The organism is Bacillus sp. FG16 (genome assembly GCF_057809515.1).
Window position 1 is genome coordinate 1 of sequence record NZ_JBMDKC010000034.1, and the last position, 50,401, is coordinate 50,401.

A 50,401-nucleotide genomic window follows, 5' to 3' on the forward strand; every position below is an offset into this window, starting at 1 on the left:
GAATAACGTTTTTTGACACTTGGGGGTAGTCTTATTTCTTAAGTTGATGGGCATGGGGTCACTTCAGAGAAGCTTGCTCTTTTGTATTATAGTGATATTTTCTTTTCAAATATGAGATCGAAATATTCAGGTTGTCCAGAACTGCCAATCGTAGGGGCAACAATCTGTACGAACCTCCAGTCATCTCTAGCATGTTCTTGAATAATTTCTTGGTAGTCTTCAGCTAGTTTTGAGCGAGTGAGCCCCCAATGAAATTCGACTTTTACGAATTTATATTCAAACATTCAGATACCTCCCTTTAGTAATGAGTAAAGTATACAATAAAAAAATTCATAGTAGCTTGTATCATTTTTTTCTCCCTCCCTTAATATATATAAAATTAGCAAGCCATATTGAGTGGATTTTCTAACGATAGGAAATGTAATTCTACTAAGAGTGAACTTCACGCGGGACGGACTCTTATAGGATTTGTAACGTATAGATACAGTCCTTTAGAGCAGGGATAAAAGGGGGGACAAAAGTGATTGAAATTTGCTTCGAAGAAAAAAATGATGCTATGCACGTATATAGACAATTGCTGAAAAGAGCGGAAGTATTATATAAGGAAACGAGTGTGTATTTACAGGAACAAAAAGTGGTGATTCACATACCAGTACGTGAATCGAATTATATTGAAAAGATCTTATTGCCAGTAATGGTGTATTTCATTGTGAATGTGAAACAAAATGAGTGGATTTATACGATCTTAAAAGAAAAGTTTTTTTATGAAGAACAAGAAGAGTGTCATCAAATATTGCACATGGCACATGAGATTTTAAAGGGAAGAAGAAAAGGGGTAGCTCAGGATTTAACGCGTAACGCATTTGAGTCATATATTAAGTCTTCTTTAAATAATTGGCTTTGTGATCCGCTCTCATTCTCGTTTTCATCATATATCCGTTTTCGTCTTCGTACATATAGGGAAATGGTGGCTAAACTTGCGGAAGTGGCAATTGATGAGTATAAGATGGAACAAGAATACCAAATGTTTATTGAGACGCTTCGGCAACAAGTGAGTAGCCGTAAATCACGATTGTCCTGTGTGCATCTTGTTTTTGATGAAAGCTTTATCTTTTATGATGATAAAGGTAGACGTTTAAAACAGGAGAAGTTGGTCCAATATATAGATGAGGAATTATTAAAACAAAATGATGTATATATTGATACGAAAGTAATTGCGCCGCTTCTTTCTATTTCGCCAAAAAAGATTTATTTATATACGAAAGAACAAGACCATAATATGATTATTACTTTGCGAAATGTGTTTCAAGAACGGGTCCAATTACATGGATTACATGATTTTGAGCGCAATGTGAAAAATTTAAAAATAAAGGTAACGCCCTTGATTTTCTAAGTTTTTGAGCATATAATTACCTACATAAATGAAATATATTGAAATGTCATGATGAGGACATGAGTAGTTTTCTACGATTTTCAGAGAGGGAAGCCTTAGGGTGTGAGCTTCCTATTACGGGATTATTACTTACCACCTCTAAACTTTAGCAGTGAACGATTCTTTTAGTAATTGCTAACGGACAACACCGTTATGTTGAACTTGAGCAATTAACGATTATGTTAATTGGAACAAGGGTGGAACCACGAATTCAACACTCGTCCCTTTTTACGGGATGAGTGTTTTTTATTTTGAGAAAAAGAGGAGTGACCAGTGATGGCAGATGTAGTTAAAATTACTTTCCCTGATGGAGCTGTGAAGGAGTTTCCAAAAGGCGTAACAACTGAAGAAATCGCAGCTTCTATTAGCCCAGGCTTAAAGAAAAAAGCTGTGGCTGGAAAATTAAACGATGAGATGATTGATCTTGTTACACCAATCGAAGAAGATGGAGCAGTTTCTATTATTACATTAGATTCTGAAGATGGCTTATACATTTTACGCCATTCAACAGCCCACCTATTAGCACAAGCGTTAAAACGTTTATATAAAGATGTTAAGCTTGAACTTGGTATTGGTCCAGTAATCGAAAATGGCTTCTACTACGATATTGATATGGAAGAAGCAATTACAGTTGAAGACTTCAAGAAAATCGAAAAAGAAATGCAAAAAATCGTGAACGAGAACTTAGAAATCGTTCGTCACGAAGTACCACGTGCAGAAGCACTTCGTCGCTTTGAAGAAATTGGTGATGAGTTAAAATTAGATTTAATTAACGATCTTCCAGAGGATGCAGTTATTTCAATCTATGAGCAAGGCGAATTCTTCGACCTTTGCCGTGGTGTTCACCTTCCATCTACAGGGAAAATTAAAGTGTTTAAATTATTAAGCGTTGCAGGTGCTTACTGGCGCGGCGATAGCAATAATAAAATGTTACAACGTATTTACGGTACTGCATTCGTTAAGAAAGCAGAATTAGATGAGCACTTACGTATGCTTGAAGAAGCGAAAGAGCGCGATCACCGTAAATTAGGTAAAGAATTAAAACTATTTACTAATAGCCAAAAAGTAGGACAAGGTTTACCACTTTGGTTACCAAAGGGTGCAACAATTCGTCGTATTATCGAGCGTTACATCGTTGATAAAGAAGCAAGCTTAGGCTATGATCACGTATACACTCCAGTATTAGGAAGTAGAGAGTTATATGAAACTTCTGGTCACTGGAATCACTACCGTGATGGCATGTTCCCATCAATGGAAATGGATAATGAAGAATTAGTTCTTCGTCCAATGAACTGTCCTCACCATATGATGGTTTATAAAAATGATATTCACAGCTACCGTGAATTACCAATCCGTATTGCGGAACTTGGAACAATGCACCGTTATGAAATGTCAGGTGCGTTATCTGGATTACAACGTGTACGCGGAATGACTTTAAACGATGCGCACATTTTCGTTCGTCCAGATCAAATTAAAGAAGAGTTAAAACGTGTTGTAAACTTAACGCTAGAAGTGTACAAAGATTTCGGTTTAGAGAACTACTCATTCCGTCTATCTTATCGCGACCCAGCAGATACTAAAAAGTATTATGCGGATGATGAGATGTGGGAAAAAGCACAAGGTATGTTAAAAGAAGCTATGGATGAAATGGGTCTTGATTACTATGAAGCTGAAGGTGAAGCGGCATTCTACGGTCCAAAACTTGATGTTCAAGTCCGTACTGCTCTTGGAAAAGACGAAACACTTTCAACTGTACAATTAGACTTCTTACTTCCAGAACGCTTTGAATTAACTTATGTTGGCGAAGACGGTAAGCAACATCGTCCAGTTGTAATTCACCGTGGTGTTGTATCAACTATGGAACGCTTCGTAGCCTTCTTAATTGAAGAATACAAAGGTGCATTCCCAACTTGGTTAGCTCCAGTTCAAGTACAAGTAATTCCAGTTTCTCCGCAAGTACATTTAGACTATGCGAAGAAAGTACAAGACGAATTGCGTCGTGCGGGTATCCGTGTTGAATTAGACACTCGTGAAGAGAAGATCGGTTACAAAATCCGTGAAGCACAAATGCAAAAAATTCCGTACATGCTTGTAGTAGGTGACAATGAAGTAACTGAAAACGGCGTAAACGTACGTAAATATGGTGAACAAAAATCAGAAACAATCGCATTAGATGCTTTTGTTGACATGATTAAAGTAGAAGGAAAACGATAAGAAAAAGCCGCGGTATACCGCGGCTTTTTTATGTAATATACTTGAGGAGAATTGGAAAAAATAACCATGTACCACTTATCATAAAAAAGTATTGCAAGTATGTTAGTTGTTTGTTACAATATTTCTTGTTGTTAGTAAAACACATCGCGTCTTCTTGACAGACGTCATGTCCTATGATAAACTCATCAAGGATAATAGAATATTGTTTTGTGGAACAAGTAGAAGCACCCGCTTCTCACCTGATGGACGCATTCGCAGTTAGCAGGTAAATGTATTTCTTACTTAAGATTTTACAAGTGTGGGTGTCGTATGCCCGCACTTTTTTTGTCGGGTTCTATGACTACAAAATATGTTCTGAGAAAACCTTGGAGGTGGCTTACTATTAGCAAGGATATGATGATTAACGAGCAAATTCGTGCACGTGAAGTACGTTTAGTTGGCGCAAATGGCGATCAACTTGGAATCAAGTCTCGTAATGACGCTTTAGACTTAGCTGCAAATCTTAATCTTGATTTAGTATTAGTTGCTCCAAATGCGAAACCGCCAGTATGCCGCATTATGGACTACGGTAAATTCCGCTTTGAGCAACAGAAGAAAGAAAAAGAGCAGCGCAAAAATCAAAAAGTAATTAGCATGAAAGAAGTTCGTTTAAGTCCAACAATTGATGAACACGACTTTAACACAAAACTTCGTAATGCTATCAAGTTTTTAGAGAAAGGCGACAAGGTTAAAGCGTCAATTCGCTTTAAAGGACGTGCCATTACTCATAAAGAAATCGGTCAACGTGTTTTAGATCGCTTCTCAGAAGCTTGTGCTGAAGTTAGTACAGTTGAATCTAAGCCTAAAATGGAAGGACGCAGTATGTTCTTAGTTTTAGCACCGAAAAACGATAAGTAATAGATAGAGGAGGAAATACCTATGCCTAAACAAAAAACTCATCGCGGCGCTGCAAAGCGTTTCAAAAAGACTGGATCAGGTAAACTGAAACGTTCTCACGCTTACACAAGCCATTTATTCGCTAACAAATCTACAAAAGCTAAACGTAAACTACGTAAAGCTGGTGTAGTAAGCGCTGGTGACTTCAAACGCATTCGTCAAATGCTTGACAACTTAAAATAAGTTCGGCTGATATATAGAACAATTAGGAGGTAATATTATGCCAAGAGTAAAAGGTGGTACAGTTACTCGTCAACGTCGTAAAAAAGTTATAAAATTAGCAAAAGGTTACTACGGTTCAAAAAATACATTATTCAAGGTTGCTAACCAACAGGTTATGAAATCTCTAATGTATGCATTCCGTGACCGTCGTCAAAAGAAACGTGACTTCCGTAAATTATGGATCACACGTATCAACGCAGCAGCTCGTATGAATGGTCTTTCTTACAGCCGCTTAATGCACGGTTTAAAAAATGCTGGCATCGAAGTTAACCGCAAGATGCTTGCTGACTTAGCTGTTCATGACGAAAAAGCTTTCGCTGAATTAGCAACAGTTGCAAAAAACAACATTAACTAATTAATTAGTTGAAACCTTAGAAGAATTTTCTTCTAAGGTTTTTTGTTTGTATTCAGAGAGAAGTTTGAAGTTCTAAAGACTAACGGATGTGTTGTTATCGATATGACAAAATCAACATAAAAACTATAGTGATATAGAAGAATATATATATGAAGTCAGGAGAATCCTCCTGGCTTTTTTTAATTATGCACGTTTGGAAAGAAGAGTATCTTTCCTAGCCGAAACGACACTGCTATAATGGAAAGATGATATGGAACTTTCATCAGATGAACAATTTAAGAGCGATGACTGAAACGTATTTGCAAATTAAGGACAAGCTATTTTATAAAGAGGTAGATAGCTGACTTATTCATAAGAACTGAAACATAATAATGAACTTTGAGATGAAACAACATTGTTGCGTAACATGCGATGTTGGAGGAGGACAATAGAATGGACTTACTACAACTATTTAAATTACAAAAAGAATTAGATGACCGTATTGCAAAAGAACATGACTTACAACCGAAAAAATTGTTAAAAGAAAAAATGTTAGCTCTTCTTGTAGAAATTGGAGAACTTGCAAATGAAACACGTTGTTTTAAATATTGGAGCAACAAACCAGCTTCGGAACGTGAAGTAATATTAGAAGAATACGTAGATGGTTTGCATTTTATTTTATCAATCGGAATTGATTTAAGTATTGATAAAAACTTCCTATTCTATAAATGTGCACAAACGAATAAAACACAAGTGGAAATTTTCTTAGACACATATGCGAAAGTAATTCGTTTTACAGATCAACCATCTATTACAAACTATATTGAATTATTTACGAGCTATCTTCGACTTGGACAAGCACTTGAATTTGAGCAAGAAGAGATTGAAAAAGCATATTTAGATAAAAATGAAGTTAATCATCAGCGTCAAACACAAGGATACTAATTTAATTTTTGAATATTTCAATTTAATTATTGTATAATGAATTGACTGAAGAAAAAGGAGGGTGTTGGCAATGACAAAATTAGACGCGACATTGACAATGCTAAAAGAATTAACGGATGCACGTGGTATTGCTGGTAATGAACGTGAGCCACGTGAAGTAATGAAGAAATATATTGAGCCGTTTGCGGACGAACTTTCTACTGATAATTTAGGAAGTTTAGTTGCGAAAAAAGTAGGGGAAGAAAACGGCCCAAAAATTATGGTTGCAGGTCATTTAGATGAAGTTGGCTTTATGATTACGCAAATTGATGACAAAGGTTTCCTTCGTTTCCAAACGGTTGGTGGCTGGTGGTCACAAGTTATGCTTGCACAGCGCGTGACGATTGTAACGCGTAAAGGAGATGTAACAGGTGTAATTGGTTCAAAACCACCGCACATTTTACCTCCAGAAGCACGTAAAAAGCCAGTTGAAATTAAAGACATGTTCATCGATATTGGTGCTTCTAGCCAAGAAGAAGCGATGGAGTGGGGCGTACGACCAGGAGATCAAGTTGTACCTTATTTTGAATTCCAAGTGATGAAGAATGAAAAAATGTTACTTGCAAAAGCATGGGATAACCGAATCGGTTGTGCAATTGCAATTGACGTATTAAAACAATTAAAAGATGAAAAGCATCCAAACGTTGTATACGGCGTTGGAACTGTACAAGAAGAAGTTGGTCTTCGTGGCGCAAAAACATCTGCGAATTATATTAAACCAGATATCGCGTTCGCAGTAGATGTTGGTATCGCTGGAGATACACCGGGTGTAACGTCAAAAGAAGCGCAAAGTAAAATGGGCGATGGACCACAAATCATTTTATATGATGCTTCTGTTATTGGACATACAGGTTTACGTGATTTCGTAGTTGATGTTGCTGATGAATTACAAATCCCGTATCAATATGATTCAGTAGCCGGCGGGGGAACTGATGCGGGTGCGATTCACATTGCTGTAAACGGTATTCCTTCTATGGCAATTACAATTGCAACGCGCTATATCCATTCACATGCAGCAATGTTACACCGTGATGATTATGAAAATGCAGTAAAGTTAATTGTAGAAGTTATTAAACGTCTTGATAAGGATGCTGTACATAACATTACATTTAATTAATAGAAAAAGCGAAGGAGATTTTCCTTCGCTTTTTTGTGTTTTAAAAAGGTCGCTCTAATCCCGCTGCAGTATGAGCGCCTAAAATAATTAAACGAGTTAATTGCATCGCCATAAAATGCGGGGTATATATCATTCCTCTTTTTAACCATGACATAATCATTCCGATGTGAGCCCCTGTCACATAACTAATCAAAATATCACGAGGAACCATAAGATCTTCGTCATCTGGTTGTGAAATAGACAAGCTTAATGTTAAATGCACTTGTATCGTTTTCATCATTTTATAAGAATAGTTTCCGGCAGCCTTATCCCCAAGCATAACGTTATAGAAGTTCACGTTTTCTGCGATATGTTCGAATAAAGCCAAAAATGTAGGATGAGGTGAATCGAATGTAAGTTGAAAATCTTCTTTATTTCTATTTTTCGGTTTAATTACTTCTGCTAGCTTCTCTAACATTTCTTCAATACTTTTGTCTAATAGGTCATATTTATCATGGTAATGGCTATAAAATGTAGCGCGATTTACAGGAGCGCGTTCTGCGATATGTTGCACAGTTACATTTTCAAAGCCTTTTTCGCCTACTAAAGCGACAAAAGCATCCTGAATGAGTTGTCTCGTTCGCTTTACACGTGGATCATTTGTATTTTTAATAGACATTTTACTTCTCCTCGTTTAATTTTCTATACTTAAACAACATATTGGTATTATATTGTTGTTTAAGCAACATTTCATACGTAAATTGTCGGTTGTAGATTCAAAATAATTATTTATAATTATAAACGATAGTCCTTCAGAAATCAGCACCGCTCGCAGGTAGATAAGTTTCGATTTACGCTGCAGATGGTGTGATTTTTTTGTTAAAAGGTTAATATAATTAACAATTAAACAATCTAAACAATAAGGACATAAATAGTTTAGAAAAAAATTATATGCGATATAAGGAGAGGAATGCAATGAATCAGTTTCGAAGAATGGTAATTATCAACATTATCACATTAATTGTACTAGTTGGCGGCGGTATTGGCGGTTATTACTATTACAACCAAACGGAAAATTACTTAAAAACAGACAATGCAAAGATTGATGGAAAGGTAATTCCGGTTGCTTCGCCAGTAGCAGGTAAACTAACTGACTGGAAAGCTGAAGTAGGAAAAAATTATAATGAGAACGATAAATTAGGTGCTGTTACTGTAGCGGCAGCTAATGGAGAACAAACAGTAGATGTAACAATTCCACAAAATGCAACGGTTGTACAATCAAACGCAACAACAAATGCTTTCGTTGGAGCTGGTAGCCCGATTGCTTACGCATTCGATATGAACAATTTATGGGTAACAGCAAACATTGAAGAAACAGTGATTGATGATGTTCAAAAAGGTCAAACAGTAGATGTATATGTAGATGCATACCCAGATACAACGTTAACAGGGAAAGTAGAACAAGTTGGGTTAACAACAGCAAATACATTCTCAATGTTACCATCAAGTAATGCAACAGCGAACTATACGAAAGTAAAACAAGTTGTACCAGTTAAAATTTCTTTAGATCATAGTAAATCAGTAAATATTGTTCCTGGAATGAATGTGTCAGTTCGTATTCATAAGTAAGGGGGAGATGAGATGTCCTCAATTACAATTGTAGGATATGCACTATTTTGTATAATCGTCTTCTTCCTTGTAAATCGTCTTTTACGAAAGAAAAAAACGAACGTGGGAGAAGAACAAGTCCCAGCCGTAAGTAAAATAGAAGTAAGTAAGCTAGAAGCAGAAGAAAAAGAAAATGAACAAAAGCAAGAAGTAGAAATTTCTAATGTAGTTGAATTAGAAACAGGCAAGCAAGAAGAAGTAAAACAAGAAAAAGAAATGCCGAAAAAACAAACGTCTATGCCTATAGAGAATGTGAATGTAAAAGCAGTTGTAACAGTATTAATTCTCGGCATGTTCGTTTCTATTTTAAACCAAACAATCATTAACGTTGCATTGCCTCCGTTAATGAATGAATTTAACGTATCAACTTCAACGGCGCAATGGTTAATTACAGGATTTATGCTTGTAAATGGTATTTTAGTACCGATTAGTGCCTTTTTAGTTTCACGATTTACGTATCGTAAATTATTTGTAGCAGCAATGTTATTCTTCACTGTAGGGTCTATCATTTGTGCTATATCAGGAAACTTTACAATGATGATGACAGGTCGTATTATTCAAGCGGTCGGTGCAGGTATTTTAATGCCAGTTGGTATGAACATCTTTATGACGTTATTCCCGCCTCATAAGCGCGGAGCAGCGATGGGATTACTAGGTGTTGCAATGATTTTAGCGCCAGCTATTGGACCAACTGTAACAGGCTGGGTTATTGAAAACTATAGCTGGAATTTAATGTTCTATGCGATGTTTATTATCGGTTTAATTATTACGTTCCTATCTTTAAAATTCTTTACACTCGCTCAACCAGTGTCTAAAACGAAATTAGATGTATTTGGTGTAATTAGTTCAAGTATTGGACTAGGTAGCTTACTGTACGGATTTAGTGAGGCTGGAAATAATAGTTGGACTAGTGCAGAAGTTGTTATTTCACTTATCATTGGTGTAATTGGTTTAGCATTATTTATTTGGAGAGAGTTAACAACGGACAATAAAATGCTTGATTTACAAGTGTTTAAATACCCAGTATTTACTTTTACTTTAGTAATTAATGCAATCGTTACGATGGCATTATTCGGAGGTATGTTATTACTTCCAGTATATCTGCAAAATATTCGCGGCTTTACGCCAATTGAATCAGGTTTACTACTTCTTCCAGGATCATTAATTATGGGGATCATGGGACCAGTAGCGGGTAAATTATTCGATAAATATGGCATTCGTCCATTAGCGATAATTGGATTGGCAATTACGACCTATGCGACATATGAATTTACAAAATTATCGATGGATACACCGTATAGTGTTATTATGACGGATTATATTATACGTTCAATTGGTATGTCATTCATTATGATGCCAATTATGACAGCTGGTATGAACGCGCTACCGATGAAATTAATTTCTCACGGTACAGCAACGCAAAATACGTCAAGACAAGTAGCTGGTTCAATCGGAACAGCGATTTTAATCACACTTATGACGCAACAAACAACTGCTCACGTAGCAGATTACGGCAACATGTTAACAACTTCAAACCCAATATTAGTTGATAAAGTACACGGCATGGGTCAAAGCTTAGCTGCTTTAGCTGGATCAGCTCAAGCAGGAGATGCGATGAGCACACAACTATTATATGGACAAATTTCAAAGCTATCTGCAATTAACGGTATTAACGATGCCTTCTTAATTGCAACGATACTAGCAGGTATTGCTTGGGTGTTATCGTTCTTCTTACAATCAGGCAATAAACCAAATAGAAAAGCAGGGAATTAATTTCCCTGCTTTTTGTTTTCCTATAAAAGGATTCAATTAGATGTAGAATGAATCACCTGCAGACATGAGTTCCCAGAAAATAACCCCCAGTAGTCCCGCAATAAAAATAATAAATCCTATGTTGCGTATACTTTTAATTTTTGCTTGTAATCCACTTACTCCTGCCGATAATCCAGTTAAAGAAAACAATATCCAATATAAAGTAGTTGAAATAGGGAGGATTGTCTCGCTATTCACCCCCATGCTCCAAAAAACAAAAGGTAGCGTTACAAAGGAAAAGCTAAGTACCCCCATTAAACCAATAAATAATTTCCGATGTTTAATACTAGTAATAATTAAAAAAATACCACCGAAAAATCCGCATAAAACAAGAAGGGGCATATAAACAATCCAAAGGAAGCTAAACATATATAATCTCCTTTTATGTAATAAGCTATATTTTACTACGTAAGGTTTATTTTGGATATTATTAATGGATATATATAAATTGAAGGAAATGGGTAATAACGATATGGATTATCAAAAACGCTAACCGCAGAAGAGTTTGAAGTTATGAGAAAAGAGTAAAAAGAGGTATCGCGATGATACCTCTTTTCAACTCAAGAATGCCAACATGTTATTCATAATATGAAATAACATAGCTGGAATAATGGACTTTGTTTTTTTACATAAAATGGCCATTAATAATCCCATAAAGAAAGTAATTACCATTACCCCAAGTGAGTATGTATGAGCGATACCGAAGAAGAAACTTGTTACGATGGCTGCAATCCAAAATGGAAAGCGTTCTGAGAAGAAGCGAAGTATAAAACCACGGAAAATAAGTTCTTCAAAAATGGGTGTGAGTATTGCAAAGCTGAGAAGTAATAATATTTGATATTGCTTAAAGACGTCTAAGCTTAGTGCGGAAGATTGCTGCTTTGTTGCGTCTTGGAACACATAATTTAACAAGATGTAATTGAGTATGATGTTGATAACGAAGAAAAGAAGTAAGTATACGTATGTGCGCCATTCTTTCAGTGTTTTAAAGTTAAAAGATTTTAGTAGTAATTTTTTTGCGGGTTCGAATTTAAAAATGAAGAATAACAATACAGCTAGTTGTAATACGGTACTTGCAGTATTTGCAATAGATTCATATAGGGCAACTTGTTTTTTATCTGTAAGACCTGCTGTATAAATTGTTAATGGCATTGCGAGGAACACAGTAATAAGTCCGGTTCCGAAAAAAGCGAATAAAACGGAGCTAATAAATTGTCCCCATGACATAGAGTATTTCTGTTCATTAGAAAGCTGTGTAGCGGGTTGCATTTGTAAAATCACCTCTTTTATATTTATATATTTAATTATAAAGTAATTTGTTTTTGAATGTAACATTTAAATATTACATATAAAGTGAAACTTTAATCATTGGGGAGGTTCATCCCCCACTGATTATCAGCCCTCACCAATCGGGCTTTTACGGGCAGTTGATTCCCCACCTAACTTCCTCGTCTTTGCTGAATTTCGAGGTGGGGGTCTTACTGCCCGTTAATGCGGGATAAAGGTTTATTTTCCATAAAATAATAAAAGAGGTATCACCCTGTAGTGATGCCTCTTTCTCATTGATAACTATGTTCTGCCTTGTTATTCAATTTGGCTTGCTCTATTTGCAATTCACGCTCTACCAATCGATCTAATTGCTGAATAGCTTTAAGTGCTTTTTCATAAGAAATCGTTCTATAATGATGAGCTCCGCCTGGTTCTTCATCTGCTTCGTCTGCCCATTTAATAATGCTTTGAAGAGATGTTCTTTCAATTTCTTGTTCCACTAAGAAAGAATCTGTATGCAGAAGGATTGCGATAGAAATTTCTTTTGCTAGTTTTGGATGCTCTCCCAATCTAATAAGCAATTTATGTGCTCTTTCTGCGCCTTTAATTGCATGGATATCATTCTTTTTATATAAGTCATAGTCCCATTCGCCGCCTGTGTACCACGTATGATGTCCGATATCATGAAGGAAACCGGCCTTTGTCGCAGCATCGACTGAGGCGTGATGCTTTTTGGCTAGGTGAAACGCATGGTAAGCGACAGCGATCGCGTGGACCATTCCAGAACGGTTTACGTATTTTTGTGTAATGTGATGTTTAAAAACTTGTTCAAGCGTAATACGGTGCATAAAACATTCACTCCTTTTATCTAATGATGTATACGAAGAAAAATCGATCGGTTTAAATGTATTTTGAACATTGTACTCCATCATAGTTCGTTAGTAAAGTAGAAATGTTTAGGAGAAGAAAAATTTTTCCGTAAAAAAAATCACCTTTGCTTATGCGAAGGTGATTTTCAAATTGCTTATTTTTTTAATCCTTGCTCTAGTGTTTCTAACATTTCGTGCTTTTCATTTTCATCAGCGTTTTTCCAAATAACTTCAAATAAAACGCCAAGACCTGGAAGCATTTTTTCTTCACCGCTTTGAATTGCATCGACAATTGTTTCTTGTAATTGATCTTGTGAATTACCAGATACATTCGCTAATACGGCACCGCGTAAATTAAAACTCATTGCTTTCACCTCTTCTTCAGAATTGAAACTGACGTTAGTTTTTGTTCTTTTTTATGTAAATATGTATGAAAAATAGGCTATAATGATAAGACAAGAAGAGAGGGAAATACATATTATGAAAAACATTGATTCAGTACAAAATCCGCGTGTAAAGCAGTGGAAAAAGCTGCAAACGAAAAAAGAACGCGATAAAAAAGGTTTATTTTTTGTAGAAGGATTCCACTTAGTCGAGGAAGCTTTGAAGGCAGGAATTGTAACAGAACTTATCGTTTCAGATCAGACGGATCTTCCGAAAGATTGGACAGTTAATGATGTGGAAATGTATATCGTACCTGAGGCGATTGTAAAAGTACTTCGTGAAACAGAAACGACACAAGGTGTATTTGCTGTTTGTGAGAAGCATGAGAAAGAAGTAGCTCTTACTGATGGGAAATTCCTTTTATTAGATGGCCTGCAAGACCCAGGTAATTTAGGAACAATTATTCGTACAGCTGATGCAGCTGGTATTCACGCCGTTGTGCTTGGAGAAGGTTGTGTTGATGTTTACAATAGTAAAGTACTCCGCTCTACACAAGGTTCTATTTTCCACTTACCAATTGTAAAAGGGGACTTAGAAGAATGGGTAGACAAGTTAAAAGAAAATAACGTTCCTGTATATGGAACAGCTCTTGAAAATGGAGTTCCGTATGGTGAAGTAACTCCGGCCGGAAGTTTTGCATTAATTGTTGGAAATGAAGGAAATGGCGTACGCCAAGAAATTCTTGCAAAAACGGATCAAAACTTGTATATTCCGATTTACGGTGGGGCAGAATCATTAAATGTTGCGGTTGCAGCAGGGATTTTAACGTATTATTTGCAAAGCCCAGTTGCGAACAAATAAAAAACTTCTTATAATAAGTTGAAGTATATTATATTAAAAGTTAAATAACGAAAAACGTTGATAGAGAAGAGTAACTTACAAAATCGCCATATAGGGAGAGAATGCCTTAGACTGAAAGCATTCTTATGGTAGACGGAAGTGAATTCACCTCTGGAGTTGACGCCAGGACCATATATATGTAAAGGCGTTCCGGTCAGAATTGATCGTTATAACTAATGAGTGGGCAGACTTGTTCTGTCAATTTAGGGTGGTACCGCGAATTTACCTCGTCCCTTTTTGGGAGCGAGGTTTTTTTATTTTTAAAATTAGGAGGGTTCCAAATGGAAGCACGTTTAAAAGAGCTAAAGCAAAAAGCGTTAGAGCTTATTGAAGAAGCGAAAGAGCTAAAGGGCTTAAACGACGTACGCGTAGCGTATTTAGGGAAAAAAGGTCCAATTACAGAAGTATTACGCGGCATGGGAAAATTATCAGCAGAAGAGCGTCCGCGTATGGGAGCATTAGTAAATGAAGTACGTGAAGCGATTCAAACGCGTCTAGAAGACAAAATTGGTAACTTAGAAAAAGCAGTAATTGAAGCGAAATTAGCTACTGAAACAATTGATGTTACACTACCAGGTCGTCCTGTTGAAACAGGTTGTCACCATCCGTTAACAGCTGTTGTTGAACAAATTGAAGATGTATTCATCGGTATGGGTTATGAAGTAGCTGAAGGAACAGAAGTAGAAAAAGACTACTACAACTTCGAAGCACTAAACTTACCGAAAGATCACCCAGCACGTGACATGCAAGATACATTCTACATTACAGAAGAAACGTTACTACGTACACATACATCTTCTGTGCAAGCACGTACGATGGAAAATAATAAAGAAAAAGGCCCAATCAAAATTATCTGTCCTGGTAAAGTGTATCGCCGCGATGATGATGATGCGACGCATTCACATCAGTTCATGCAAATTGAAGGTCTTGTAATTGATAAAAACATTCGTATGAGTGACTTAAAAGGTACACTGCAAGTATTCGTGAAAAAGATGTTCGGTGAAGATCGTGAAATCCGTCTTCGTCCAAGTTTCTTCCCATTCACAGAGCCATCTGTAGAGATGGATATTTCTTGTATGATGTGTCACGGTAAAGGTTGCGGCACTTGTAAAGGAACTGGCTGGATTGAAATTTTAGGCGCAGGTATGGTTCACCCGAACGTACTTGAAATGGCTGGTTATGATTCAAAAGAATATCAAGGTTTCGCATTCGGTATGGGCGCAGAGCGTATCGCAATGTTGAAATACGGCGTAGATGACATTCGTCATTTCTATACAAATGATGTACGTTTCTTACAACAATTCAAACGAGCGTAAGGGAAGGAGAGGATAAATATGTTCGTATCATATCGTTGGTTACAAGAGTATGTAGATATTAAAGATGTAACAGCACAAGAACTAGCAGACAAAATCACGAAAAGTGGTATTGAAGTAGAAGGCGTTGAAGTATTAAATAAAGGTGTAAAAGGTGTTGTAGTTGGTCACGTATTAGAATGTGAAAAACACCCAGAAGCTGATAAATTAAGCAAATGCTTAATCGATATCGGTGAAGAAGAGCCAGTTCAAATTATTTGTGGAGCTGCTAATATTGCAAAAGGTTTAAAAGTACCAGTTGCAAAAGTTGGTGCTGTACTTCCTGGTAACTTCAAAATTAAAAAAGCAAAACTACGTGGTGAAGCTTCTCACGGTATGGTTTGTGCTCTTCAAGAGCTTGGCATTGATGGAAAGTTAGTTTCAAAAGACTATGCAGATGGTATCTTCATCTTCCCAAGTGACGCTGAAGTTGGTGCGGATGCACTTGAAATTTTAAACTTACACGATGAAGTACTTGAGCTTGGTTTAACACCAAACCGTGCAGATTGCTTAAACATGTTAGGTGTTGCATATGAAGTGGCTGCTATTTACGGCCGCGAAGTAAAACTTCCAGCTATCGAATTACAAGAAACAGCAGAAAAAACTTCTGATTATATTTCTGTAAGTGTAGAAGCGAAAGAAGAAAACCCATTATACATTGCAAAAATGGTTAAAAACGTAAAGATTGGTCCATCACCAATGTGGATGCAAACTCGTCTTATGGCAGCTGGCATTCGTCCAATTAGCAATGTAGTTGATATTACAAACTACATTTTAATGGAATACGGTCAACCGTTACATGCATTCGATTACGATAAATTAGGTTCAAAAGAAATCGTTGTTCGTCTTGCAAAAGAAGGCGAAAAAATTGAAACGTTAGATGATCAAGAGCGTACATTACAAAGCCACCACCTTGTAATTACAAACGGAACAAAAGCTTTAGCTGTTGCTGGTGTAATGGGCGGAGCGGATTCTGAAGTTACAAATGAGACAGTAAACGTTCTAATTGAGTCTGCATACTTTGCAGGTCAAACAGTGCGTCGCACATCAAAAGACTTAGGTCTTCGTAGTGAATCAAGTGCACGTTTCGAAAAAGGAATTGACCCAACACGTACATTTGAAGCAATTCAACACGCAGCTGCTTTAATGGCGAAATACGCTGGCGGAGAAGCACTTGAAGGTGTAGTAGAAGCTGACAACTTACAAGTACAAGAGCGTACAGTATCTGTTACTGCTGAAAAAATAAACCGTGTATTAGGTACAAACATTTCTGCGAGTGAAATGGGTACAATGTTCACAAACTTGAAATTCCCATTCACAGAAGTAGAAGGAACATTCCATGTAAATGTACCAGCACGTCGTCCTGATATTACAATTTCAGAAGACTTAGTAGAAGAAGTGGGCCGTCTATACGGTTATGACCACATTCCAGTTACATTACCTTCTGGAACGATGACTCGTGGTAAATTAACATCAGCACAAACGAAACGTCGTAAAGTACGTCGCTTCTTAGAGGGTGCTGGTTTATATGAAGCAATCACGTATTCATTAACAAGCGCTGACAAAGCGAAACAATACATGGTTGAGCCAAACGAAAAAGCACCTGTAAACCTTGCGCTTCCAATGAGCGAAGAGCGTAGCCAACTTCGTTTAAGCTTAGTGCCACAATTGCTAGAAGCAGTTTCATACAATGTTGCTCGTAAAAACGACAGCGTTGCTTTATACGAAGTAGGTTCTATCTTCTTACCAACAGAAGCAGGAGAACTTCCGAAAGAAGAACAACACCTTGCAGGTGTTATGACAGGTCTTGCTCTTCACCATGCATGGCAAGGTGAGAAGAAAGTAGTAGACTTCTTCGTTATGAAAGGTGTACTAGAAGGACTATTCGACGTACTTGGCGTTTCAAACCAAATCACATATGCACCAGCAAAACGTGAAGGTATGCATCCAGGCCGTACAGCTGATATCGTATTAGATGGCGAAGTAATTGGTTTCATCGGTCAATTGCACCCAGAAGCAGAAAAACAATTAGATGTGAAAAATACATTCGTATTTGAACTATCTCTTGTAAAAGTATTCGGTGCAGACGCTGAAGAAACTTACTACTCAGCAATTCCGCGTTTCCCATCTATGACACGTGACATGGCTGTTGTGGTAACAAAAGAAACAAAAGCTGGTGAAATGAAGCAAGTCATTGCTGAAGCTGGCGGAGAACTTCTGAAAGACGTAACACTATTCGACTTATACGAAGGTGAAAAAATGGAAGAAGGCAAGAAATCACTTGCATTCTCTATGACTTACTTCGATGCAGAACGTACGTTAACAGATGAAGAAGTAACAGAAGCGCATAACCGTGTATTAACAACGGTAGAAGAGAAATTTGGTGCGGAGTTACGTAAGTAATTAGAAAATTGCCGGATTCATTCCGGCAATTTTTTTATTGCACAATCGTCGACAGATGTCGGTAAGTCGATATATTACAAAAATCGCTTATATATTTTCTGGCATCTTGCATCTTTCTCTCGAATGTAGTACATTAATTTTAGTTTAACAAAATGAAAGACGATGATAAGGAAAAGTAGTATATACTATAATCCAAAGCGAGTCAGGGGCGGTGAGAGCCTGATGAGGCGGTATATGTGAAGAACACCTTGGAGTTGCTAACCGAAATTGAATCTTGTATTCAAGAGTAGACTTAGACGGGAATCCGGCCTGTTACAAACCGGGAAGTATGTATTACATACGAGTTAAAGTTGGTCTTTATGACAAATTGGGTGGTACCGCGAAGTTTAACCTTTCGTCCCTTTATGGATGAAAGGTTTTTTTGTATTTAAATATATCAGCAAAGGAGAATTTCACTATGGAAAACACATTAGTAAAAAGTCTGTATAGAGATACAGAAAAGTATGCAGGTCAAACAGTACAAGTATCAGGGTGGATTCGTAACTTACGTGATTCAAAAGCATTTGGTTTCATCGAATTAAACGACGGTAGCTTCTTCAAAAGCGTTCAAATCGTTTTCGATACAGAATTAGAGAACTTTAAAGAAATTGCAAAGCTTCCACTTAGCTCTTCAGTGAAAGTAGAAGGTAAAGTAATTGCAACGCCTGGAGCGAAGCAACCATTTGAAATTAAAGCAGAAAAAATTGATATCGAGGGCTTATCAGATTCTGATTACCCACTTCAAAAGAAGCGTCATACGTTTGAATACTTACGTACAATCGCTCACTTACGTCCAAGAACAAATGCATTCTCTGCAACGTTCCGCGTACGTTCTATCGCAGCATTTGCGATTCACCAGTTCTTCCAAGAGCGTGGATTTGTACATGTTCACACACCAATCATCACTGGTAGTGATACAGAAGGTGCTGGCGAAATGTTCCGCGTAACAACACAAGATTTAAACAACGTACCAAAAGGTGAAGACGGACAAGTTGATGAATCAAAAGACTTCTTCGGTAAAGAAACAAACTTAACAGTAAGTGGACAGCTGAACGCTGAAGCGTATGCATTAGCATTCCGTGATGTATATACATTCGGACCTACATTCCGTGCGGAAAACTCAAACACAACTCGCCACGCTGCTGAGTTCTGGATGGTTGAGCCTGAGATTGCATTCGCTGAGTTAGGCGATGTAATGGATCTTACAGAAGATATGCTGAAATATGCAATGAAATATGTATTAGAGCATGCACCAGAAGAAATGGACTTCTTCAACAGCTTCGTTGATAAAACAGTTCTAGAGCGTATGAACAACGTGATTAACTCTGACTTCGGTCGCATCACATATACAGAAGCAATTAAAGTACTTCAAGAATCAGGTGCTGACTTCAAATACCCAGTAGAATGGGGTATTGACTTACAAACAGAGCATGAAAGATACTTATCAGAAGAGATCTTCAAACGCCCTGTATTCGTAACTGACTACCCGAAAGACATTAAAGCGTTCTACATGCGTATGAATGAAGATGGAAAAACAGTAGCTGCTACTGACCTTCTAGTTCCTGGCATCGGCGAATTAATCGGCGGAAGTCAACGTGAAGAAAGAATGGACGTTTTAGTAGACAGAATTAAAGAATTAGGTATGAACGAAGAGGACTACTGGTGGTACTTAGAACTTAGAAAATACGGCGGTACAAAACACGCTGGATTCGGTCTAGGTTTCGAGCGCTTCCTAATGTACATCACTGGTATGGCTAACATCCGTGACGTAATTCCATTCCCAAGAACTCCAGGTTCTTCTGAGTTCTAAAATATGAAAAAAGCGAGAGGATTTCCTCTCGCTTTTTTGTTTGCATAGTTTATGACCCCGTAGCAAAAAGTAACGCGAAGGGGTGAGTATAAAATGAGTAAAAAAGTGAAAAAAGATCATTCAAGGTCAAGCCTTGGTTCTCCAGAAGTAGAAGGACAAGGAACGACGACACATGAAACAGGTTCTCATAAAGTACCTTCATCTAATAAGAAGCAGAAACGAAGCTAACATAACAAAGGAGAGTCTTAAGGGCTCTCCTTTGTTATGTGTTACATCATATTATCGTTAATTTCTTTTGTAATCTTATTTATGTCTTTGTCTAATCGATCGAAATAGAAAAACCACAGTAAACTTATGAACACGTAATAGATGGCCATAACGCTAAGGCTATCAGATATGTTTTCGAATGTGGATTTAGTAGTGAAGAAAGTGCCCCAAACAGTAGAAATAATGAAGTAAGAAAGTGGACCTACGAGGTGTATGAAAACATATAATAATTTTTTAACTTTCACAGCGTCCATATGAATTCCCTCCTTATGTAAACAATCCTTTTCTTCTAATCATGAATTCAAATTCCTCACAGAAGTGTTGTAGCTTGTTGTGCATCGTGTTTCACGATAAATTTTCGAATCCGAAAATTTAATAGGAATGATCTACCATATCTTTCGATTAAATTTTGGAACTCCTGTTGCTCACTTAATAGTTGGATATTCTCCCTAATTTTGAATTGTCTTTCATGGGATTACCTAGTAAGATGTTTAGAATCATTTATAGAAATAGTAATAGGAATTATCTTCTTTAATTTTAATAATATGTATATTTATGTTGTGACATAATTACAAGGACAATAGTAGGGCGAAACAAAAAACAGGAGTTTGTAGGCTCCTGTTTTTGTCGATACTATTTTAATAAGCGAAACGCCTTCTCTGTATTAGCGAAATGCAGTTTCACAAACTCAGGTAATCGTTCTTTACCAAGCTTTTGAATTAATTTAGCTGCAGCGATATCAACTTGTTTACCAGCACCTTTTGGAAGTGGCATACCAGCTTTTTTACTTAGTTCGTCAAACTGTTTTACGAATGAGTAGCGAGCTAAAATAGAAGCAGCGGCTACTGCTAAATGGACACTTTCGCCTTTCGTTGCGAAGTAAACATTCTCACGCTGTACCTGTTTTTGTTTTGCTAAATATTTATAGTATGTATCAGGTTGTGTGAATTGATCGATTAAGACGCCTTCAGGTTTTGTAGGTGCCATTTTAGCTAATAAGTTTGTAATAGCTTTATTGTGTAGTAAAGCTTTTAACTTACCTTGGTTGTTTCCTTTATCAAATAGCTCGTTATATTTTTCATTATGAAGGACAAGGGAGCTGTAAGGAACAACGTGTAGAAGTTGTTTCGCAATGGCAGTAATTTGATCGTCATTTAAGTTTTTAGAGTCTTTTACACCAAGTTCTTTTAGTAGTGGAATTTGCTTTGCATCTACATATACAGCAACGACTGTCATCGGTCCAAAGAAATCTCCCGTACCAACTTCATCAGACCCTACAATAGACATTGTACTGATGGAAGCAGGCGGTGCATAACGGTGGGAATCAACAGATTTTTTTACAGCTGTTTTGGGTGTTTGAGAGACAGTTTGCCAACGAGAAGCTTCTGCTTCAGCGCGGCCTCCTTGGAACATTACTTTTCCAGATTTATACGCTGTGATTGTGCAAGATGGCACTTTTGCCATGAAGATTCCGCCTTGCGGAGTTTTCGGGCTAAGCGAATGTTTATATTGTTGTTTCATGTCTTCAATTACTGTAGAATTTGTTTGAATTACGATAGAATTTGACATAATGGTCACCCCTTTTTTTATATTGTTATTTTTATCATATCGGATTGTTCTTTCTGTTTCCATATTATGAAGGTTCATGGTATGATAAACTTTAGGATTCTGTACGTGATTGGAGGCCGGTGAGTTGTCACAACAAAAGGGAAAGAAAAGTCGAATTAATGTAGAAATCTATGGTCAACAATATTCAGTTGTTGGCGATGAAAGTACAAGTCATATCCGCATGGTAGCAGCGATTGTGGATGATAAAATGCGCGAACTCAATGCCAAGAATCCTTCGCTTGACACGAGTAGACTAGCGGTATTGACGGCGGTAAACGTCATACACGATTACATAAAATTAAAAGAAGAACATGAGAAATTGAAAGAAAGTATGACAAAAAAAGGAATGGAATAACATGATTGATATTATTATCATTTTACTGCTTGTTATGGGATTTTTCCTCGGCTTACGCAGAGGGTTTATTCTGCAACTTGTAAAGTTAACAAGCTTTATTATCGCATACCTTGTTGCATACTGGTACTGTAAAGATTTAGCGCCAGCACTTGCGAAATTTATTCCGTATCCATTTGATAAAAACGTATCTGTTCCAGAATGGATTGATGCAAATAATATTGAGACAGTATTTTATCAAGCGCTTGCGTTTATCATATTGTTTATTATCACTAAAATTGCACTTTCATTACTTGGTAATTTGTTAAATATGTTTGCAGAAATACCGGTTTTAAAGCAAGTAAATGCGTTTGCGGGGGCAATCCTCGGATTTTTAGAAGTATATATTATTTTGTTTGTCTTAATTATCATTGGAAATATTCTTCCGATTGAACAAGTACAAACACCATTACAAAAATCATCAATTAGCAAAATAATTGTAGACGATACACCGATTCTATCTGAAAAGGTGAAGGAACTATGGCAGACAGGTAGCAGAGTATAACTTCTCTTTTTTCGGAAAGAGAAGTTTTTTTCTATGAAAGAAAGGCGGGGCAATGATGAAAGTAAATAAAAAACAAGTTATCAAATTATTAGAGACAATCGGGCTTTTTATGGAACTAAAGGGTGCGAATCCATTTAAAATATCTGCATTTCGTAAAGCGGCAGCAGCATTAGAAAGTGACGATCGTAGTCTTTCTGAAATTGAAGATTTCACAAAGATTCCAGGAATCGGAAAAGGAACAGCAGCCGTTATTCAAGAATATATAGAATCGGGAACATCTGAAGTATTGCAAGAACTTGAGAAAGAAGTACCAAGTAGCTTATTGCCGTTATTAAAACTACCAGGACTTGGTGGTAAAAAGGTGGCTAAGTTATATAAAGAACTTGGTGTTGTTGATATGGAATCGCTAAAAGCTGTTTGTGAGGAAAATAAAGTACAGGCTTTAGCAGGTTTCGGTAAGAAGACAGAAGAGAAAATATTAGAAGCAATCGATCAAGTAGGCTCTCGTCCAGAGCGTTTACCAATTGCGATGGTATTGCCTATTGCCGGGGAAATAGAGGAGAAATTGTCGAATATTGCTGAAGTAATTCGTTTCTCTCGCGCTGGTAGCTTACGCCGTGTTCGTGAGACAGTGAAAGATTTAGATTTTATCATTGCAACGACAGAACCAGTAGCGGTACGTGAGCATTTACTACAATTCGATAACATGATTGAAGTAATCGCGAGTGGAGATACGAAAGTTTCTGTCCGTCTTCAATATGAATATGATATTTCAATTGATTTTCGTTTAGTAAAACCAGAAGAGTTTATTACAACTCTTCACCATTTCACAGGATCAAAGGACCATAACGTAAAAATGCGTCAAATCGCAAAAGATAAAGGCGAGAAAATTAGTGAGTACGGTGTAGAGAACTTGGAAACAGGTGAAGTGAAAACATTTGAGACTGAAGAAGACTTCTTCGCTCATTTCGGTCTGCCATTTATTCCGCCAGAAGTGCGTGAAGATGGAAAAGAAATTGAATTAATTAAAGAGTATCCAAACTTAATTCAGTTTTCCGATATACAAGGTGATTTACATATGCATACAACTTGGAGTGACGGTGCTTTTTCTATTGAAGAAATGGTACAAGCGTGCCGTGCTCGTGGATACAAGTTTATGGCGATTACTGATCACTCGCAATACTTGAAAGTAGCGAATGGTTTAACGAAAGAGCGTCTTCGTGAGCAAGCGAAAGAAATTGAACGTATGAATGAAAAGTATCCAGACATTACAATTTTACGCGGAATTGAAATGGACATTTTACCAGATGCCTCGCTTGATTTTGATGATGAAGTATTAGAAGAATTAGACTATGTCATTGGAGCGATTCACTCTAGCTTCTCACAAGACCGTGAAACGATTATGAAGCGTCTGCGTACTGCACTTGAGAATAAACATGTCACAATGATTGCCCATCCGACAGGACGTCTTCTTGGGCGCCGTGAGGGTTATGATGTAGATACAGATTTATTAATTGAACTCGCAAAAGAGACAAATACAGTTTTAGAATTAAATGCGAATCCGAACCGTCTAGATTTAAGCGCGAAATTATTAAAACAAGCACAAGATGCTGGTGTAAAAGTAGCGATTAATACGGATGCTCATACACTTGAAATGTTAGAAGATATGGAAACAGGTGTAGCTGCAGCACGTAAAGGTTGGATTCAAAAAGATAACGTGATTAACACATGGGATATTGAACGTTTATTAGACTATATTAAACGTAATAAGTAACACAAGGGGGACCTGCAACATGTTAGAAAGAACGTTGCGTGTATTAGAATACAATAAAGTAAAAGAACAATTGCTTGAACATACAGCCTCTTCACTTGGCCGTGATAAAGTGAAGAATTTAGTGCCGAGCACTGATTTTGAAGAAATTGTAGAAATGCAAGATACAACGGATGAAGCAGCGAAAGTCATTCGTTTAAAAGGTAGTGCACCATTAGGTGGCATTACGGATATTCGCTCAAATGTGAAGCGTGCAAAGATTGGAAGTATGTTAAGCCCGAATGAACTACTTGATATTGCGAATACGATGTATGGTAGTCGTAATATGAAACGTTTCATTGAAGATATGGCTGATAACGGTGTCGAGCTTCCGATTTTAGAAACTCATGTCGCTCAAATTGTATCTTTATATGATTTAGAAAAGAAAATTACAAATTGCATCGGTGATGGCGGTGAAGTAGTCGATAGCGCGAGTGATAAACTGCGTGGTATTCGTACTCAAATTCGTACTGCGGAAAGCCGTATTCGTGAAAAGTTAGAAAATATGACGCGTTCTTCAAACGCACAAAAGATGCTGTCTGACTCGATTGTAACGATTCGTAACGAACGTTACGTAATCCCAGTAAAGCAAGAATACCGCGGCGTATATGGCGGTATTGTTCACGATCAATCTGCTTCTGGACAAACGTTATTTATTGAACCACAAGTAATTGTAGAATTAAATAATGCACTACAAGAAGCACGTGTGAAAGAAAAACAAGAAATTGAACGCATCTTATTAATGTTAACAGAAGAAGTGGCAGTAGAAGCCGATATCGTTTTATCAAACGTAGAAGTAGTTGCAAATCTTGATTTCATCTTTGCGAAAGCTTTTTATGCGAAGCGAATTAAAGCAACGAAACCAATCGTAAATAACGAGCGTTATATGGATTTAAGACAAGCTCGTCACCCGCTAATCGATCCAGAAATTATTGTGCCAAATAACATTATGCTAGGTAAAGATTTCACAACAATTGTTATTACAGGACCGAATACAGGTGGTAAAACAGTTACGCTGAAAACGGTTGGTATTTGTGTATTAATGGCGCAATCTGGCCTTCACATTCCAGTAATGGATGAGTCAGAGATTTGTGTATTTAAAAATATCTTTGCTGATATTGGTGATGAGCAGTCGATTGAACAAAGCTTAAGTACGTTCTCCTCACATATGGTGAACATTGTAGATATTTTAGAAAAAGCTGATTTTGAAAGCTTAGTTTTATTTGATGAATTAGGTGCTGGAACAGACCCGCAAGAAGGTGCTGCACTAGCCATTTCGATTTTAGATGAAGTATGTAATCGTGGTGCTCGTGTTGTTGCTACGACGCATTACCCAGAATTAAAAGCGTACGGATATAACCGTGAGCAAGTTATTAATGCGAGTGTTGAGTTCGATGTGAACACATTAAGCCCAACGTATAAATTATTAATCGGTGTACCAGGTCGTAGTAACGCCTTTGAAATTTCGAAGCGCCTTGGATTATCTGATCGCGTTATTGACCAAGCACGTAACCACATTAGTACAGATACAAACAAAATTGAGAATATGATTGCGAAGTTAGAAGAAAGTCAAAAGAATGCAGAGCGTGACTGGAACGAAGCAGAGGCACTTCGCAAACAATCTGAGAAACTTCATCGTGAGTTGCAACGTCAAATTATTGAGTTTAACGATGAGCGTGATGAAAAACTATTAAAAGCGCAAAAAGAAGGGGAAGAAAAAGTCGAAGCTGCGAAGAAAGAAGCAGAAGGTATTATTCAAGAACTTCGTCAATTGCGTAAAGCACAGCTTGTAAATGTGAAAGACCATGAGCTTATTGAAGCGAAGAGCCGTCTAGAAGGAACAGCGCCAGAGCTTGTGAAGAAACAAAAAGTAAACGTGAAAAACACTGCGCCGAAACAACAGTTACGCGCAGGTGATGAAGTAAAAGTATTAACGCTCGGTCAAAAGGGTCAATTACTTGAAAAAGTAAGTGATACAGAGTGGAGCGTACAAATCGGTATTCTGAAGATGAAAGTAAAAGAATCTAATATGGAATACATTAACACACCGAAGCAAACAGAGAAAAAAGCAGTCGCAAGTGTGAAGGGTAGAGATTACCACGTTTCATTGGAACTTGATCTTCGCGGTGAACGTTATGAAGATGCAATGATGCGCGTTGAAAAATATTTAGACGATGCCCAGCTTGCAAGTTATCCTCGTGTATCAATCATTCACGGTAAAGGAACAGGAGCGCTTCGCCAAGGTGTACAAGATTACTTGAAGAAGCATCGCGGCGTGAAGAATTACCGTTACGGTGACATGGGCGAGGGAGGCCTAGGCGTAACAGTTGTCGAATTAAAATAGCAAACAACGAAACAAAGGGGAAACCATTATATGTTTATGGACAAACTTGCAAAAGTATTGTTAGCTTGTTGTGGAATATTTTTGGCGATTGGGGTTATTTATTTAGTTGTTTTTGCGAAGTGAAAAAGCGTCAATCGTGGCATAATGATATTGCCATAGATTGACGTTTTTATTATATATGAAAAGGAACAAAACATGAAAATCAACCAATACATAAGCGAAGCAAAATCTTGCTCAAGACGCGAGACAGATCGCCTTATTAAAGCTGGACGCGTGGCTATTAATGGCGAAATATGTACGCACGGTGCACTTGTGAGCGATGGTGATGTTGTAACGATTGATGGGCAAGTTATTGTAAAAGAAGAGAAAGAAAAGGTGTACATAGCCTTTCATAAACCAGTCGGGATTACTTGTACAGCAGCTGATCATATTGAAGATAATATTATTGATTATATCAATTACCCAGAGCGAATCTTTCCAGTTGGACGATTAGATAAAGCATCGGAAGGACTTATCTTATTAACGAATGACGGCGGCATTGCGAATCGAATTTTACATGGTGATCATGAGCACGAGAAGGAATATGTTGTCAGAGTCGATAAACCTTTTACGGACTGGTTTATTGATGAGATGTCCCGCGGTGTAAAGATTAAAGATGGAATGACGAAGCCGTGCAAAGTGACAAGAGTCGATCAATCAACATTTCGTATCGTTTTAACGCAAGGAATGAACAGGCAAATTCGTAGAATGAGTCGTGCTTTCGGATTTACTGTAATAAAGCTAAAGCGAGTGCGCATTATGAATATAGAGCTAAATGAGCTTGGAGTAGGAAAATGGCGGAACATTGCAACTGAGGAATTAGAGATATTAAAAGGGCAGTTATAGGGAGGAAAAATTTTCTCCCTATATTTTTTTGTCAGAAAAAATAAAACTATTGATTTTTTAAAAAATAGCCCATATAATAAAAAACAACAAGTTTCGACAAGATATTTTATAAAAGTAATGATGAGGACATGAGTTGTATTTTACGATTCTCAGAGAGGGGAGCCTTAGGCTGTGAGCTTCCTAATACGAAAAGACAAGCTTACCACCTCTAAACTTCAAGAGTGAACTGCATGCATGATGCATTGTAATTCTTGACGGATAAAACCGTTATCAATTTACACGAGCTATAAAATGAGCTTATTTTGCTATAAATTCATTTTATTAGAATAAGGGTGGAACCACGATTTCAACACTCGTCCCTTTGTTAGGGACGGGTGTTTTTTGCGTTCTTTTACAGGGAAGTATGCTTGAAAGAGGATATGTGACGGATTTAGATTCAGAATATTTTGTCAATTAATTATTTTAGGAGGTTAGCAGAAATGAAATCATCTTTAAAGTTTTCAGAGATGTTTGCAATAAGTTTAATGTTATTTGCACTGTTTTTTGGTGCAGGTAATATGATTTTTCCACCAGCGTTAGGGCAAGGTGCTGGAGCGGACGTATGGATCGCACTGTTTGGTTTTATCGTAACAGGGGTTGGACTACCTTTATTAGGAGTAATTGTTATAGCTTTAAAGGGAGATATTAATGAGCTAGCAGGACGTGTACATCCTATATTCGCACTTGTTTTTATCACTGCAATTTATTTATGTTTAGGCGTATTCGTAAGTGTGCCGCGTACAGGAACAGTAGCTTATGAGATGAGTGTTGCACCGTTTTTACCAAGTGAGATAGCTGGTCAGTCATATCCACTTGTTATCTTTACACTTATTTTCTTTGCAGTCACTTTCTATTTAGCTTTAAATCCTTCGAAATTAGTGGGTCGTATTGGTAAAGTGCTAACTCCAATACTATTAGCTGTTATTGCAATTATCGTAGGTAAAGCACTTATTACACCAATTGGAGAATTTGGTGCACCGACAGAAGCGTATAGTGCTCCTCTCTTTAAAGGATTTATTGACGGATATTTAACTTTAGATGGACTTGCAGCACTGGTATTCGGAAATGTTGTAATTCATGCGTTAAAAGAAAAAGGCATTACAAATAAAAACAGTATTGCAAAAGTAACAATCTTTGCAGGATTTATTGCAGCGCTTGGTTTACTACTTGTGTATTTAGCACTTGCTTATCTTGGAGCTTCTAGTGTGTCACTTGGAATGGGCGCAAACGGAGGAATTATTTTAACAAATGTCGTGAATCATTTATTTGGTAGCTACGGAACTTTATTACTAGGGATCGCAATTACAGCAGCATGTTTAACAACTTCTGTAGGTATTGTTGCAGCTTGTGGTGATTACTTCTCTTCCTTATTACCAAAGCTTTCTTATCAAAAAGTCGTTTTCATTTTCTGTGTATTAGCATTTATGGTAGCAAACCTTGGGTTAACTCAGTTAAATGCATTAGCATTACCAATCTTAATCGCCATTTATCCAATTGGAATCGTACTTATCGTACTATCACTTGTTGAAAACTACGTTCGTCTTCCATTAGCGATGTATGTGGGCGGGATTGTAGGAGCATTTGCAATAAGTTTCTTTGATGGGTTACAGAATGCAAACCTTCAAATTGCAGCGCTAGCACCTATTTTAGATAAGATTCCATTATATAGTGTAGGAATTGGTTGGTTAGTTCCAGGCATAATCGGTATAGGATTTGGTTATATAGTTTCTAAGTTTCAAAAGCAGGAAATTGCTGTAGAAAAATAGGGAAAAGAGGCTTTCTATAATAGAAAGTCTCTTTTTTGTAGAAAAAGCCACATATAGAGAAATTCAGATATTAAAAATTTTATACGTAATATAGTTGACAAAAAATTTATGAGTAGGCTAAGATTGACTTAGTTGTGGAAATATTGGAAGGGAAGTGAGGGAAAAGGGTTTTCTATAACTAAAGTGTTGTTAGGGGGAAGAGGTGAAAGAAGAGGAGAAGAGATAGTTTATTTTTTTTGATTTATATTGAGAATGATAATCAATAAATAAGTTTTGTAATTTTTTCTCAGTGTCTATGCCTTCATATAAGGAATAGGGTGAGATATTATTTTTAACATTCAATGAGAATGATAATCAATAATGCTTATGTTACATAAAAGAATGCTAATTAAATAATAGGTAGAAGAGATTATTTTTTTCTTATAAATTGAGAATAATTATCATTTTCAAAAAGTGAAGTGAAAGATAACCAAGGAGGAAACAAGAAAAATGAAAAAGGTTTCTGTATTACCCGCTTTTATTATAACGTTCGTATGTATGCTAGCTTTTCTTGTAATGCCATACGGGAATGCTTCAGCAAAACTAGCTGATGGTACTTACGATATTAATTACGTAATTCAAAAAGCGGAAAATGATTCAGCTTCAATGGCAAATGACTATTTTGAAAAGCCAGCAAAATTAATAGTGAAAAACGGTGAGATGAGAGTACAAGTTCCGATGAATCATAGTGCTTGGATTACAGAATTTAAAGCACCAGAGAACGGGAATTTTGTTGATGCGAAAGTTGTTAGTAAAGATGAATCGGCAGATAAAAGAACAGTAGAGTTTAAAGTAGATGATTTATCCAAACCAGCAGCTGTAAAAATTCATGTTGTTGTACCAAATGCAAACTATGACCACCACTACACAATTCGTTTTGCTTTTGATGCAAATGTAAAAGCTGTAGGTGGCGATAACGGCGTAGCTGCTACAACAAAAAATAATGATCAAGCGAAAACAGATACACAAGTAAAAGAAGAGAAAACAAAAGCAGAGAGTAAGGAAACAGCTAAAGAAGCGAACAAAGAAACAAAAAATGAAAATGGAAAAGCTGAAAAAACAGATAACCCAAAAACAGGCGATGAAGCACGTATTGGATTGTTTGCAGCGTTAATTCTTATTTCAGGTGCTTTCTTAATTCGTAAAGTGAAATTGAGTAAATAAATCTTTTGAAGGGTGATGAATATATGTTTAAACAATTTAAAATGATTATTGCCGTATTTGCTGTTTTATTTACGTTTATCGCAACACTAGGTTTACAAGAGGCAAAGGCTGCTACAAAACTAGCTGATGGAAAATATAATATTGCTTTTACTGTATGGAAAGGCGATAAAGATGAATCGTCTAGAATGAATAGTTATTTTGAAAGCCCAGCAACATTAACAGTTAAAAATGGAAAACAATATGTTTCATTTAAAGTGAAAGATAGTGCTTCTATTAAAAGTTTCCAAGTAGAAAAAGATGGTCAATTTTTAGAAACAACCGTGTTAAGTGAAAACAAAAAAGATAATACTAGAGTTGTAGAATTTGAAGTTGCTGACTTGTCAAAAAAACTAAATGGCAAGGTGAAAATTAATATTCCAATTATTAATTATAATGCTTCATATGATATTCGCTTTGTATTTGATGGGAACAGTGTTAAATAATTTTCAAAAGGGAGAGTCGTTCCATTGAACAGGTATACAAAAATTATTGTTGCTATGTTTTTAATGATATTTACATTCGTATCAACATTACAACCACTTGTAGTTCAAGCAGCTACCAAGTTGGCTGACGGTGAATATTCAATTGGCTTCAAAGTTTTAAAAGATACATCAGATGAAGAATCGATGATGAATCAATATTCAGTAAGCCCGGGAACTTTAAAAGTGAAGGATGGGAAAAAGAAAGTATCCTTTACATTAACGAATAGTTCATGGATTACGAAGTTTGAAACAGAAAAAGCAGGTAAGCTAGTTGCGACAAATGTAATTAGTGAAGATAAAGAAAAAGATACAAGAGTAGTAGAATTTGATGTAGAAGATGTAGAGAAGGTATTAAACGCAAAAGTAAAAGTAGATATTGATTTTTTAAATTATCATCATGAGTACGACGTTCGTATTGCATTTGATCAAAATAGCATTACACCAATTCATGTAGAAAAACCAAATGAAAAAGAGGACCCAGCTAATAAGCCAGATCCAAATGAAACTACCGATCCAGGTCAGAAGCCCGACCAAAAGCCTGACCCAGATCAACAACCAAATTCTAACACAATTACAGATGGTGCGTACAGCATTCCATTTAAAGTGTTAAAAGATCAAACAGATGAAGAATCTAAGATGAATACTTACATGGTAAATCCAGGAGTATTAAAAGTAGAAAACGGTAAGAAAAAAGCAATTGTAACACTAAAAAGTAGCTCATTAATTAAAAATTTCCAAACGGAAAAAGATGGCGCATTTGTTGATGCAAAAGTAGTGAGTGAGGATAAGGAAAAAGATACAAGAGTAGTAGAGTTTGAAGTAAACGATTTATCTAAAAAACTAAATACAAAAGTATTTATCGAAATGGCATCAAGAAATTATAAGCAAACGCATGATGTACAACTTTTATTTGAACAAGATAAACTTGAACAAATTAAAAATGAAGAGAAACAACCAGAAGTAGAAAAACCGGAAGTAGAAAAACCAGAAGTAGAAAAACCGGAAGTAGAAAAACCAGAAGTAGAAAAACCAGAAGCAGAAAAACCAGATGCTGAAACAATTAAAGATGGTGAATACAGCATCAATTTTAAAGCATTAAAAGATCAAACAGACGAAATTTCAATGATGAACACATATACAAAAAGTCCAGGTGTGCTAAAAGTAAAAGATGGTAAGAAGTATGTATCCTTTACGTTAACGAACAGTTCTTGGATTACAAAATTTGAATTTGAGAAAAATGGTTCGTTTGTTGATGCAAATGTAATAAGTGAAGATAAAAAAGCTGATACACGCGTAGTGGAAGTAGAAGTACCAGATTTATCGGAAAAGTTAAATGCAAAAGTAAAAGTAGATATCGATTCAATGAATTATCACCATTTTTACGATATTCAATTTGCATTTGATAAAGGTAGCATTAAGCCGTTAGATAACCAAGGTGGAAACAACAACCAAGGTGGAAACGACAACCAAGGCGGAAATAACAACCAAGGTGGAAACGACAACCAAGGCGGAAATAACAACCAAGGTGGAAACAACAACCAAGATAATAACACAACAATTGATCCAAAAGCTCTTAAAGATGGTGAATACAGCATTGGCTTTAAAGTGTTAAAAGATCAAACAGATGAAATCTCAATGATGAACACATACACAAAAAGCCCAGGTGTATTAAAAGTAAAAGATGGTAAGAAATACGTATCGTTTACATTAACAAATAGTACATGGATTACGAAATTTGAATTTGAGAAGAATGGTTCTTTCGTTAATGCAAAAGTGTTAAGTGAAAATAAAGAACAAAATACAAGAGTAGTAGAAGTAGAAGTAAACGATTTGTCTAAAAAATTAAATGCAAAAGTAAAAGTAGATATTGATTCAATGAATTATCACCATTTCTACGATGTTCAATTTGTATTTGATCAAGACAGTATTAAAGCTTTAGGGAACCAAGGAGGAAACGACAACCAAGGAGGAAACGTCAACCAAGGCGGAAACGACAACCAGGGTGGAAACGACAACCAGGGTGGAAATAATAACCCGAAAGTAATAGTTGATCCGAAAAATTTAGTAGATGGCCAATATGATATTACATTTAAAGTATTAAAAGATAAAACAGATGAGATTTCAAAGATGCATGACTATGTTGTAAATCCAGCGAAATTAATCGTAAAAGATGGTAAAAAATACATTGAGATGACGCTGAAAAATAGTGCGTGGATTACGAAATTCCAAACGGAAAACAAGGAACTATTCGCTGATGCGAAAGTAGTAAGCGAAGATAAAAATGCAAATACGCGAGTAGTACAGTTTGAAGTAGAAGATCTATTTAAAAAATTAAACGCAAAAGTAAAGGTAGACATCGATGAGATGAACTACCATCATTTCTACGATGTACAAATTCAATTTGATACAAATAATATCGGCGCGTTAGGAACTATTAAAGAGGAACCGAAAAATGAACCGAAAAATCCAGTGACTACACCGAAAGTAGATAATGTAAAAACAGTAGGTACTCCTGATTTTAACCGAAATGCAGATGGTCAGAAGAAAAAAGAAGATACAAAAAATGATTCAAAAAAAGAGAAAAACTCAAAAACTGCAGATACAGCACAACTTGGTTTATACATGGTGTTACTGCTAGGTTCACTTGCTTTACTAGTCCGTAAATATAGAGCAGGTAGATTGTAATTTTTGGAGTCTTGATGCATGTTCGCGTGCATCAAGACTTGTTTCATATTGTATGGAAGGGAGTGGTGATTGAGAGTGAAGAAAATCGTAAGTGTACTAATGGCTATCATTTTGTTAATGAGTATAGCCGGGTGCTCATCACCAAAAAAAGAAACAGCAAAGCAGGTAAAGAGTGAGAGTAAAGAGCGCGTTGTTGCAACAACAGTGGCTGTTACTGAAATTATGGATGCGTTAGAAGTAGATTTAGTCGGCGTTCCAACAAGTTCTAAAACTTTACCGAAGCGATATAAAGGTTTACCTGAAGTTGGGAATCCAATGAGTCCAGATATGGAAAAGGTAAAGTCATTAAAGCCTTCAGAAGTGTTATCTGTGACAACACTTGAATATGAATTAAAGCCAGTTTTTGATGGTGTGGGTATGAAAGCAAACTTTTTAGATTTAACGAGTTTAAAAAACATGCAAAGTTCTATTAGCGATTTAGGTAAGAAATATGGACGTGAAAAACAAGCTGAAGCAGTGGTAACTAAGTTAGATAAAAAGGTTGCTAGCATTCAAAAGGAAGTAAAAGGAAAGAAAGAACCGACAGTGCTTATTTTATTAGGTGTGCCGGGCAGTTATTTAGTAGCAACAGAGCATTCTTATATTGGAGATTTAGTGAAACAACTAGGTGGTAAAAATATTGTGCAAGGTGAAAGAGTAGAATATTTAGCTTCTAATACAGAGTATTTAAAGAAAGCTGATCCAGATATTATTTTACGAGCAGCTCATGGTATGCCTGATGAAGTTGTAAAAATGTTTGATAAAGAATTTAAAACAAATGACATTTGGAAACACTTTGCTGCGGTTAAAAATAACCGTGTTTACGATTTAGAAGAGCGTTTATTTGGAACGACAGGAAATTTAGCAGCAATTGAAGCGTTAGATGAATTGAAAAAAATGATGTATCCGTGATGCATTTTAATATAAAGGAAGAGTAGAATGAATAAAAAAACTTGGAGTTTCCTCATTGTTACTGCATTGCTCATTGTTATGACATCATTGTCAGCGATGAAAGGGAGTTTAGAAGTAGGTATTGTTGAACTTATACAAGGGATATTTACAGGTGGAAATGAAGAGGTTGAAGTCATTAAAGATTTACGTTTCCCGCGTATTATTATTGCGTTGTTCACTGGAGCGGCTCTTGCTGTTTCAGGGGTGCTTTTTCAAGCTGTTATGAAGAATCCACTCGCTGATGCTGGGGTAATCGGTATATCTTCAGGAGCTAGTTTTATGACACTCGTTATTATTACGTTGTTCCCGCAATTCTTTTTCTGGACACCCGTATTCGCCTTTTTAGGTGGTGCGTTTGCGTGTTATCTCGTTTATTCGTTTTCATGGAAGTCAGGGTTAAGCCCGCTTCGCATTATTTTAATTGGTATTGCCATTAATGCGATGTTTACTGGATTAAATGAATCATTCGTTACAATTTGTGGGTATTTTATTAAGAGTATTAAGCAAACGACGACTTCTAACATAACAATGAAGACGTGGGGCGATGTAGAAATAATGGTGACTTATGGAACGGTTGGTCTTATTCTTGCTCTGTTCGTAGGAGCTTGGTGTAACTTATTATCGCTACAAGATAAGACTGCGAAAAACTTAGGTTTGCACGTGACGAGAGTTCGCCTTATTATTTCTGCCATTGCAGTACTCTTAGCGGCAGTATCAACAGCGATTGCAGGTGTTATTGCTTTTGTAGGATTACTAGTTCCGCATATTTCAAGACAATTAGTCGGTTCAGACCATAAAGTATTAATTCCATTTTCTGCTCTTGCAGGGGCGTTATTAATTTTGACGGCAGATACGATTGGAAGGTTAATTGTGCCACCTAACGAAATTCCAGCAGCAACAATTATGGCGGTTATTGGTGGTCCATTCTTAATATTCTTGCTTAGAAAGAGTGATAAAGTTCATGGAAATTAAAAATGTAACCTTTTCATACGATAACGTAACAAATCGTTTAAAGTCTGTTAGTAGTGAAATAGAAATTGGGAAAATTACAACAATCATTGGCCCGAATGGATGCGGGAAATCAACATTACTTAGTGTCATGTCTAGAAATCACGTTCCTAGCAGTGGAGAAGTAATACTTGATGGGAAAGCGATTAGTGAATATAAACCGAAAGAGTTTGCTAGAAAGCTAGCAGTTGTCCATCAACAAAATGAGGCTCCAGCAGATATTACAGTGGAAAAGCTAATAAGCTTTGGGCGTATGCCATATAAAAATATTTTCTCTCCGCAAACAGATGAAGATAGAGAAGTGATAGAGCGCGCACTAGTATGCACGAATTTACAAAGTAAGCGTGATAAGCCAATCTATGCTTTATCTGGTGGAGAGAGGCAGCGAGTTTGGATCGCAATGACATTAGCTCAAAATACACCAATGCTTTTCTTAGATGAACCGACAACATATTTAGATATTTACTATCAGCTAGAAATATTAGAGTTAGTGAAAGAGTTAAATGAAGTGTATGGACTAACGATTGTAATGGTATTACATGATATTAATCAAGCTATTCGTTATAGCGACCATATTATCGTTATGAAAGATGGAGAGATCATTACGAAAGGTAATCCTAATGATGTAATAACAGAAGAAATGGTTAAAGCAATATATGGTGTAGATGTCATTGTAAAGCAGGATGAAGATACCGGATTGTACATGGTACCTATGGGAATCTAAAGGCTGAGCATAATCCGTTTTGAGGTGATAATTTGAACAGCAAGAAAGGACGGAAAAAGAATTCTTTTTTTCAACGCATACTTACAATTGCGTTTTTAGGAATCTTTTTCTATTCAATGTATGAGTTGGGCGGAATTTTCATGGATTATTATGAAAATCGTAAAGTAATGGCTGAGGCACAACATATTTATAAAAGAAGTCCAATGGAAGAAAAATCGGAAGACGGAGAGGTACGTAAACAGTTTCAGGATCTCCAGAAAATTAATCCAGAGATAGTCGGATGGATTACGATGGATGATACACAAATTAATTATCCAATCGTTCAAGCAAAAGATAATGATTACTATTTATTTCGTAATTATAAAGGTGAAGATATGAGAGCGGGAAGCATTTTTATGGACCATCGTAATGATGTGAAATCTCAAAATCGAAATACGATTTTATATGGTCATCGTATGAAAGACGGTTCTATGTTTGGGAGTTTAAAAAAGATGTTGGACGAAGACTTTTTCATGTCCCATCGTAAATTATATTATGATACATTATTTGAAGGATACGACGTTGAAGTTTTTTCAGTATACACGACAACAACGGACTTTTATTACATTGAAACGGATTTTGAAAATGATGCAGCATATACATCGTTCTTAAAGGAAATTCAAGAAAAATCACTGTACAAAACGGATACGGAATTGACGGCTAATGATGAAGTTGTAACACTTTCTACTTGTGACTATGCGCTTGATCCAGAGGCTGGAAGGCTAGTTGTACATGCAAAATTAGTAAAAAGAAATTAAAGAAAAAAGTATAGAATATGAGAAGTGATAGATAACGCTTCTCATATTCTATACTTTAAAAAAGAACTGTTTTTACTGTGCTGCAGCCATTGGCATACGTACAACTTTTACATCATAGTAAGCAATTTTATTATCAAGAATATATTCTGGCATCCCGCCTTGATGTGAATGAGCATCTTTAAATGCGGCGCTCTTTGTCCAACCTTGGAAATCTTCTTTTGCATTCCAGCGAGTGCTAATTGTTACTTCATCATAATCAACTGTATTTTGCGTTAAAAGAACTTCTAGACCTAAAAAGCCTGGCATCGTCTCAACTTTACCTACTTTATTAAAACGCTCAATTAATTTATGTCCATTTCCCTTTGTAATTTTAGCTGTATTTGTAACAATAATCATGTTTATTCCTCCTATAAATGTAGCTATATTTTCAAGAACTCATATACATTAAATGATAATGAAAATCATTATCATTGTAAATGGTAAATGTGAAATATATAATTTTTTTCTATTATTTTGGACAGTGAGATTTCCATTTCAAAACTTAGTAAATATGTGGCGGTTAAGTGCGAGAATGAGCGAGTTGTACTAGCAAAGCAATAATATGGTATAGTGAAACGAGGCTGTTTTTTCAGGCTCGTTTTTTAAATGCTTCCTATAGAGAAAGCATGCAAATGGAAAGGAAGTTATTATATGCGATCAGAAGTAACTATAAAAATAAAACCGAAATTTATAAAAGAAATTAAAAGTGGATATCCACTTATTTTAAAAGATGCAATTCAAAATTTAAACGATGTTCGTGAAGAAGGGACAATCATCAAAGTAGTAGATGAGAAGAACAACTTTGTCGGAAAAGGTTATTATGGAAAACAAAATAAAGGATACGGCTGGATTTTAACGAGAAAAGAGAGTGAACAAATTAATCAATCTTTCTTTGAAAGTAAAATCAAATCAGCCTTACATAAACGAAAACAATTTTATAAATTAAGTGATACGACAGCATTCCGTGTGGTGAATGGTGAAGGTGATGGTCTTGGCGGATTAATTATTGATTACTATGACGGATACTACGTAGTAAGTTGGTATAGTGAAGGGATTTACACTTTCAGAGATGAGATTATAGCAGCTCTTCAAAAAGTAGCAAACTTTAAAGGCATTTATGAGAAAAAGCGTTTTGATACGAAAGGGAAATACATTGAAGGTGATGATTTCGTAGCAGGAGAGCGCGGTGAGTTTCCACTTATCGTAAAAGAGAACGGTGTGAACTTCGCTGTTTATTTAAACGACGGGGCAATGGTTGGTGTATTTTTAGATCAACGTAACGTTCGAAAACAAATTCGTGATAAATATGCAAAGGGAAGAACAGTGTTAAATATGTTCTCTTATACAGGTGCTTTCTCTGTATTTGCAGCGCTGGGCGGAGCGAGTAAAACGACGAGTGTTGACCTTGCAAATCGTAGTTTAAGTAAAACAATTGAGCAGTTTAGTGTCAATGAAGTTGATTATGAAGCACAAGATATTATTGTAGAAGATGTATTTCTTTACTTCAAATATGCAGCGAAGAAAAAGATGAAATTTGATATGGTCGTACTTGATCCTCCAAGCTTCGCCCGATCAAAAAAATATACATTTAGTGCAGCAAAAGATTATAAAAATTTATTAAAAGAAACAATTGCTATTACAGAAAATAACGGTATTATCGTTGCTTCTACAAATTGTAGCGCATTCGATATGAAAAAGTTTAAAGGCTTTATCGATACAGCCTTTAAAGAAATGAATGGCAAATATAAAATATTAGAAGAACATTCTTTACCAGAAGATTTCCGTACCATTGATCAATTTAAAGAAGGAGACTACTTAAAAGTAGTTTTCATCGAGAAAATTAAAGGTTAATAAAGAAAAGGAGCTCGAGTTTACTTGAGCTCCTTTTCTTATTGAACGATATTTTGTACTCTACCGACTTGCAATCGTACTTTAATGCCATGCGGATGGGAAGGGGAGTTTGTTAAAATATCTTTTACAATTCCACGTGTTAATTTGCCGGTGCGTTGATCTTGTTTTAATACAATATCAACTTCAAGGCCGGGTGCGATATTAGAACGTTTTTGTCCGTTCATTTATACACCTGTACGTCTACGTTGGTTGTTTGTTTTCTTCGTTTGTTGGTTTTGTAATTTTTTTGTTTCTTGGCTTTGGTTTTTGGCATTCTGACCATTACCGTTACCTTGCTTTTTCTTAGCAAGTTGTTCGCGCATTAAATCAGCTAAGCTTACTTTTTTATTCTCTGACATGATAAGTCTCCTTTATATAAAGTTAATTATGAACAATCGTAGTGAATTTCATCATATCATTGTTAAGGAAGGAAGGGAAGTTGGTTTGAAAATTCATATAATTGTTTCCAGCATTCATTCGTTGCGATACAATTGATATGTTAATGTTTGTAAAAAAGGGGATAGACATATGTCACATCATATTTTATTAGTTGAAGATGATATTTCAATTCAAGAGATGGTGGAAAAGTATTTAATAAAGGAAGGCTTTCAAGTTACGATTGCGTCTGACGGAGAAGAAGGGGTGCAAGCCTTTTTTAAATCATCTTTTGATTTAGTAATCCTTGATATAATGATGCCAAAGTTAGACGGATTAGAGGTTGTACGTATTATTCGTGAAAAAAGTGCAGTTCCGATTTTAATGATGTCGGCAAAAGATACAGATGTTGATAAAGCTGTTGGATTAGGACTTGGAGCAGATGATTACATTTGTAAGCCGTTTTCTATGATTGAATTGGCTGCACGTGTAAAAGCAGGTATTCGGAGGTCTACGAAATACTCGGCTACAGAAACAATAGAAAAAATGATTCAAATTGGTGATTTAACAATTGATCCAATTAATTTTACAGTTGAAAAAAACGGGAAGCCTCTCAAACTTACTTTAAAAGAATTTGAGATTTTAAAGCTATTCGTAAAGAACCAAAATCGTGTATTTACAAAAGCGCAAATATATACGTTAGTTTGGAATGAAGAGTATTACGGTGATGATAACGTTATTAATGTTCATATGAGAAGATTGCGTGAGAAAATCGAAAGTGATCCATCTAATCCAGAATATATTAAAACGTTATGGGGCATCGGCTATAAGTTGGAAGTGATGTAATATGGTCAATTTGTTAATAGGTATTATTTTTATATTGTTATGTGTTATTTATATGCAATATAGAATGAGAAAAAATAGTAGTAAAAATTTACGATACACATATGAAAAGTTAGAAAGTATTGTAAATGACAAAACAGGCGAGACGTTACTCGTTATGACAGATGATCTAGAATTGCAAAAATTATTAGTGGCAATTAATCAATTATTAGATGCAAAACAGAAAACGAATGCAGATCATGCAAAAGTAGAAATTTCGATGAGAAAAATGCTTTCAAATATTTCGCATGACTTGAAAACACCACTAACAGTTATTCTTGGATATACAGAAATGTTAAATAAGGATAAAACGATAAATAAAGAAGAACAACAAATATTACTTGAAAAAGTGCATACGAAAACACTAGAAGTGATGGAGTTAATTCATAAGTTTTTTGACTTGGCAAAATTAGAATCTGGTGACAAAGCAATTGAAATGACAAAAGTAAATATGAATGAAGTTTGCCGCGAGAAGATTTTATCTTTTTATGATTTAGTGACGACGAAAGGTTTTCAGGTTCATATTGATATACCAGAAAGAAATATATACGCACTTGGAAATGTAGAAGTATTAGGTAGGGTATTGAATAATTTAATATCAAATGCGATTACATATGGAGACGATGGAAAGGCACTTGGTATGACGTTAAGAGATGATGAAACGAGTGTGTATATAGACGTATGGGATAAAGGAAAAGGGATTGATGAATCTCATATTGATAAAGTATTTGAGCGTATGTACACACTTGAAGATTCAAGAAATAGATTGTACCAAGGAAGCGGTCTAGGATTAACGATTACGAAACGGCTTGTGGAAGCGATGGACGGAAAAATTCACCTTTCTAGTAAACCGTATGAAAAAACAATTTTTACAATTGTATTAACAAAGATGCAGTTTTAGCTTGTAGAGCAGTAGATTCTACAAGCTTTTTTTCAGCGTAAGGAATTTGTAAGAAACGGGTAAGAAAAAAGAGATTTCCGTTGTCTATTATAGAAATATAGAGTATTGCGAAAGGGGAAAGTAACATGACATATATATTAAAAACAAACCAGTTAACGAAAGTGTTTAAAGGGAAAGAAGTTATTTCCGGTGTTAACATGCATGTGAAAAAAGGAGAAATTTACGGTTTTTTAGGACCAAACGGTGCTGGTAAAACAACGATTATGAAAATGATTACAAATTTAATAAAACCGACGAGTGGTGATATTGAAATCTTCGGTGAGAAATTAACAGATACATCTTATGAAGTATTAAAAAGAATGGGGACAATTATTGAATACCCAATCTTTTATGATAAATTAACGGCGAAAGAAAACTTAGACCTGCATTGTGAATATATGGGCTACTACGATAAAAATGCAATTGACCATGCTTTACATTTAGTGAAACTACAAGGGATAGATAATAAAAAAGTAAAAGATTTTTCATTAGGAATGAAACAACGACTCGGTATTGCAAGGGCAATCGTGACAAAGCCAGAATTGCTCATTTTAGATGAACCAATTAACGGTTTAGATCCAATTGGTATTAAAGAGTTACGAGAGTTATTTAAAATGCTCTGCAAAGAATATGGCATTACATTATTAGTTTCTAGTCATATTTTAGGTGAGATGGAACTAATGGCGGATACAATTGGTGTGATTCAAAATGGAAAACTAATAAAAGAAGTTTCAATGAAGAGTATTAACGGAAAACAAACAGAGTATATTGAAATTACTGTTCCTGATGTGAAACGTGCAGCTTATATTTTAGAAGATAAACTTGGTATAAAAAATTACAAAATAATGAGCGGAAACATGATTCGGGTTTATGAAGTGGCGGTGACACAGCAAGCCATTTCAAAAGCACTTATTATGAACGATGTGGAAATTGAAAGTATTAATAAGAAACATAGTTCCTTAGAAGAATATTTCTTAAATGTAATGGATGGAGAAGGTATTCATGCTTAATGGACTGTGGCTGAACCTGGTAAGTGGATTTATCGTAATGCTAATAAGTGGAATTTTATATTATAGAAAACCAGAGCGGAAATGGTTGTTAATTCTACTAGTGATAGGAACGTTAAGCTTCGTTACTGCTGGAATTAGAATGTTAGCAGCATAAAGACAGTTATATAAAGAATGGAGGAGTGGTTTGTATGCTTAGATTAATGAAGCTCGAATGGAAGAAACATAAATTATCTAGTTACTTTAAAGGGGTAGCAATTTGTATTATAGCAATTTTCGCTGCAGTAAGCCTTATGGCGTGGGGAATTAAAGCCGAGGGGGACGTGCTCTTCTTTGACTTCACGCAACAAATGGTTTTAATAAACACTTTTATTAGGATAACATTCATTATTTTTAGTTCGGTCATTTTATCACGTTTAGTAATTGATGAGTATAAGAACAAAACAATGCAACTACTATTTATGTACCCATTGCAACGAAAAATGCTAATGAGAGCGAAATTAACAATTGTTTTTTGTTTTTGTTTTGTGAGCACGATTATCGCTACTTTCAGTATCAGTTTGCTTGTATATTTTGTGAGTCCAATGATGGGACTGATTGAAACACCAGCTACGATAGGTGAAATAATATCTATCGTTCCAACTACTTTTATAAGTGCATTTATGATATCTGGTATAAGTTTAATTCCTTTATTTTTTGGGATGAGAAAGAAATCGACACCCACAACAATTACTTCTGCAGTAATAATCGGAATGCTAATTAGTAGTAACTTTGGTCCTGGAAACGGTCAAGTAAGTCTGTTTAATTTTATAGCTATCCCAATAGTGCTCTGTTTATTAGGAATTTTCATCAGTTATCTTTCATATCGTAAAATCGACAAGATCGATGTGGCGTGAAGCAAGCTTAAAACAACAACGAACTGGGGTATGAATAGTGAAAAAAATGATAGTAATTGCAATATTATTCATTACAATTGCTAGTGTAGTTTTTGGTATTAAGGTATTTCAGGGGAAAGATTTTAAGAAAGAAAAGTCTTTTGAGATAAATAATATAAAAGAAATAGAAGTAGACAATGAAAACTGGAATCTTGAATTTAAAAGTACAGACGCTAATAAAATAGTAATTTCCGCTCAAGGTGAACAAGCAGATAAAGAGATAGATCCCGTCAAAATAGAAAATGATGAAAATAAACTTGTGATTAAGCAAAAACAAAAGGTGAACAGATTTTCTTATGGTTTTACGTTTAGGAAGAAAAATAGTATATCTATAGCTATTCCGAAGAAAGAAATAGATAAAATTGTATTAAATAATAAATCGGGTGATGTGAAAATAAACGATATAGTAGTAAAAAGCATCGTGACAAGAGGAAAATCTGGAGATGGAATGATTACAGGACTATCGGCAGAGAAGGGTGAATTTACATCCGAAAGTGGAGATTTAATGTTAAAAGATAGTTCATTACAAGAAGTAAATATAACTTCCACTACTGGTGATAATTATGTAAAAAATGTAAAAAATGAAAATATGAACATCACTTCAACATCTGGGGAAGTATTACTGAAAGATATGACAGAAGGAAAATCATTATTTGTAGAAACAAAATCAGGGGATATTGGCGTACGGTATAAAGGTGTCCCGGCATCATTGAAGCTTATGGCTAAAAGTAATTCGGCTGACGTAATAGTGGATTTAAAAGGACTTAAGAAAGATAAAAGTACAGAAAAAATAAAAGAAGGAACTATTGGTGATGCAAAAAATGAAGTGAAGATTTTAAGTAAAACAGGGGTCATTTATATTGATTAAGTCTTAGGAGGAGGGAGGACTATTATGCTACGTCTTATGAAGCTAGAACTGAAGAAATTTAAACTTGGCTGGTACGTGAAGAGAGCAGTAATTGCAAATCTTGCTATACTGGCATTATTGATTTTTGTTAGCATCGTTTCTCAAATAGAGGGAGATCCAGAAATAAGAGATCCGCAGGCGATTTTGTTAATGGCTAGTTCAATAGTGAGAGCAACATTTATTATTTTTGGTGCTGTACTAATAGCTAAGTTAATAATTGATGAATATAAAAACAAAACAATATTATTGATGTTTTCTTATCCAATTAATCGAAAGAAAATAATGATTAGTAAGTTGGCTATTACAGCAATATTAACATTCATAACAGTTATTTTATCTAATATTTTTGTAGTGGGAATTTTCATTGGAATAGATAGTTATTTTTCGATTATTCCTAATTCATTCGCAGTAGATCAATTGATTCAAGAAGGGATAAATCTCGTTCCTTTAGCCATTGCCACTGCTGGAATAAGCTTAATTCCTCTATACTTCGGAATGCGTAAACGTTCAGTGCCAACTACTATTGTTTCGTCTATTATCGTTGTGCTAATCGCAATTAATAACCCACCAATATTTCCTATAGCGACCTTTCTTCCTCTTCAATTCGCATTTGCAGTGATTGGTGTGGCGATTGCTTATTATGGAATTAAAAATATTGAGAGGGAAGATGCATTATAAAGTTTCACATGAAACAAGTTACAGAAAAAGACAAGATATGTAAACATCTTGTCTTTTTTGTCGTTACATTTTAGGAGCTTCCATTCCAGCCGCAGCCCATTCTTCTTTTGCGGGGCCATATACGCCAGGAACTGTTAAGCCAGCTTGTCGCATTAAAACTGTCATTTGTCCGCGGTGGTGATTTTGATGATTAATGAGTGTCATTAAAAATATAGAATTCGGCATAGGGCGACCAAAGAAGTCATTAATAGTAGCTAAGTCTTTATCAGTCCATTTACTTTGAAGTGTTTCAACAAAAGCCGCGTTTACTTTACGGTATTCATCTGCAATTGTTTTTGCAGAAGTTGGAACAGGATAATCTTTCGATTCTCCTTCAAACTTTAGCCCTGTGCCAGATAGTATAACAGGAATTGCCGTCACGATGTGCCAAGCAACTCTTCCTAAAGTCCAATGTTCAGGTGCAATTTCTTGTGATAAAGATGCATCGGTTAATGAATCAAGCATTTTCTGAGTAGACTCTGCTTCGTATGTCCATGATTGTAAAAAGCCTGCAATTGTTTGGTACATTATTGTTATCCCCCTCTACTTATGTTCATAGATTAAGTTCGAGAAGAAATGACAAGTTCCCTTTATGTTTTAATGATGGTATTTAAAATTTTATATATAAATTTTATGATACTATTGAGTGTATATAGAATTATATTAATTTAGGGGGATATGATGAAAAGATTGATTTTAGGAATCATAATTTTATTTTTAATGGTAGGATGTAGCAATGAAACCTATAAAAAAGCAATGGATCAAGGGAAATTGGCGTTAGCGAGTAAAGAATATGACACGGCAGTAGCATCATTTGAGCTAGCATTAGAAGAGAAAAAGGATGATAAAGAAGCAAAGGTATTAAAAGGCCAAACTACTAAGATGATAAGTTCGATAAAAGAGAGATCGAGTGGAAATATAGAACAAGCAATAGGTTTGTTCCAAGAAGTAGAAAAGATGAAAGATGGTTCCGCAATCCTTCAAAATCAAGCGAAAGAACAAAAAGATTTGCTTATAGAGCATAAAGAGTTAAAAGGTCAATATATAGGTCAATTGGAAAAGGCAGAGAAGTTAAAGAATGATAAAAAGTATGAAGAGGCTAAAGGGATAGTAAATAAAATTTTTAACGATACTGGTCAAAATCAACAATTTATTTCGGAAAATCAACGGGCCCAAGAGCTGAATAAGCAAATCGATGGCTTACTAACTCAACAAGCAGAAGTCAAGAAAAAAGAGGAAGAGTTAAAAAATGAAAAGAAAAAAGAGGCTGATATTGGAAAGTTAAAGGGGTCTTGGATGTCATCAGAAAGTACAGACAGGCCAGTTGGGTTGGAAATAGAATCTATTAATAGTGAGAAAACAGGCGGAGAATTTATGGAACATAATATTTTTGGGAAAGGGACTACTATAGGAGACTTTCGAATATTAAGTGTGGACCAAGGGATTATTTCCATAGAGCTTGTATTTTTAATGGGAGAAAGAAAACAGAAGGTTGATTTGAAACTTGAGGAGAACACATTAACTGTACATCATGAGTTTATGGGAGGGACTAAATCTGTGAAATTAGTGAGATCAGAGTAATTTATCCCGCTATTCACCTGCAGTAAAATTCCCACCTCAAGATTCGGCTGGAGCAAAGAAGTTAGGTGGGAGATCCACTGCTCATAAAAGCCCGATTGGTGTGGGTTAATAATCAGTGGGGATGAAGAAAACCCAACTGATTAAAGTTTCACTTTATTTAGTATATAAAAAGGAGGCTTCTAAAACGAAGCCTCCTTTTTAATTAACTTTCTTCCCACTCTTCCTCATCAACCATAAGAAATAAGGTGCTCCAAGTACAGCAACGACAAGACCAGAAGGAATTTCTTTCGGATATGCGATTGTACGTCCAAGTAAGTCAGCAACAGAAAGAAGGATTGCTCCAAATAGTGCTGAACAAACGAATAGTCTTTGATGATTCATACCAACAACAATTCTTGCTAAGTGAGGTGCGACAAGGCCTAAAAAGGCAATTGTACCGACAGCAGCGATATTTACTGATGCAAGTAGTGTCGCTAGCACAATCAGAGCAAGACGTGTTTTATTTACTGGTTGCCCAAGTCCAGTTGCTAAATCGTCTCCCAGTACGAGAACGTCAAGTTGTTTTATTAAGAAAAAGATAATGAATACAAGAATTAGAGATGGATATAGAATGATATTTTCTAAGTGATTCCACCCTCTTGCATACGTACTACCAGATAACCATGTTAAAGCAGCGGCAACATTCAAATTGGCTCTAACGATAAAGATTTGAATAATTGCTGAGCCAAGCGCAGAAATACCAATCCCTATTAAAGCGAGAGCTGTTGGACTAAATCCTGATTTCCAAGAGAAGAAGAGGACAATTCCAACTGCAAGTAGTCCGCCAATAAATGCACCAATTGGTAGGAAGAAACCAGGAAGTGCAGGAAAGACATACATAATAGTTAAAGCACCGACACCAGCTCCCGATGAAATACCAATAATAGAAGGATCGGCAAGTGGGTTTCGTAATATACCTTGGAAAACAAGCCCACTTATTGCAAGGCATGCACCAGCAATAGCGGCAACGAGCATTCTTGGTAAACGAAGATTCATCATCATATTTTTGTCAAATTGTGTTAATTGACCTGATATAACATTAGTAATGCTTTCGATATAAGCGTTACTACCGATTGTAACACCAAGAGCGATCGTCACAATACAAAGTGTGATAGATATAATGATTACCTTTTTATAAGAGTAATAGCGGGAACTAGCTCCAGCTGCATTCGCACCGTTATCATTCATATATTGTTTCGACTTCATCATTCGATAGACTAAGTAAATAAGCCAAGGAGATCCAATCATTGCTGTGACTGCCCCAACAGGAAGTTCTGCACCAGTTGGATCTATTAATCTACCGACAACATCTGCTCCAAGCAATAATACTGCCCCCCATAAGAAAGAAGAGAGAAGAAGAGTAAAGTGTTGACGGTATCCGATAAGGCGCATTAAATGAGGTGCAACTAAGCCGACAAATCCAATTGGTCCAACAACAGTAACAATTACTGCTGTTAAAAAGATTGCAGCAATGAAGGCGATAAGACGTGTTACTGCTGTTTTTTCACCAAGAGAAACAGCAACATCATCACCAAGTAAGAGAATGTTGAGTTTACGAGATATAAATAGTAAAACTAGGAAAGAAATAATGATAAATGGAAAAGCAAATTGAACGCCATCCCAGTTATTTTGAATAAGAGATCCAGCTCCCCATAAAAATAAACCAGCTGTTTCATTTTCATAGAAAAGCTGCATCGTTCCGGTAAAGGCAGAGAGCATTAATGTAACGACCATACCAGCTAATGCCATTCTGAGTGGGGTTCCCTTTTTTCCACCAGAAATACGGTATACAAATAAAGCAGTAATAGCACCGCCGATAAATGTGAACAGAAGAGAATTAATTTGTAAACCTTTCGGTAAGAAAATTGTAGCCGTTACTAGAAAGAAATATGCGCCAGAGTGAATACCCATTGTACTGGATTCAGCAAGTGGATTTTTCGTTAATGTTTGTAAAATAACCCCAGATGCAGCAAGGGCACCTCCAGCTAAAATGGCAATTACGGCTCTAGGTAATCGAAGCATGATTAAAGTTTGATGTTCTAGCGATTGGTTCGGTGAGATAAGAGCATCAATAATCATACTATAGGAAATGTTTGCTTGACCTTGTCCGATATGAATAAAGAAAAGGAGGAGCAAGAGAGCTGCTCCTCCTCCGAATATAAGACTTGCTCGAAGTGTATGTTGTAGGCTATTCATCGCGTAATCACTTCTTCACTGTCATTACATCTGCTACTTGTGTTGCTAAAGATGTTGCAGACTCAGGACCACCGAAAATCCAAGTGTCGCCTTTTAATTTATACATTTTGTTTTCTTTTTTGAACTTTAATTCTTCCCAAGCAGGGTTGCCCTTTAGTTGCGTGTCAAAAATGTTATCTTCATCCGCTACAATGTAAATGAAGTTTGAATCTTGTACACTTTGTAATGATTCTACAGTTGTTTGTTTGAAACCATCTGGCTCAGATTTTCCTGCTTCGAAAGTATTTGTTAAACCTAATTTTTTTGTAACTTGTAAAGCTAAAGAATTGTCAGTTAAGATACGGAATGTTGGTACGTTTTTAGCAGTAAATGCTTGTGCCATTGCGATGTTTTTATCTTTTAAGTCTGCTTTTTCAATTTTTGCTTTTGCATTAGCGAATGCTTTATCCATATCAGCTAATACTTTTTTACCTTCTTCTTCTTTTCCAACTGCTTTTGCAATTTGTTTAAATGTTTCTGTCATTTCAGCGAAGTGATCGTTATTGCTTGTTGATGGATCAAACATAACTGTTGGTGCAATTTGCTCTAATTCATTTTTAATTGCTTTACCACGGAATGAAGCTGTGATAATTAAGTCTGGTTTTAAACGGCTAATTTCTTCTAAGTTTGGTTGTTGACGTGTCCCTACATCTACAACATCTTTACTCGGTTTTGTTTTTGTATTTACCCATTTATTATAATTCTTAATGTCTGCCATCCCTACTGGCTGAACACCAAGTGCTAATAAGTCTTCTGAATATACCCACTCAAGTACAACTACTTTTTTCGCTGGTTTATCTAACTTCGTTTCCCCTTCAGCGTGTTTAATCGTTATAGCTTGACTTTTATTGTCCGCTTTTGTTTCTTTTTTCTCCTCTTTTTGCTGTCCACATCCAACAGCGAATAGAAGAATTACTATGAAAATACTGATAATTCTCTTCATCTTCTGCCCCCAAATTAAGTGTTTTTTGTAACTGGCACCGTAAGTGAAAATGGTTATCAATTACAACAACCAAATCATACTATGAGGATAATTTAAGTGTCAATATTTTTTAAAAATTTTGACTGAAAACAATAAATTATACGGATTTTTATATGTTATAGTCGCTATTTATGAAGAATAAGCTTCTTTACTAAAAAGAGTGGCGAATGTGGAAAGTTTAAATGGGAACTTGGCTGTGTACGAAAGTGTAATGTGTATGGTTAATAATCTGTGGAGATGGGGCGAAAGTACAAGCAAAAAGAGTGAGAATCGCATGTAATAATTACTAGAATGTATGGAATAAATCTGTGTTTATCCCTAATAGGTAAAGTATTTCTTTGTTATTTAGATAGATGTTTTCTAACTCGGTGATTGTACTTAAAAGATTGCATGTAAAGGAAGTGATCAACATGTCTTCATGGAGCAATAACGTAAATGGATATTGTGGGTGTAATAATCAAAATGGTGTACATGTTGATTCGTGCTGTTTTAGTTGCGATGGGACAGTTCCTAAGGTTGGTCCAACCGGTCCGACGGGGGCAACAGGAGCAACAGGTCCAACGGGAGCGACAGGAATAACAGGAGCAACGGGTCCAACGGGAGCG

At 35.9% G+C, this 50,401-nt stretch carries 49 protein-coding genes, 3 pseudogenes and 5 other annotated features; of the genes and pseudogenes, 37 read left to right on the top strand and 15 right to left on the bottom strand.

The window, feature by feature from the left end; genetic code table 11:
* Positions 1–86: 86 nt before the first annotated feature.
* Positions 87–284: a DUF4177 domain-containing protein gene (locus ACODS7_RS14355; RefSeq protein WP_000464454.1), complete on the bottom strand. Its 198-nt coding sequence runs from the start codon at positions 282–284 to the stop codon at positions 87–89.
* Positions 285–520: 236 nt separating this feature from the next.
* Between ACODS7_RS14355 and ytxC the strand changes: the two are divergent.
* The 7 genes and pseudogenes from ytxC (at position 521) to ACODS7_RS14390 (ending at position 7,239) form a co-directional block, all read left to right on the top strand.
* Positions 521–1,401, top strand: a pseudogene (gene ytxC, locus ACODS7_RS14360) (putative sporulation protein YtxC).
* 31 nt (positions 1,402–1,432) lie between these two features.
* Positions 1,433–1,661: a binding site (T-box leader), on the top strand.
* 47 nt (positions 1,662–1,708) lie between these two features.
* Entirely contained in the window at positions 1,709–3,646 is a 1,938-nt protein-coding gene (gene thrS, locus ACODS7_RS14365) for a threonine--tRNA ligase (RefSeq protein WP_000786077.1), read from the top strand.
* A 210-nt stretch (positions 3,647–3,856) separates the two neighbouring features.
* Positions 3,857–3,977: a sequence feature (ribosomal protein L20 leader region), on the top strand.
* A 62-nt stretch (positions 3,978–4,039) separates the two neighbouring features.
* Entirely contained in the window at positions 4,040–4,543 is a 504-nt protein-coding gene (gene infC, locus ACODS7_RS14370; protein WP_000973215.1) for a translation initiation factor IF-3, read from the top strand.
* A gap of 21 nt (positions 4,544–4,564) precedes the next feature.
* The gene (gene rpmI, locus ACODS7_RS14375) at positions 4,565–4,765 is read left to right on the top strand and encodes a 50S ribosomal protein L35 (RefSeq protein WP_001125945.1); all 201 of its coding nucleotides are present in this window, start codon (positions 4,565–4,567) and stop codon (positions 4,763–4,765) included.
* A 37-nt stretch (positions 4,766–4,802) separates the two neighbouring features.
* Positions 4,803–5,159: a 50S ribosomal protein L20 gene (gene rplT / locus ACODS7_RS14380; protein ID WP_001138362.1), complete on the top strand. Its 357-nt coding sequence runs from the start codon at positions 4,803–4,805 to the stop codon at positions 5,157–5,159.
* Positions 5,160–5,591: 432 nt separating this feature from the next.
* Positions 5,592–6,083, top strand: a complete 492-nt coding sequence (locus tag ACODS7_RS14385; RefSeq protein ID WP_243168859.1) for a dUTP diphosphatase — start codon at positions 5,592–5,594, stop codon at positions 6,081–6,083.
* Between the two features lie 70 nt (positions 6,084–6,153).
* Entirely contained in the window at positions 6,154–7,239 is a 1,086-nt protein-coding gene (locus tag ACODS7_RS14390) for a M42 family metallopeptidase (protein WP_000163554.1), read from the top strand.
* A gap of 40 nt (positions 7,240–7,279) precedes the next feature.
* On the opposite strand, the gene ACODS7_RS14395 is transcribed toward ACODS7_RS14390, so the two are convergent.
* Positions 7,280–7,897, bottom strand: coding sequence for a TetR/AcrR family transcriptional regulator (locus ACODS7_RS14395; RefSeq protein WP_000023661.1), 618 nt, complete (start codon positions 7,895–7,897; stop codon positions 7,280–7,282).
* Positions 7,898–8,193: 296 nt separating this feature from the next.
* On the opposite strand from ACODS7_RS14395, the gene ACODS7_RS14400 reads away from it, so the two are divergent.
* Together ACODS7_RS14400 and ACODS7_RS14405 are read left to right on the top strand one after the other, a co-directional pair.
* A complete protein-coding gene (locus ACODS7_RS14400; protein WP_016080108.1) occupies positions 8,194–8,847 on the top strand; it encodes an HlyD family secretion protein in 654 nt (217 codons plus the stop codon).
* Positions 8,848–8,859: 12 nt separating this feature from the next.
* Positions 8,860–10,659 (top strand): DHA2 family efflux MFS transporter permease subunit, encoded by a 1,800-nt coding sequence (locus ACODS7_RS14405; RefSeq protein WP_016080109.1) that lies wholly within the window; start codon positions 8,860–8,862, stop codon positions 10,657–10,659.
* 36 nt (positions 10,660–10,695) lie between these two features.
* Here the strand turns inward: ACODS7_RS14405 and ACODS7_RS14410 are convergent, their stop codons facing one another.
* From ACODS7_RS14410 to sspI, 4 genes are all read right to left on the bottom strand, one after another.
* Positions 10,696–11,067 (bottom strand): hypothetical protein, encoded by a 372-nt coding sequence (locus ACODS7_RS14410; RefSeq protein WP_016080110.1) that lies wholly within the window; start codon positions 11,065–11,067, stop codon positions 10,696–10,698.
* A gap of 186 nt (positions 11,068–11,253) precedes the next feature.
* Positions 11,254–11,967, bottom strand: a complete 714-nt coding sequence (locus ACODS7_RS14415; protein ID WP_029443387.1) for a CPBP family intramembrane glutamic endopeptidase — start codon at positions 11,965–11,967, stop codon at positions 11,254–11,256.
* 290 nt (positions 11,968–12,257) lie between these two features.
* Positions 12,258–12,815 carry an HD domain-containing protein gene (locus ACODS7_RS14420; RefSeq protein ID WP_000554805.1) on the bottom strand — a complete coding sequence of 186 codons (558 nt, stop codon included), beginning with the start codon at positions 12,813–12,815 and terminating at the stop codon, positions 12,258–12,260.
* 176 nt (positions 12,816–12,991) lie between these two features.
* Complete coding sequence (sspI, locus tag ACODS7_RS14425) at positions 12,992–13,201, bottom strand: small acid-soluble spore protein SspI (protein ID WP_000009509.1); 210 nt, start codon at positions 13,199–13,201, stop codon at positions 12,992–12,994.
* 82 nt (positions 13,202–13,283) lie between these two features.
* Here sspI and ACODS7_RS14430 point away from each other — a divergent pair, with 82 nt between their 5' ends.
* From ACODS7_RS14430 to ACODS7_RS14450, 5 genes are all read left to right on the top strand, one after another.
* Positions 13,284–14,081, top strand: a complete 798-nt coding sequence (locus tag ACODS7_RS14430; protein WP_016080112.1) for a TrmH family RNA methyltransferase — start codon at positions 13,284–13,286, stop codon at positions 14,079–14,081.
* Positions 14,082–14,129: 48 nt separating this feature from the next.
* Positions 14,130–14,358 (top strand) — a binding site (T-box leader).
* 43 nt (positions 14,359–14,401) lie between these two features.
* A complete protein-coding gene (gene pheS / locus ACODS7_RS14435) occupies positions 14,402–15,436 on the top strand; it encodes a phenylalanine--tRNA ligase subunit alpha (RefSeq protein ID WP_000388220.1) in 1,035 nt (344 codons plus the stop codon).
* 18 nt (positions 15,437–15,454) lie between these two features.
* Complete coding sequence (gene pheT / locus ACODS7_RS14440; protein ID WP_098630180.1) at positions 15,455–17,875, top strand: phenylalanine--tRNA ligase subunit beta; 2,421 nt, start codon at positions 15,455–15,457, stop codon at positions 17,873–17,875.
* A gap of 153 nt (positions 17,876–18,028) precedes the next feature.
* Positions 18,029–18,280, top strand: a binding site (T-box leader).
* 52 nt (positions 18,281–18,332) lie between these two features.
* A complete protein-coding gene (gene asnS, locus ACODS7_RS14445) occupies positions 18,333–19,724 on the top strand; it encodes an asparagine--tRNA ligase (protein WP_000432189.1) in 1,392 nt (463 codons plus the stop codon).
* A gap of 93 nt (positions 19,725–19,817) precedes the next feature.
* Complete coding sequence (locus ACODS7_RS14450) at positions 19,818–19,952, top strand: YuzL family protein (RefSeq protein ID WP_000039592.1); 135 nt, start codon at positions 19,818–19,820, stop codon at positions 19,950–19,952.
* A gap of 41 nt (positions 19,953–19,993) precedes the next feature.
* On the opposite strand, the gene ACODS7_RS14455 is transcribed toward ACODS7_RS14450, so the two are convergent.
* The 3 genes and pseudogenes from ACODS7_RS14455 to rnhC all read right to left on the bottom strand — a co-directional run bounded on the left by ACODS7_RS14455 (position 19,994) and on the right by rnhC (position 21,560).
* A complete protein-coding gene (locus ACODS7_RS14455) occupies positions 19,994–20,245 on the bottom strand; it encodes a hypothetical protein (protein WP_000340262.1) in 252 nt (83 codons plus the stop codon).
* Positions 20,246–20,258: 13 nt separating this feature from the next.
* Positions 20,259–20,492, bottom strand: a pseudogene (locus tag ACODS7_RS14460) (hypothetical protein).
* 132 nt (positions 20,493–20,624) lie between these two features.
* The gene (gene rnhC, locus ACODS7_RS14465; protein WP_098138677.1) at positions 20,625–21,560 is read right to left on the bottom strand and encodes a ribonuclease HIII; all 936 of its coding nucleotides are present in this window, start codon (positions 21,558–21,560) and stop codon (positions 20,625–20,627) included.
* A gap of 124 nt (positions 21,561–21,684) precedes the next feature.
* Here rnhC and zapA point away from each other — a divergent pair, with 124 nt between their 5' ends.
* The 13 genes from zapA (at position 21,685) to srtB (ending at position 37,267) form a co-directional block, all read left to right on the top strand.
* Positions 21,685–21,954 (top strand): cell division protein ZapA, encoded by a 270-nt coding sequence (gene zapA, locus ACODS7_RS14470; RefSeq protein ID WP_000082701.1) that lies wholly within the window; start codon positions 21,685–21,687, stop codon positions 21,952–21,954.
* Between the two features lies 1 nt (position 21,955).
* Complete coding sequence (locus tag ACODS7_RS14475; protein WP_000565409.1) at positions 21,956–22,495, top strand: CvpA family protein; 540 nt, start codon at positions 21,956–21,958, stop codon at positions 22,493–22,495.
* A 55-nt stretch (positions 22,496–22,550) separates the two neighbouring features.
* The gene (gene polX, locus ACODS7_RS14480) at positions 22,551–24,269 is read left to right on the top strand and encodes a DNA polymerase/3'-5' exonuclease PolX (protein WP_243168860.1); all 1,719 of its coding nucleotides are present in this window, start codon (positions 22,551–22,553) and stop codon (positions 24,267–24,269) included.
* A 19-nt stretch (positions 24,270–24,288) separates the two neighbouring features.
* Positions 24,289–26,649 (top strand): endonuclease MutS2, encoded by a 2,361-nt coding sequence (locus ACODS7_RS14485; protein ID WP_488826943.1) that lies wholly within the window; start codon positions 24,289–24,291, stop codon positions 26,647–26,649.
* 195 nt (positions 26,650–26,844) lie between these two features.
* Positions 26,845–27,534 (top strand): 23S rRNA pseudouridine(2604) synthase RluF, encoded by a 690-nt coding sequence (locus tag ACODS7_RS14490; protein WP_043935417.1) that lies wholly within the window; start codon positions 26,845–26,847, stop codon positions 27,532–27,534.
* Between the two features lie 108 nt (positions 27,535–27,642).
* Positions 27,643–27,898 (top strand) — a binding site (T-box leader).
* A 115-nt stretch (positions 27,899–28,013) separates the two neighbouring features.
* Positions 28,014–29,339: a branched-chain amino acid transport system II carrier protein BrnQ6 gene (brnQ6, locus tag ACODS7_RS14495; protein ID WP_243168861.1), complete on the top strand. Its 1,326-nt coding sequence runs from the start codon at positions 28,014–28,016 to the stop codon at positions 29,337–29,339.
* Positions 29,340–29,828: 489 nt separating this feature from the next.
* Positions 29,829–30,542, top strand: coding sequence for a heme uptake protein IsdC (gene isdC, locus ACODS7_RS14500; RefSeq protein WP_016080121.1), 714 nt, complete (start codon positions 29,829–29,831; stop codon positions 30,540–30,542).
* A 23-nt stretch (positions 30,543–30,565) separates the two neighbouring features.
* Positions 30,566–31,024 (top strand): NEAT domain-containing protein, encoded by a 459-nt coding sequence (locus ACODS7_RS14505; protein WP_043935420.1) that lies wholly within the window; start codon positions 30,566–30,568, stop codon positions 31,022–31,024.
* Positions 31,025–31,048: 24 nt separating this feature from the next.
* A complete protein-coding gene (locus tag ACODS7_RS14510; protein ID WP_488826946.1) occupies positions 31,049–33,748 on the top strand; it encodes an NEAT domain-containing protein in 2,700 nt (899 codons plus the stop codon).
* Between the two features lie 69 nt (positions 33,749–33,817).
* Positions 33,818–34,699, top strand: a complete 882-nt coding sequence (isdE, locus tag ACODS7_RS14515) for a heme ABC transporter substrate-binding protein IsdE (protein ID WP_142333862.1) — start codon at positions 33,818–33,820, stop codon at positions 34,697–34,699.
* Between the two features lie 27 nt (positions 34,700–34,726).
* Entirely contained in the window at positions 34,727–35,710 is a 984-nt protein-coding gene (locus ACODS7_RS14520; RefSeq protein ID WP_016080126.1) for a FecCD family ABC transporter permease, read from the top strand.
* Positions 35,700–36,470: an ABC transporter ATP-binding protein gene (locus tag ACODS7_RS14525; RefSeq protein ID WP_088115411.1), complete on the top strand. Its 771-nt coding sequence runs from the start codon at positions 35,700–35,702 to the stop codon at positions 36,468–36,470. The genes ACODS7_RS14520 and ACODS7_RS14525 overlap by 11 nt, the downstream gene beginning before the upstream one ends.
* A gap of 32 nt (positions 36,471–36,502) precedes the next feature.
* Positions 36,503–37,267 (top strand): class B sortase, encoded by a 765-nt coding sequence (gene srtB / locus ACODS7_RS14530; protein ID WP_043938374.1) that lies wholly within the window; start codon positions 36,503–36,505, stop codon positions 37,265–37,267.
* Positions 37,268–37,339: 72 nt separating this feature from the next.
* On the opposite strand, the gene isdG is transcribed toward srtB, so the two are convergent.
* Positions 37,340–37,663, bottom strand: coding sequence for a heme oxygenase (isdG, locus tag ACODS7_RS14535; RefSeq protein WP_000587818.1), 324 nt, complete (start codon positions 37,661–37,663; stop codon positions 37,340–37,342).
* A 294-nt stretch (positions 37,664–37,957) separates the two neighbouring features.
* Between isdG and ACODS7_RS14540 the strand changes: the two genes are divergently transcribed.
* On the top strand, positions 37,958–39,157 hold the full coding sequence (locus tag ACODS7_RS14540) for a class I SAM-dependent rRNA methyltransferase (RefSeq protein ID WP_043938373.1): 1,200 nt from the start codon (positions 37,958–37,960) through the stop codon (positions 39,155–39,157).
* Positions 39,158–39,195: 38 nt separating this feature from the next.
* On the opposite strand, the gene ACODS7_RS14545 is transcribed toward ACODS7_RS14540, so the two are convergent.
* Together ACODS7_RS14545 and ACODS7_RS14550 are read right to left on the bottom strand one after the other, a co-directional pair.
* On the bottom strand, positions 39,196–39,381 hold the full coding sequence (locus tag ACODS7_RS14545; protein WP_243169096.1) for a YwbE family protein: 186 nt from the start codon (positions 39,379–39,381) through the stop codon (positions 39,196–39,198).
* A complete protein-coding gene (locus ACODS7_RS14550; RefSeq protein ID WP_001293578.1) occupies positions 39,382–39,555 on the bottom strand; it encodes a hypothetical protein in 174 nt (57 codons plus the stop codon).
* Between the two features lie 169 nt (positions 39,556–39,724).
* Between ACODS7_RS14550 and ACODS7_RS14555 the strand changes: the two genes are divergently transcribed.
* The 7 genes from ACODS7_RS14555 (at position 39,725) to ACODS7_RS14585 (ending at position 44,920) form a co-directional block, all read left to right on the top strand.
* Positions 39,725–40,417 (top strand): response regulator transcription factor, encoded by a 693-nt coding sequence (locus tag ACODS7_RS14555; protein ID WP_075719095.1) that lies wholly within the window; start codon positions 39,725–39,727, stop codon positions 40,415–40,417.
* Between the two features lies 1 nt (position 40,418).
* Entirely contained in the window at positions 40,419–41,354 is a 936-nt protein-coding gene (locus ACODS7_RS14560) for a HAMP domain-containing histidine kinase (RefSeq protein ID WP_061660443.1), read from the top strand.
* Between the two features lie 125 nt (positions 41,355–41,479).
* On the top strand, positions 41,480–42,403 hold the full coding sequence (locus tag ACODS7_RS14565) for an ABC transporter ATP-binding protein (protein ID WP_069356272.1): 924 nt from the start codon (positions 41,480–41,482) through the stop codon (positions 42,401–42,403).
* Positions 42,396–42,557, top strand: coding sequence for a hypothetical protein (locus tag ACODS7_RS14570; protein ID WP_016080133.1), 162 nt, complete (start codon positions 42,396–42,398; stop codon positions 42,555–42,557). Before ACODS7_RS14565 ends, ACODS7_RS14570 begins: the two co-directional genes overlap by 8 nt.
* A gap of 34 nt (positions 42,558–42,591) precedes the next feature.
* The gene (locus ACODS7_RS14575) at positions 42,592–43,296 is read left to right on the top strand and encodes an ABC transporter permease (RefSeq protein ID WP_098630166.1); all 705 of its coding nucleotides are present in this window, start codon (positions 42,592–42,594) and stop codon (positions 43,294–43,296) included.
* A 37-nt stretch (positions 43,297–43,333) separates the two neighbouring features.
* Positions 43,334–44,203, top strand: coding sequence for a DUF4097 family beta strand repeat-containing protein (locus tag ACODS7_RS14580; protein ID WP_098630165.1), 870 nt, complete (start codon positions 43,334–43,336; stop codon positions 44,201–44,203).
* 24 nt (positions 44,204–44,227) lie between these two features.
* Positions 44,228–44,920, top strand: a complete 693-nt coding sequence (locus ACODS7_RS14585) for an ABC transporter permease (RefSeq protein ID WP_243169097.1) — start codon at positions 44,228–44,230, stop codon at positions 44,918–44,920.
* A 63-nt stretch (positions 44,921–44,983) separates the two neighbouring features.
* Here the strand turns inward: ACODS7_RS14585 and ACODS7_RS14590 are convergent, their stop codons facing one another.
* Positions 44,984–45,487 (bottom strand): DinB family protein, encoded by a 504-nt coding sequence (locus ACODS7_RS14590; protein ID WP_088115415.1) that lies wholly within the window; start codon positions 45,485–45,487, stop codon positions 44,984–44,986.
* Between the two features lie 153 nt (positions 45,488–45,640).
* Here ACODS7_RS14590 and ACODS7_RS14595 point away from each other — a divergent pair, with 153 nt between their 5' ends.
* The gene (locus ACODS7_RS14595) at positions 45,641–46,540 is read left to right on the top strand and encodes a tetratricopeptide repeat protein (protein WP_043938367.1); all 900 of its coding nucleotides are present in this window, start codon (positions 45,641–45,643) and stop codon (positions 46,538–46,540) included.
* A gap of 198 nt (positions 46,541–46,738) precedes the next feature.
* On the opposite strand, the gene fhuB is transcribed toward ACODS7_RS14595, so the two are convergent.
* Positions 46,739–48,775 carry a Fe(3+)-hydroxamate ABC transporter permease FhuB gene (gene fhuB / locus ACODS7_RS14600; protein WP_098630163.1) on the bottom strand — a complete coding sequence of 679 codons (2,037 nt, stop codon included), beginning with the start codon at positions 48,773–48,775 and terminating at the stop codon, positions 46,739–46,741.
* Between the two features lie 7 nt (positions 48,776–48,782).
* Complete coding sequence (locus tag ACODS7_RS14605; RefSeq protein ID WP_016080140.1) at positions 48,783–49,757, bottom strand: ABC transporter substrate-binding protein; 975 nt, start codon at positions 49,755–49,757, stop codon at positions 48,783–48,785.
* A gap of 449 nt (positions 49,758–50,206) precedes the next feature.
* Between ACODS7_RS14605 and ACODS7_RS14610 the strand changes: the two are divergent.
* Positions 50,207–50,401, top strand: a pseudogene (locus ACODS7_RS14610) (BclA C-terminal domain-containing protein); the annotation flags it as partial.

Bases quoted from the DNA above. Each gene is read 5' to 3' on its own strand.
- ACODS7_RS14520 (WP_016080126.1), top strand. From the start codon at position 34,727: ATGAATAAAAAAACTTGGAGTTTCCTCATTGTTACTGCATTGCTCATT.
- rpmI (WP_001125945.1), top strand. From the start codon at position 4,565: ATGCCTAAACAAAAAACTCATCGCGGCGCTGCAAAGCGTTTCAAAAAG.
- ACODS7_RS14490 (WP_043935417.1), top strand. From the start codon at position 26,845: ATGAAAATCAACCAATACATAAGCGAAGCAAAATCTTGCTCAAGACGC.
- ACODS7_RS14560 (WP_061660443.1), top strand. From the start codon at position 40,419: ATGGTCAATTTGTTAATAGGTATTATTTTTATATTGTTATGTGTTATT.
- ACODS7_RS14585 (WP_243169097.1), top strand. From the start codon at position 44,228: ATGCTACGTCTTATGAAGCTAGAACTGAAGAAATTTAAACTTGGCTGG.
- infC (WP_000973215.1), top strand. From the start codon at position 4,040: ATGATGATTAACGAGCAAATTCGTGCACGTGAAGTACGTTTAGTTGGC.
- brnQ6 (WP_243168861.1), top strand. From the start codon at position 28,014: ATGAAATCATCTTTAAAGTTTTCAGAGATGTTTGCAATAAGTTTAATG.
- rplT (WP_001138362.1), top strand. From the start codon at position 4,803: ATGCCAAGAGTAAAAGGTGGTACAGTTACTCGTCAACGTCGTAAAAAA.
- ACODS7_RS14405 (WP_016080109.1), top strand. From the start codon at position 8,860: ATGTCCTCAATTACAATTGTAGGATATGCACTATTTTGTATAATCGTC.
- ACODS7_RS14415 (WP_029443387.1), bottom strand. From the start codon at position 11,967: ATGCAACCCGCTACACAGCTTTCTAATGAACAGAAATACTCTATGTCA.
- ACODS7_RS14485 (WP_488826943.1), top strand. From the start codon at position 24,289: ATGTTAGAAAGAACGTTGCGTGTATTAGAATACAATAAAGTAAAAGAA.
- ACODS7_RS14525 (WP_088115411.1), top strand. From the start codon at position 35,700: ATGGAAATTAAAAATGTAACCTTTTCATACGATAACGTAACAAATCGT.
- ACODS7_RS14395 (WP_000023661.1), bottom strand. From the start codon at position 7,897: ATGTCTATTAAAAATACAAATGATCCACGTGTAAAGCGAACGAGACAA.
- ACODS7_RS14420 (WP_000554805.1), bottom strand. From the start codon at position 12,815: ATGCACCGTATTACGCTTGAACAAGTTTTTAAACATCACATTACACAA.
- ACODS7_RS14400 (WP_016080108.1), top strand. From the start codon at position 8,194: ATGAATCAGTTTCGAAGAATGGTAATTATCAACATTATCACATTAATT.
- polX (WP_243168860.1), top strand. From the start codon at position 22,551: ATGAAAGTAAATAAAAAACAAGTTATCAAATTATTAGAGACAATCGGG.
- ACODS7_RS14545 (WP_243169096.1), bottom strand. From the start codon at position 39,381: ATGAACGGACAAAAACGTTCTAATATCGCACCCGGCCTTGAAGTTGAT.
- ACODS7_RS14475 (WP_000565409.1), top strand. From the start codon at position 21,956: ATGATTGATATTATTATCATTTTACTGCTTGTTATGGGATTTTTCCTC.
- ACODS7_RS14595 (WP_043938367.1), top strand. From the start codon at position 45,641: ATGAAAAGATTGATTTTAGGAATCATAATTTTATTTTTAATGGTAGGA.
- ACODS7_RS14505 (WP_043935420.1), top strand. From the start codon at position 30,566: ATGTTTAAACAATTTAAAATGATTATTGCCGTATTTGCTGTTTTATTT.
- ACODS7_RS14385 (WP_243168859.1), top strand. From the start codon at position 5,592: ATGGACTTACTACAACTATTTAAATTACAAAAAGAATTAGATGACCGT.
- rnhC (WP_098138677.1), bottom strand. From the start codon at position 21,560: ATGTCAAATTCTATCGTAATTCAAACAAATTCTACAGTAATTGAAGAC.
- pheS (WP_000388220.1), top strand. From the start codon at position 14,402: ATGGAAGCACGTTTAAAAGAGCTAAAGCAAAAAGCGTTAGAGCTTATT.
- ACODS7_RS14390 (WP_000163554.1), top strand. From the start codon at position 6,154: ATGACAAAATTAGACGCGACATTGACAATGCTAAAAGAATTAACGGAT.
- ACODS7_RS14550 (WP_001293578.1), bottom strand. From the start codon at position 39,555: ATGTCAGAGAATAAAAAAGTAAGCTTAGCTGATTTAATGCGCGAACAA.
- ACODS7_RS14450 (WP_000039592.1), top strand. From the start codon at position 19,818: ATGAGTAAAAAAGTGAAAAAAGATCATTCAAGGTCAAGCCTTGGTTCT.
- isdC (WP_016080121.1), top strand. From the start codon at position 29,829: ATGAAAAAGGTTTCTGTATTACCCGCTTTTATTATAACGTTCGTATGT.
- ACODS7_RS14555 (WP_075719095.1), top strand. From the start codon at position 39,725: ATGTCACATCATATTTTATTAGTTGAAGATGATATTTCAATTCAAGAG.
- ACODS7_RS14565 (WP_069356272.1), top strand. From the start codon at position 41,480: ATGACATATATATTAAAAACAAACCAGTTAACGAAAGTGTTTAAAGGG.
- ACODS7_RS14590 (WP_088115415.1), bottom strand. From the start codon at position 45,487: ATGTACCAAACAATTGCAGGCTTTTTACAATCATGGACATACGAAGCA.
- ACODS7_RS14570 (WP_016080133.1), top strand. From the start codon at position 42,396: ATGCTTAATGGACTGTGGCTGAACCTGGTAAGTGGATTTATCGTAATG.
- ACODS7_RS14540 (WP_043938373.1), top strand. From the start codon at position 37,958: ATGCGATCAGAAGTAACTATAAAAATAAAACCGAAATTTATAAAAGAA.
- thrS (WP_000786077.1), top strand. From the start codon at position 1,709: ATGGCAGATGTAGTTAAAATTACTTTCCCTGATGGAGCTGTGAAGGAG.
- ACODS7_RS14410 (WP_016080110.1), bottom strand. From the start codon at position 11,067: ATGTTTAGCTTCCTTTGGATTGTTTATATGCCCCTTCTTGTTTTATGC.
- ACODS7_RS14430 (WP_016080112.1), top strand. From the start codon at position 13,284: ATGATAAGACAAGAAGAGAGGGAAATACATATTATGAAAAACATTGAT.
- ACODS7_RS14605 (WP_016080140.1), bottom strand. From the start codon at position 49,757: ATGAAGAGAATTATCAGTATTTTCATAGTAATTCTTCTATTCGCTGTT.
- ACODS7_RS14575 (WP_098630166.1), top strand. From the start codon at position 42,592: ATGCTTAGATTAATGAAGCTCGAATGGAAGAAACATAAATTATCTAGT.
- fhuB (WP_098630163.1), bottom strand. From the start codon at position 48,775: ATGAATAGCCTACAACATACACTTCGAGCAAGTCTTATATTCGGAGGA.
- isdG (WP_000587818.1), bottom strand. From the start codon at position 37,663: ATGATTATTGTTACAAATACAGCTAAAATTACAAAGGGAAATGGACAT.
- asnS (WP_000432189.1), top strand. From the start codon at position 18,333: ATGGAAAACACATTAGTAAAAAGTCTGTATAGAGATACAGAAAAGTAT.
- pheT (WP_098630180.1), top strand. From the start codon at position 15,455: ATGTTCGTATCATATCGTTGGTTACAAGAGTATGTAGATATTAAAGAT.
- ACODS7_RS14455 (WP_000340262.1), bottom strand. From the start codon at position 20,245: ATGGACGCTGTGAAAGTTAAAAAATTATTATATGTTTTCATACACCTC.
- ACODS7_RS14355 (WP_000464454.1), bottom strand. From the start codon at position 284: ATGTTTGAATATAAATTCGTAAAAGTCGAATTTCATTGGGGGCTCACT.
- sspI (WP_000009509.1), bottom strand. From the start codon at position 13,201: ATGAGTTTTAATTTACGCGGTGCCGTATTAGCGAATGTATCTGGTAAT.